Annotated in this window: 49 protein-coding genes, 2 tRNA genes and 2 pseudogenes (2 of these 53 cut by a window edge); 34 read left to right on the forward strand and 19 right to left on the reverse strand. The window is 66.0% G+C overall.

Annotation, left to right across the window (positions count from 1 at the left end):
* The 8 genes from prpC to ACIDOCELLA78_RS80900 form a co-directional block, all read left to right on the forward strand.
* Positions 1-53, forward strand: the end of a protein-coding gene (gene prpC, locus ACIDOCELLA78_RS80865) for a 2-methylcitrate synthase (RefSeq protein ID WP_201727439.1). The gene continues 1099 nt to the left of window position 1, outside the view; the window shows 53 of its 1152 coding nt (coding positions 1100-1152); its start codon lies beyond the left edge, outside the window; it ends in the stop codon at positions 51-53.
* Between the two features lie 10 nt (positions 54-63).
* Positions 64-978: a methylisocitrate lyase gene (gene prpB / locus ACIDOCELLA78_RS80870; protein ID WP_201727440.1), complete on the forward strand. Its 915-nt coding sequence runs from the start codon at positions 64-66 to the stop codon at positions 976-978.
* Between the two features lie 27 nt (positions 979-1005).
* Complete coding sequence (locus ACIDOCELLA78_RS80875; RefSeq protein ID WP_201727441.1) at positions 1006-2181, forward strand: acyl-CoA dehydrogenase family protein; 1176 nt, start codon at positions 1006-1008, stop codon at positions 2179-2181.
* Complete coding sequence (locus ACIDOCELLA78_RS80880; RefSeq protein WP_201727442.1) at positions 2178-3251, forward strand: enoyl-CoA hydratase/isomerase family protein; 1074 nt, start codon at positions 2178-2180, stop codon at positions 3249-3251. The genes ACIDOCELLA78_RS80875 and ACIDOCELLA78_RS80880 overlap by 4 nt, the downstream gene beginning before the upstream one ends.
* Positions 3252-3264: 13 nt before the next feature.
* Complete coding sequence (gene mmsB / locus ACIDOCELLA78_RS80885) at positions 3265-4164, forward strand: 3-hydroxyisobutyrate dehydrogenase (RefSeq protein WP_201727443.1); 900 nt, start codon at positions 3265-3267, stop codon at positions 4162-4164.
* Positions 4165-4195: 31 nt separating this feature from the next.
* Positions 4196-5917, forward strand: a complete 1722-nt coding sequence (locus ACIDOCELLA78_RS80890) for an AMP-binding protein (RefSeq protein WP_201727444.1) — start codon at positions 4196-4198, stop codon at positions 5915-5917.
* 35 nt (positions 5918-5952) lie between these two features.
* Complete coding sequence (locus tag ACIDOCELLA78_RS80895; RefSeq protein ID WP_201727445.1) at positions 5953-6720, forward strand: SDR family NAD(P)-dependent oxidoreductase; 768 nt, start codon at positions 5953-5955, stop codon at positions 6718-6720.
* Between the two features lie 62 nt (positions 6721-6782).
* A tRNA-Val gene (locus ACIDOCELLA78_RS80900) sits at positions 6783-6857 on the forward strand.
* Positions 6858-7097: 240 nt separating this feature from the next.
* Here ACIDOCELLA78_RS80900 and ACIDOCELLA78_RS80905 read toward each other — a convergent pair.
* From ACIDOCELLA78_RS80905 to ACIDOCELLA78_RS80930, 6 genes are all read right to left on the reverse strand, one after another.
* Entirely contained in the window at positions 7098-8960 is a 1863-nt protein-coding gene (locus ACIDOCELLA78_RS80905) for a bifunctional diguanylate cyclase/phosphodiesterase (RefSeq protein ID WP_201727446.1), read from the reverse strand.
* Positions 8957-9526: a heme NO-binding domain-containing protein gene (locus ACIDOCELLA78_RS80910; RefSeq protein WP_201727447.1), complete on the reverse strand. Its 570-nt coding sequence runs from the start codon at positions 9524-9526 to the stop codon at positions 8957-8959. The genes ACIDOCELLA78_RS80905 and ACIDOCELLA78_RS80910 overlap by 4 nt, the downstream gene beginning before the upstream one ends.
* 157 nt (positions 9527-9683) lie before the next feature.
* Complete coding sequence (locus tag ACIDOCELLA78_RS80915) at positions 9684-10061, reverse strand: hypothetical protein (protein WP_201727448.1); 378 nt, start codon at positions 10059-10061, stop codon at positions 9684-9686.
* A gap of 178 nt (positions 10062-10239) precedes the next feature.
* Complete coding sequence (locus tag ACIDOCELLA78_RS80920; RefSeq protein ID WP_249674849.1) at positions 10240-11877, reverse strand: tetratricopeptide repeat protein; 1638 nt, start codon at positions 11875-11877, stop codon at positions 10240-10242.
* Positions 11878-11950: 73 nt separating this feature from the next.
* Entirely contained in the window at positions 11951-13567 is a 1617-nt protein-coding gene (locus ACIDOCELLA78_RS80925) for a lytic transglycosylase domain-containing protein (RefSeq protein WP_249674860.1), read from the reverse strand.
* A 319-nt stretch (positions 13568-13886) separates the two neighbouring features.
* Positions 13887-14759 (reverse strand): uracil-DNA glycosylase, encoded by an 873-nt coding sequence (locus ACIDOCELLA78_RS80930; RefSeq protein WP_201727451.1) that lies wholly within the window; start codon positions 14757-14759, stop codon positions 13887-13889.
* Positions 14760-14840: 81 nt separating this feature from the next.
* On the opposite strand from ACIDOCELLA78_RS80930, the gene ACIDOCELLA78_RS80935 reads away from it, so the two are divergent.
* From ACIDOCELLA78_RS80935 to ACIDOCELLA78_RS80995, 13 genes are all read left to right on the forward strand, one after another.
* Positions 14841-16475 carry an electron transfer flavoprotein-ubiquinone oxidoreductase gene (locus tag ACIDOCELLA78_RS80935; protein ID WP_201727452.1) on the forward strand — a complete coding sequence of 545 codons (1635 nt, stop codon included), beginning with the start codon at positions 14841-14843 and terminating at the stop codon, positions 16473-16475.
* A 2-nt stretch (positions 16476-16477) separates the two neighbouring features.
* On the forward strand, positions 16478-17215 hold the full coding sequence (gene dapB / locus ACIDOCELLA78_RS80940; protein ID WP_201727453.1) for a 4-hydroxy-tetrahydrodipicolinate reductase: 738 nt from the start codon (positions 16478-16480) through the stop codon (positions 17213-17215).
* Positions 17216-17436: 221 nt separating this feature from the next.
* Complete coding sequence (gene metK, locus ACIDOCELLA78_RS80945) at positions 17437-18624, forward strand: methionine adenosyltransferase (RefSeq protein ID WP_201727454.1); 1188 nt, start codon at positions 17437-17439, stop codon at positions 18622-18624.
* A complete protein-coding gene (locus ACIDOCELLA78_RS80950; protein WP_201727455.1) occupies positions 18614-19303 on the forward strand; it encodes a tRNA (guanosine(46)-N(7))-methyltransferase TrmB in 690 nt (229 codons plus the stop codon). Before metK ends, ACIDOCELLA78_RS80950 begins: the two co-directional genes overlap by 11 nt.
* A 203-nt stretch (positions 19304-19506) precedes the next feature.
* Positions 19507-20760 (forward strand): ABC transporter substrate-binding protein, encoded by a 1254-nt coding sequence (locus tag ACIDOCELLA78_RS80955; protein ID WP_201727456.1) that lies wholly within the window; start codon positions 19507-19509, stop codon positions 20758-20760.
* Between the two features lie 130 nt (positions 20761-20890).
* Entirely contained in the window at positions 20891-21748 is an 858-nt protein-coding gene (locus ACIDOCELLA78_RS80960; RefSeq protein ID WP_249674863.1) for a branched-chain amino acid ABC transporter permease, read from the forward strand.
* A complete protein-coding gene (locus ACIDOCELLA78_RS80965) occupies positions 21745-22731 on the forward strand; it encodes a branched-chain amino acid ABC transporter permease (RefSeq protein WP_201727458.1) in 987 nt (328 codons plus the stop codon). The genes ACIDOCELLA78_RS80960 and ACIDOCELLA78_RS80965 overlap by 4 nt, the downstream gene beginning before the upstream one ends.
* Positions 22728-23492 carry an ABC transporter ATP-binding protein gene (locus tag ACIDOCELLA78_RS80970; protein ID WP_201727459.1) on the forward strand — a complete coding sequence of 255 codons (765 nt, stop codon included), beginning with the start codon at positions 22728-22730 and terminating at the stop codon, positions 23490-23492. Before ACIDOCELLA78_RS80965 ends, ACIDOCELLA78_RS80970 begins: the two co-directional genes overlap by 4 nt.
* Positions 23489-23950 (forward strand): ATP-binding cassette domain-containing protein, encoded by a 462-nt coding sequence (locus tag ACIDOCELLA78_RS80975; RefSeq protein WP_374223203.1) that lies wholly within the window; start codon positions 23489-23491, stop codon positions 23948-23950. The genes ACIDOCELLA78_RS80970 and ACIDOCELLA78_RS80975 overlap by 4 nt, the downstream gene beginning before the upstream one ends.
* Entirely contained in the window at positions 23905-24198 is a 294-nt protein-coding gene (locus tag ACIDOCELLA78_RS80980) for a hypothetical protein (RefSeq protein ID WP_374223204.1), read from the forward strand. The genes ACIDOCELLA78_RS80975 and ACIDOCELLA78_RS80980 overlap by 46 nt, the downstream gene beginning before the upstream one ends.
* A 193-nt stretch (positions 24199-24391) precedes the next feature.
* A complete protein-coding gene (locus tag ACIDOCELLA78_RS80985; protein WP_201727460.1) occupies positions 24392-25609 on the forward strand; it encodes a YbfB/YjiJ family MFS transporter in 1218 nt (405 codons plus the stop codon).
* Between the two features lie 281 nt (positions 25610-25890).
* Positions 25891-26835 (forward strand): 3-keto-5-aminohexanoate cleavage protein, encoded by a 945-nt coding sequence (locus ACIDOCELLA78_RS80990; protein WP_201727461.1) that lies wholly within the window; start codon positions 25891-25893, stop codon positions 26833-26835.
* A gap of 99 nt (positions 26836-26934) precedes the next feature.
* Entirely contained in the window at positions 26935-27867 is a 933-nt protein-coding gene (locus ACIDOCELLA78_RS80995; RefSeq protein ID WP_201727462.1) for a 3-hydroxyacyl-CoA dehydrogenase, read from the forward strand.
* A 15-nt stretch (positions 27868-27882) separates the two neighbouring features.
* Here ACIDOCELLA78_RS80995 and ACIDOCELLA78_RS81000 read toward each other — a convergent pair whose 3' ends face one another.
* From ACIDOCELLA78_RS81000 to ACIDOCELLA78_RS81025, 6 genes are all read right to left on the reverse strand, one after another.
* Positions 27883-28566, reverse strand: coding sequence for a glycosyltransferase (locus tag ACIDOCELLA78_RS81000; protein WP_249674865.1), 684 nt, complete (start codon positions 28564-28566; stop codon positions 27883-27885).
* Complete coding sequence (locus ACIDOCELLA78_RS81005) at positions 28551-30668, reverse strand: FAD-dependent oxidoreductase (protein ID WP_201727463.1); 2118 nt, start codon at positions 30666-30668, stop codon at positions 28551-28553. The genes ACIDOCELLA78_RS81000 and ACIDOCELLA78_RS81005 overlap by 16 nt, the downstream gene beginning before the upstream one ends.
* 7 nt (positions 30669-30675) lie before the next feature.
* Positions 30676-32025: a radical SAM protein gene (locus ACIDOCELLA78_RS81010; RefSeq protein WP_249674868.1), complete on the reverse strand. Its 1350-nt coding sequence runs from the start codon at positions 32023-32025 to the stop codon at positions 30676-30678.
* Entirely contained in the window at positions 31992-32399 is a 408-nt protein-coding gene (locus ACIDOCELLA78_RS81015) for a metallophosphoesterase (protein WP_249674871.1), read from the reverse strand. Before ACIDOCELLA78_RS81015 ends, ACIDOCELLA78_RS81010 begins: the two co-directional genes overlap by 34 nt.
* A gap of 10 nt (positions 32400-32409) precedes the next feature.
* The gene (locus ACIDOCELLA78_RS81020) at positions 32410-33822 is read right to left on the reverse strand and encodes an MFS transporter (protein WP_201727464.1); all 1413 of its coding nucleotides are present in this window, start codon (positions 33820-33822) and stop codon (positions 32410-32412) included.
* A gap of 292 nt (positions 33823-34114) precedes the next feature.
* Entirely contained in the window at positions 34115-35266 is a 1152-nt protein-coding gene (locus tag ACIDOCELLA78_RS81025) for a mechanosensitive ion channel family protein (RefSeq protein WP_201727465.1), read from the reverse strand.
* A gap of 237 nt (positions 35267-35503) precedes the next feature.
* Between ACIDOCELLA78_RS81025 and ACIDOCELLA78_RS81030 the strand changes: the two genes are divergently transcribed.
* Positions 35504-36094 carry a hypothetical protein gene (locus ACIDOCELLA78_RS81030; RefSeq protein ID WP_201727466.1) on the forward strand — a complete coding sequence of 197 codons (591 nt, stop codon included), beginning with the start codon at positions 35504-35506 and terminating at the stop codon, positions 36092-36094.
* A gap of 76 nt (positions 36095-36170) precedes the next feature.
* Here the strand turns inward: ACIDOCELLA78_RS81030 and arsH are convergent, their stop codons facing one another.
* Positions 36171-36902 (reverse strand): arsenical resistance protein ArsH, encoded by a 732-nt coding sequence (gene arsH / locus ACIDOCELLA78_RS81035; protein ID WP_201727467.1) that lies wholly within the window; start codon positions 36900-36902, stop codon positions 36171-36173.
* A gap of 219 nt (positions 36903-37121) precedes the next feature.
* Between arsH and ACIDOCELLA78_RS81040 the strand changes: the two genes are divergently transcribed.
* The 3 genes from ACIDOCELLA78_RS81040 (at position 37122) to ACIDOCELLA78_RS81050 (ending at position 38510) form a co-directional block, all read left to right on the forward strand.
* Complete coding sequence (locus ACIDOCELLA78_RS81040; protein ID WP_201727468.1) at positions 37122-37643, forward strand: DUF2867 domain-containing protein; 522 nt, start codon at positions 37122-37124, stop codon at positions 37641-37643.
* A gap of 1 nt (position 37644) precedes the next feature.
* On the forward strand, positions 37645-37746 hold the full coding sequence (locus ACIDOCELLA78_RS81045; protein ID WP_249674872.1) for an SDR family oxidoreductase: 102 nt from the start codon (positions 37645-37647) through the stop codon (positions 37744-37746).
* 98 nt (positions 37747-37844) lie between these two features.
* Positions 37845-38510, forward strand: coding sequence for a DJ-1/PfpI family protein (locus tag ACIDOCELLA78_RS81050; RefSeq protein WP_201727469.1), 666 nt, complete (start codon positions 37845-37847; stop codon positions 38508-38510).
* 118 nt (positions 38511-38628) lie between these two features.
* Here ACIDOCELLA78_RS81050 and ACIDOCELLA78_RS81055 read toward each other — a convergent pair whose 3' ends face one another.
* Together ACIDOCELLA78_RS81055 and ACIDOCELLA78_RS81060 are read right to left on the reverse strand one after the other, a co-directional pair.
* The gene (locus ACIDOCELLA78_RS81055; protein ID WP_307850846.1) at positions 38629-39054 is read right to left on the reverse strand and encodes an aldo/keto reductase; all 426 of its coding nucleotides are present in this window, start codon (positions 39052-39054) and stop codon (positions 38629-38631) included.
* A 15-nt stretch (positions 39055-39069) separates the two neighbouring features.
* A pseudogene (locus tag ACIDOCELLA78_RS81060) lies at positions 39070-39248 on the reverse strand (transposase); the annotation flags it as partial.
* 903 nt (positions 39249-40151) lie between these two features.
* Between ACIDOCELLA78_RS81060 and ACIDOCELLA78_RS81065 the strand changes: the two are divergent.
* Both ACIDOCELLA78_RS81065 and ACIDOCELLA78_RS81070 read left to right on the forward strand, forming a co-directional pair.
* Positions 40152-40811: a sugar transferase gene (locus ACIDOCELLA78_RS81065; RefSeq protein WP_201727470.1), complete on the forward strand. Its 660-nt coding sequence runs from the start codon at positions 40152-40154 to the stop codon at positions 40809-40811.
* Complete coding sequence (locus ACIDOCELLA78_RS81070; protein ID WP_201727471.1) at positions 40808-41665, forward strand: glycosyltransferase; 858 nt, start codon at positions 40808-40810, stop codon at positions 41663-41665. Before ACIDOCELLA78_RS81065 ends, ACIDOCELLA78_RS81070 begins: the two co-directional genes overlap by 4 nt.
* A 147-nt stretch (positions 41666-41812) precedes the next feature.
* Here the strand turns inward: ACIDOCELLA78_RS81070 and ACIDOCELLA78_RS81075 are convergent, their stop codons facing one another.
* Positions 41813-42607 carry an N-acyl amino acid synthase FeeM domain-containing protein gene (locus tag ACIDOCELLA78_RS81075; protein WP_201727472.1) on the reverse strand — a complete coding sequence of 265 codons (795 nt, stop codon included), beginning with the start codon at positions 42605-42607 and terminating at the stop codon, positions 41813-41815.
* Positions 42608-42724: 117 nt separating this feature from the next.
* Here ACIDOCELLA78_RS81075 and ACIDOCELLA78_RS81080 point away from each other — a divergent pair, with 117 nt between their 5' ends.
* Together ACIDOCELLA78_RS81080 and ACIDOCELLA78_RS81085 are read left to right on the forward strand one after the other, a co-directional pair.
* Positions 42725-43114, forward strand: coding sequence for a hypothetical protein (locus ACIDOCELLA78_RS81080; protein ID WP_201727473.1), 390 nt, complete (start codon positions 42725-42727; stop codon positions 43112-43114).
* Between the two features lie 35 nt (positions 43115-43149).
* Complete coding sequence (locus tag ACIDOCELLA78_RS81085) at positions 43150-45084, forward strand: bifunctional diguanylate cyclase/phosphodiesterase (RefSeq protein WP_201727474.1); 1935 nt, start codon at positions 43150-43152, stop codon at positions 45082-45084.
* A gap of 39 nt (positions 45085-45123) precedes the next feature.
* On the opposite strand, the pseudogene ACIDOCELLA78_RS81090 reads toward ACIDOCELLA78_RS81085, so the two are convergent.
* Together ACIDOCELLA78_RS81090 and ACIDOCELLA78_RS81095 are read right to left on the reverse strand one after the other, a co-directional pair.
* A pseudogene (locus tag ACIDOCELLA78_RS81090) lies at positions 45124-45501 on the reverse strand (integrase core domain-containing protein); the annotation flags it as partial.
* Positions 45502-45607: 106 nt separating this feature from the next.
* Positions 45608-47284 carry an IS1634 family transposase gene (locus ACIDOCELLA78_RS81095; protein ID WP_201727475.1) on the reverse strand — a complete coding sequence of 559 codons (1677 nt, stop codon included), beginning with the start codon at positions 47282-47284 and terminating at the stop codon, positions 45608-45610.
* 441 nt (positions 47285-47725) lie between these two features.
* Between ACIDOCELLA78_RS81095 and ACIDOCELLA78_RS81100 the strand changes: the two genes are divergently transcribed.
* From ACIDOCELLA78_RS81100 to ACIDOCELLA78_RS81120, 5 genes are all read left to right on the forward strand, one after another.
* Positions 47726-49435: an IS1634 family transposase gene (locus tag ACIDOCELLA78_RS81100; RefSeq protein ID WP_201727476.1), complete on the forward strand. Its 1710-nt coding sequence runs from the start codon at positions 47726-47728 to the stop codon at positions 49433-49435.
* A gap of 213 nt (positions 49436-49648) precedes the next feature.
* A tRNA-Gly gene (locus tag ACIDOCELLA78_RS81105) sits at positions 49649-49723 on the forward strand.
* Between the two features lie 177 nt (positions 49724-49900).
* Positions 49901-50044: a hypothetical protein gene (locus ACIDOCELLA78_RS81110; protein WP_201727477.1), complete on the forward strand. Its 144-nt coding sequence runs from the start codon at positions 49901-49903 to the stop codon at positions 50042-50044.
* Between the two features lie 195 nt (positions 50045-50239).
* The gene (gene drmD, locus ACIDOCELLA78_RS81115; protein ID WP_201727478.1) at positions 50240-53470 is read left to right on the forward strand and encodes a DISARM system SNF2-like helicase DrmD; all 3231 of its coding nucleotides are present in this window, start codon (positions 50240-50242) and stop codon (positions 53468-53470) included.
* Positions 53471-53475: 5 nt separating this feature from the next.
* Positions 53476-56175: an Eco57I restriction-modification methylase domain-containing protein gene (locus ACIDOCELLA78_RS81120; protein WP_201727479.1), complete on the forward strand. Its 2700-nt coding sequence runs from the start codon at positions 53476-53478 to the stop codon at positions 56173-56175.
* A gap of 94 nt (positions 56176-56269) precedes the next feature.
* On the opposite strand, the gene ACIDOCELLA78_RS81125 is transcribed toward ACIDOCELLA78_RS81120, so the two are convergent.
* On the reverse strand, positions 56270-56718 hold the 3' end of the coding sequence (locus ACIDOCELLA78_RS81125) for an IS1634 family transposase (protein ID WP_201727475.1). 1228 nt of this gene lie beyond the right edge of the window; 449 of the gene's 1677 nt are visible here — the last part of the coding sequence; its start codon lies beyond the right edge, outside the window; it ends in the stop codon at positions 56270-56272.

Raw genomic sequence — 56718 nt, forward strand, 5'->3', positions numbered from 1 at the left:
ATTACGTCGGGCCCGAGGATCGCAAGTTCGTGCCGCTCGACAAGCGCGGCTGAGGAGGGTTCGATGAGCTATCTGCAAGCATCCGACCTGCCGGCGCGCGCCGCCGGCCAGCGCTTCCGCGAGCTTGTCGCGCGCGGGCCGATCGTGCAGATCCCCGGCGCGCATAACGGGCTCGCCGGCCGCCAGGCGATGCGGGCCGGTTTCGAGGCGTGCTACCTCTCGGGCGCGGCGATGACCGCCTCGATGGGGCTGCCGGATCTCGGCATCATCACTGTCGACGAGGTATGCTTCTTCGTCCGCCAGGTGGCGCGGGCCTCGGGCCTGCCGGTGGTGGTCGATGGCGATACCGGCTACGGCGAGGCGCTCAACGTCATGCACATGGTGCGCAGCTTCGAGGATGCCGGGGCCGGTGCCGTGCATATCGAGGACCAGCTGCTGCCGAAGAAATGCGGCCACCTGAACGACAAGAAACTCGCCGATCCGCGCGACATGGCGGCGAAGGTGGCGGCGGCGGCGCATGCGCGGCGGGATCTCTACGTCATCGCGCGGACCGATGCCGCGGCGAGCGAGGGGATGGACGGCGCGGTGGCGCGGGCCAGGATGTATGTCGAGGCCGGGGCGGACGCGATCTTCCCCGAAGCCCTCTACAGTGCCGAGATGTTCCGCGAATTCGCCCGCCGGATGCCGGGCGTGCCCCTGCTCGCCAACATGACCGAGTTCGGCCGCACCCCGTTCTTCACCGCTGCCGAATTCGAGGAGATGGGCTACCGCATGGTGATCTGGCCCGTCACCTCGCTGCGGGTGTCGGCGAAGGCGGTGGAAACTCTCTACGCCGCGATCCGGCGCGATGGCGGTGCGCAGAACTGCGTCGAGGCGATGCAGACGCGCGCCGAGCTGTACGAGACGATCGACTATGCCGGGTTCGAGGCGCTGGATGCGACGATCGTCAAGACCATCGTCCCCGAGCCGATCGGCTGACGGAGACGCCGCTTTCGGGAGGAACCGATGAACGCCACGCCGCCATCCGACGCAACGCCGCAATTCGCGCTCGACGAGGCGCAGCGCGCGATTGCCGAGATGGCGCGCGGCTTCGCCGATGAAAAACTGGCGCCGCACGCGGTGGCGTGGGACGAGGCGAAGCATTTTCCCGTCGATGCGATCCGCGAGGGGGCGGCGCTCGGCATGGGCGGGATCTATGTGCGCGAGGAGAGCGGCGGGTCGGGGCTGACCCGGCTCGACGCGGCGCTGATCTTCGAGGCGCTGGCGACCGGCTGCCCCGCGGTGTCGGCCTATATGTCGATCCACAACATGGTGGCCTGGATGGTCGATCGCTTCGGCGACGACGCCCAGCGCCGCGACGTCCTGCCGGCGCTGGTCAGCATGGAGCATCTCGCCAGCTACTGCCTGACCGAGCCGGGCGCGGGATCGGACGCCGCGGCGCTGAAAACGAAGGCCGTGCGCGATGGCGACGATTACGTGCTCGATGGCGTCAAGCAATTCATCTCCGGCGCCGGGGCGACCGACCTTTATCTGGTGATGGCGCGCAGCGGCGGCGCCGGCGCGCGCGGAATTTCCTCCTTCCTGGTGCCGAAGGATGCGAAGGGGCTCGGCTTCGGCGCCAATGAGCGGAAGATGGGCTGGAACGCGCAGCCGACGCGCCAGGTGATCTTCGAATCCTGCCGCATTCCGGCGCGGTTCCGCCTCGGCGCGGAAGGCGAGGGGTTCCGCATCGCGATGAGCGGGCTCGATGGCGGGCGGGTGAATATCGGCGCCTGCTCGCTCGGCGGCGCGCAGGCGGCGCTGGAGAAGGCGCTGCGCTACATGGGCGAGCGCGAGGCGTTCGGCCGCCGGCTGGAGGAGTTCCAGGCCTTGCAGTTCCGGCTCGCCGACATGGCGACCGAGCTGGAGGCGGCGCGGCTCTTCCTGTGGTCCGCCGCGGCTTCGCTCGATCGCGGCGCGGCGGACGCGACACGCCGCTGCGCGATGGCGAAGCGCATCGCCACCGATACCGGTTTCGAGGTCGCCAACAACGCGCTGCAACTTTTCGGCGGCTACGGCTATCTCGCCGAATACGGCATCGAGAAGATCGTGCGCGATCTGCGGGTGCACCAGATACTGGAAGGGACGAACGAAATCATGAGACTGATCGTCGCGCGCGGCCTCATCGGGCGGAACGCATGAGCGGGGAGATCACCACGGATGTCGAGATCCGGGTCGAGGGCCGGGTCGGCCGGATCAGCCTGAACCGGCCGCGCGCGCTCAACGCCCTGACCCACGACATGGAAGTGGCGATCGATGCCGCGCTGCTGCGCTGGGCGGATGATCCTTCCGTCGCCTTCGTGATGGTGGACGGGCGGGGCGAGCGCGGGCTGTGCGCGGGCGGCGATATTCGCGCGCTCTACGACGCGGCGAAGAGCGGCGGCGAACGTCTGGCGTTTCCGTTCTTCGGCGACGAATACCGGATGAACGCCCATATCGCGAATTATCCGAAACCCTTCGTCGCGCTGATGGACGGGATCGTGATGGGCGGCGGCGTCGGCATTTCGGCGCACGGCTCGCACCGGATCGTCACCGAGCGGACGATGCTGGCGATGCCGGAGGTCGGCATCGGCTTCGTGCCGGATGTCGGCGGCACCTTCCTCCTCGGGCGGATGCCGGGCGAGACCGGCATCCACGCCGCACTCACCGCGCACCGGATGACCGGCGCCGACGCGCTCTCCTGCGGCATCGCCGATCATTACGTCGAAAGCCGGCATTTGCCGGCGCTGACGGCGGCGCTGGCGGCACTGGTGGACGGCGCGGATGTCGACGACTGCATCGCCGCCTTCGCGACCCCGGCGCCGGACTCGCCGCTGCTCGCGGCGCGCGGCTGGATCGACGAGTGCTACGGGCGGCCGACGGCGGAGGCGGTCGTCGCGGCGCTGGAGGCGCATGCCGACCCTGCGGCGCGCGAGGCGGCGGCGACGATCAGGCGCATGTCCCCCACCTCGGTGAAGCTCAGCCTGCGCCTCGTGCGCGCGGCGCGGGGCGATGCGAAGGTGGAAACCGCGATCGACCGCGAGTTCCGCGTCGCGGTGCGCTGCGTCGCCGCCCATGATTTCGTCGAGGGCGTGCGGGCGCAGCTCGTCGACAAGGACCGCAATCCGCGCTGGCAGCCGGCGACGCTCGACGGCGTGGATGATGAAACGCTCGATGCGTATTTCGCGCCGCTCGGCGCCGACGAGCTGGGGCTCGATGAACTAACAACCTGACAGGAGGACACGCATGGCACGGATCGGATTCATCGGCCTGGGCAATATGGGCGGCCCGATGGCCGCCAATCTGGTCCGCGCGGGCCATGCGGTGCTCGGTTTCGACACCGTGCCGGCGGCGCGCGAGGCGGCGGCGGCCGCGGGTGTAATGATCGTGGAGCTTGCCGCCGAGGCGGCGCGCGACGCGGATGCGGTGATCACGATGCTGCCCTCCGGCCCGATCGTGCGCGCGGTGTATGAGGCGGCGGACGGCATCCTGCCGGCGGCGCGGGCCGGCACGCTGTTCATCGACTGCTCGACGATCGATGTCGATTCCGCCCGCGCCGCGCATGCGATGGCGGCGGGGCGGGGCATGCTCTCGCTCGATGCGCCGGTCTCCGGCGGGGTGGGCGGCGCCAGCGCCGGAACGCTGACCTTCATGGCCGGCGGCACCGCCGAGGCGTTCGAGCGCGGCGAGCCGCTGCTGGCGGCGATGGGAAGGCGCATCGTGCATTGCGGCGCCGCCGGGGCCGGGCAGGCGGCGAAGATCTGCAACAACATGATCCTCGGCATCTCGATGATCGCGGTGAGCGAGGCCTTCGCGCTGGCCGACCGGCTCGGGCTGGAGCGGCAGAAACTGTTCGACGTGGCGTCTACCGCCTCGGGCCAGTGCTGGTCGCTGACCTCCTATTGCCCGGTGCCGGGGCCGGTGCCGGCGAGCCCGGCCAATCACGACTACCGGCCGGGCTTCGCCGCCGCGCTGATGCTGAAGGATCTCGGCCTCGCGATGGAGGCGTCGGCGGCGACCGGCACCGAAACCGCGCTCGGCCGCCACGCGCGCGACATCTACGCCGCCTTCGCCGAAACCGGGCATGGCGGCGAGGATTTTTCCGCGATCTTCCGCGCGATCTCGGCGGCGTCGAAGCCCGCCTGAACGGCGCGGAACCAGAACAAAGGAAACGTCCATGACCGACTTCATCGCCGCGCGGCAGTTCCTGCTCGACCACCGGGCCGATCTTGCCGCCGCCTCCGCCGGCTTCCGCTGGCCGGAGGCGCGGGATTTCAACTGGGCGCTCGACTGGTTCGACGCGCATCTCGCCCGCGACGCCGCCAGCGCGCAGCGCCCGGCGTTGTGGATCGCCGATCCGGCGGGCGGGGAGGATGTGCGGCTGAGCTTCGCCGACCTTTCCGCCCGGTCGAACCGCACGGCGAATTTCCTGCGCGCCCAGGGCGTGCGGCGGGGCGACCGGCTGATCCTGCTGCTCGGCAATATCGTGCCGCTCTGGGAGGTGATGCTGGCGGCGATCAAGCTCGGCGCGGTGGTGATTCCGGCAACGACGCTGCTGACGCCCGAGGAGTTGCAGGACCGGGTGGAGCGCGGCGCTGCGCGTTTCGTGGTGACGACGGCGGATCAGGCGGCGAAGTTCGACGCGGTGGCCGGCACGTTCCAGCGGATCGCGATCGGCGGCGCGCCCGATGGCTGGACGGCTTACGCACCGGAGGGCGAGAGCGCCGATTTCGTGCCGGACGGGCCGACGCGGGCCGATGATCCGCTGCTGCTCTATTTCACCTCCGGCACCACGGCGAAGCCGAAACTCGTTCTGCATTCGCATTATTCCTATCCCGTCGGCAGCCTCTCGACGATGTACTGGATCGGGTTGCAGCCGGGCGATGTGCATCTGAACATTTCCTCGCCGGGCTGGGCGAAACACGCCTGGAGCAGTTTCTTCGCGCCCTGGAACGCGGGGGCGACGGTGTTCATCGTCAACCAGCCGCGCTTCGAGGCGAAGGCGCTGCTCGATACGCTGGTCCGCTGCGGGGTGACGACGCTCTGCGCGCCGCCGACGGTCTGGCGGCTGCTGATCCAGAACGATCTCGCGCAATGGAAGGTGGCGCTGCGCGAACTGGCCTGCGCCGGCGAGCCGCTGAACGCCGAGATCATCGACCGGGTGCGGGCGATGTGGGGGCTGACCATCCGCGATGGCTACGGCCAGACCGAGACGACCGCGCAGATCGGCAACTCCCCCGGCCAGGCGGTCAAGCCGGGCTCGATGGGCCGGCCGCTGCCGGGCTACCGGATTTCCATTCTCGATCAGGCGAACGATTCGGTGACCGAGGGCGAGGTGGCGCTGCCGCTCGGCGCGGCGCGGCCGGCCGGGCTGATGCGCGGCTATGTCGATGCCGCGACCGGCGCGCTGCGCGGCACCGATGGCGCCTATTACCGCACCGGCGATGTCGCGCAGATCGATGCCGATGGCTATCTCACCTTCGTCGGCCGGGCGGATGACGTGTTCAAATCGTCCGATTACCGGATCAGCCCGTTCGAGCTGGAGAGCGTGCTGATCGAGCATGGAAGCGTCGCCGAGGCGGCGGTGGTGCCGAAGCCGGACGAGATCCGCCTCTCGGTGCCGGTCGCCTATGTCGCGCTGGTGCCGGGGGCGGTGGCGGACCAGGCCACGGCGCTGTCGATCTTCCGGCATGCGCGGGCGCGGCTGGCGCCGTTCAAGCGCATCCGCGAGATCGTGTTCGTGACCGACCTGCCGAAGACGATTTCCGGGAAAATCCGGCGCGTGCAGTTGCGGCGCGGCGAGGCGGGCGGCGAGGCCGGGCTGGCGGGCGAGGTGGTACGCTTCGCCGAGAGCGCGTTCCCGGAGCTGGCCTCGGGCGAGGGCGGCGGCCCGGCGTGATGACGCACCGGGCGATCTGACGGGGCGGAGCAAAAATGGACATTCGCGACAGGGTGTTTCTGGTCACCGGCGGCGGCTCCGGGCTTGGCGCCGCCGCGGCGCGGGCGCTGGCCGCGCAGGGCGGGCGCGTGGTGCTGGCGGATGTGGCCGAGGCGCCGGGCATGGCGCTGGCGGGCGAACTCGGCGCCGCCGCGCGATTCGTGCGGACCGATGTGACGGATGCCGGCCAGGCCGTTGAAGCGGTGGCGGCGGCGCGGGCGGCGTTCGGCGGGTTGCACGGGCTGGTGAACTGCGCCGGAATCGTGCTTGGCGAGAAGGTGCTGGGGCGCGAGGGGCCGGCCTCGCTCGAGCGGTTCGCGCGGGTGATTTCGGTGAACCTCGTCGGCACGTTCAACATGATCCGCCTCGCCGCCGCGGCGATGGCGGAAGGTGCGCCGGATGAGGGCGGCGAGCGCGGGGTGATCGTGAACACCGCCTCGATCGCGGCGTTCGACGGTCAGATCGGCCAGGCCGCCTATGCCGCCTCCAAGGCCGGGGTCGCCGGCATGACGCTGCCGCTGGCGCGCGAGCTGGCGCGCAGCGGAATCCGGGTGATGACGATCGCGCCCGGCGTGTTCGAAACCCCGATGCTGGCCGGCCTGCCGGACGAGGCGCAGCGCGCCCTTGGCGCCGCCGTGCCGTTTCCGCCGCGGCTCGGGCGGCCGTCGGAATATGCCGCGCTGGTGTGCCATATCATCGCCAACACCATGCTGAACGGCGAGACCATCCGGCTCGACGGCGCGCTGCGGATGGCGCCGCGCTGACCCGCTCCACCCCTCTTGCATCGCGGGGCGGCGGCCTGTAATACCCGTCGCACCGCAACGGCGGGCGCGTAGCTCAGCGGGAGAGCACTGCCTTGACATGGCAGGGGTCACAGGTTCAATCCCTGTCGCGCCCACCACTCAAATCCACGAAATCAAACGGTTTTCTGGAATCGTCTCGGGCGTTGGCCGACCTTCGCCTGTCCGTAGCAACGACACGGTAACCACCCTATTGTCCTGTTCCCGAAATTCATGGGTGAATTTCAGATGCGAACAGGACACTAAATGATTGATTTTCCTAGTGTCCACTTTCAATCTGAAATCCATCGGATTTCAGGTTCGGGGCACTAGGGTCGGGGCAGGTTTGCCCCGGCGCCCGGTCAGGCGCGCACCGCGGTGTCTCCGGTCAGCGGCACTCCGGCTGCGCGTCCCACGATCTGATCAAACTGTGCCATGGGCGCGGGGCGGCCGATCAGATATCCCTGCAACAGCGCGCAGCCCGCCATGCGGAGCATCTCCGCCTGCGCCGCGGTTTCCACACCCTCGGCGACGACCGACAAATCGAGTGCCCGCCCGAGCCCCAAAACCGCCAGCACGATCGCCTCCGCCTCATCCACGCGGCCCAGATCGGCCACGAAGGAACGGTCGAGCTTGATCTTGTCGAATGGAAACATCCGCAGCATTGCCAGCGATGAATATCCCGTCCCGAAATCGTCGAGCGAAATCGTCACCCCCAGCGCCCTGATGCGCGCCAGCGCATCGGTCGCCGCGCCGGCATCGGCGAGCAGCAGTGATTCCGTGACTTCGAGTTCGAGCCGCGCGGGGTCGAGCCCGGTTTCGCCAAGCACTTGCTCCACCAGTGCGGGCAACTGGCCGTGCTTGATCTGGATGACCGAGATATTGACCGCAACGCGCAGCGGCGCGCGCCATCCCGCGGCTTCACGGCAGGCCTCCCGCAACACGAAACTGCCGATCTCGATGATCGATCCGGTTTCTTCGGCGATGGGGATGAACACGGCCGGTGAAATGTCCCGGTTGTTCCGCCGCCAGCGCGCCAGAGCCTCGAACCCGACGATCCTCCCCGAAACGATGTCGAGCTGGGGCTGGTATTGCACCGAGATTTCATCCCGCCCGCACGCGCCGCGCAAATCGGCCTCCATCCGCCGGCGGGCAAGCTGGGCATCGTTGATCTCGGTGTTGAAGAACGCGAATCCGTTCCGGCTGGCCGATTTGACCTGGCCAAGCGCCATGTCGGCGTGAGAAAGCAGGGCTTCGGCGGTCGCCCCGTCATCCGGTGCGAGGGCGATGCCGATCGACACGGTTGTCGAGACGGCGGCGGCCTCGCTCGTGGCGAGCCTCTCGCCGACCGCGCCGATCAGCCGCTCGGCGAGGCGGCTGGCATCCAGCTCGGTGGAGATTCCGTTTTGCACGACAACGAACTCATCGCCGCCGCTCCGCGCGATCATGTCGTGTTCGCGCACTTCCCCGCGCAGGCAGGCCGCAAGTTCGATCAGCACCCTGTCGCCGGTGGTGTGTCCGTAAAGATCGTTCACGGTCTTGAACCGGTCGATATCGATCACGTGGACCGCGAATTTCTGCGTCTCGATCCGGGCAGGATCGAGCGCCGCGTCGAGGCACGAGATCAGCCGCCGGCGATTGGCAAGGCCCGTCAGCGGGTCGTGTTCGGCGAGATAGCGGATCTCCTCGGCGGCGCGGTGGCGCTCGGAGATGTCCTGGGTGATCACGAGGTGGCCGCCCCCCTCATCATCGCCGCTCGACGCACTGACCTCGGTGCGAAACCACGTCCCCGCCGTGTTCCCCGGCCATTCGGCCGTGCCGCCCGGCCCATCGAACAGCCTCTCGACCCTTTCGCGCTGGCCGCCGCCCACCCTGTCGAGAAACCATCCGATCCCGCGCAGCGCCTCGCCGTCACACTCCGGCAGGCCGCAAACCTGGCCGATCGGCACAATCTCCCCCTCGGGGCGCGTCAACCGCCAGGCCTCCAGCCGGGCGACGCGCTGCACATTGTCGAGCGCTGCGGCATAGGTCCTGCTCCGCTCCACCGCGCGCTGTGCGGTTTCGAGCATGAAATTCGCCATCAGCGCCAGCTTCTGAACCGACAGGTCCGCGCTATCGGTATGAAGTCGCAATGAAAGATCGCCGGTAACGACCCCGCACATCGCCTGGCACAGCGCCTCGATCGCCGCCCGATCGACCGGATCGCCGCTGCCTGAAACGGTCATGCGCGCGCGAGCGCCGGTTCCGGTTTGAGCCGGATCTCGATGATCGCCGCGCTGCTCGCCGTATCGCCCTCGATGAAGCTGATCTCGGCGATCTCGCCGCGGCGCGCCGCGAGATTGCGGGCGAGAGCGCAATAGAAATAGGCCAGCCGGTTCGATGAGCGGTAATGCATCCGGATCCCGTCCGGCAATTCCACCGCCCGGAATTTCTCCGCCACTTTCCGCTGCCCGCTCGATCGCAGGCCGCAGGCCAGGCTGTTGTGGATCTCCGGCTGCATCATCAGAAAGCGCCTGGTATCCGCCGCCACGGCAAAGAAGCCGGGAAACGTCTGTTCCGCCCAGTCGAGGAAGAAATCGGCAATCTCGTCGAACACGGTCTCGGTCGCGCCGCCGGTGACATCGGCGATGGCGGCCACCAGCGCGCAGCATTCCGCATCGCCATATTCGGTGTCGAGACGGAACTGCTTTCCGTCCTGAAACCCCGCCCGCAGCAGCACCGCGGCTCGGGTCTGCGCATCGACCCGGCGTTTGAGATATTCGTCGATCGTGTGTGGGATGATGCCAAGCATGCTAACAGACTTGACACAAAATATTTGATTTTGAATTACCGGGCCGGACTTCAGAGCATCTTTATCCGATCGGATCGAGCCACCTGATCGGACAAAGATTCTAAAATTATCAATATTATAGAGCGCGGCATCCGCACTGGATGAATCGAAAAGCGCCTTAGCAGACGGGCCCGGTGGCGCGGTAGGCGCGCACGATTCCGTGAACGATACGAAACGTTATCACGCAGGTATTCCTGTAGGTCTGCGGTGGAACGGCTGGCGGAATATCGCCGATCGCCGGCCGCTGATCCACGAAAGCCGGCCCGCCCGTCCAGCCCGGCACCGAATAGGTGATGGTGCGCCGGTATTGATCGTGGATAACATCGCCGTGAACGCTGCGCCGGTTGGGCACGCCCATGGCCCTGACCAGAGCGGCCTCCGGCTTGCCGACGAAAGCCCGCATCGGCCGGGCGAGACGCGGGCCGGAACACCCTGCCAAGGCAAGACAGACCGCTCCGAGACGCCAGCACGCCGCCGGCATGTTCCGAGTCCGCATGGTTCGGCACCTCTCCCTTCGCGATGGTCGCGGCACTCTCCTGCCAGCAGATGGACCTCGGGGCAGGCGTAAAAAGACCCCGACGCCGGATCGCTCACGAATTTTTGCACGATCCCATGCCCCGCGACCGGCCGCGACCGGCCGCGGCGCTGAAAGCCGCCAGGCACGCGGCCGTCGCTCAGCCGTGAAGGGCTGCCAGTACCGAGCCGATCGGCCCGCTCCAGTCTCCGAGCGTCTGCTGCCGGTGCAGCCTGATCGAACTGTACCACGGCGTGTCCGACCGGCCGAGCAGCCAGCGCCAGTCGCACGAGGCCGAGAGCAGCACATGGCAAGGCTTGCCCATCGCCCCGGCGAGGTGGGCAATCGATGTGTCGACCGTCACCAGCCCGTCGAGATGGTGCAGAATCCCGGCCGTCGCGCCGAAATCGTCAAGCGCGCCGGCCATGCTCGGCACGTCGTATTCGCCCTGCCGCGCGCCGAGCTGAAGGGCGACGAACCGCACGCCCTCGCTGGCGATCAGCGGCGCCAGCGCGCCGGCCGGCAACGATCGCCGACGGTCGTTGTTGTGGCCCGGATTTCCTGCCCAGACCAGGCCGAACAGCCGTGTGCCGGCCGGCGGCGCGAGATCGGCGAACCGCTCCACCGCCGCGGCCGGCGCGGCGAGATAGCCCGCCGCGGCCGGAATCGTCTCCGGGGTCAGCCGCAGCACGTGCGGCAGGCTCATCTGGTCGATCGCGCAGTCCACTCCCGCCGGCGCCGGCTCGTCCAGCCGGCAAAGCCCGACGCCGAGCCCGGCGAAGAGCGGAAACAGCGTGGCATGGCACGCCAGCGTCACGCGCCGCGCCTCGGCGATGAGCCGCGGCAGGAACCGCGCGAACATGATCGTGTCGCCCAGCCCCTGTTCGGCACGAACCAGCAGATGGCGGCCGGCCAGACTGTCGCCGGTCCAGACCGGGGCGGGCAGGCGGTCGAAATGCGGGCCGTAGAGCGGATGGCGCTTGCGCCATTCATAGGCCTCGAACCCGGTGGCGAAATCCCCTTGCAGCAACGCCGCGACGCCCCGATTCCATTGCGCGATGGCGAAATCGGGATCGAGCCCGATGGCGCGGTCGCACAGCGCGATGGCCTCCCCGGTATCGCCGCGGATCGTCCGCAGCACGGCAAGGCTGGCCAGGGCCTCCCGCAGGTCGGGATCGATGGCGAGCGCCGCGCGCAGATCCGCCTCGCCCTCCTCGATTCGGTCGAGCCCGACAAGCGCATTGCCCCGGTTGAGCAGAGCCCCGGCGTGCCGCGGCTCGGCCGCCAGAACCTGGGTGAACAGGCCGATCGCCGTCTCGGTCTGGCCCAGCGCCGATACGGCGGAGCCCAGGGTGAATCGCGCGTGGTTGCAATCCCGGTCGAGCATCAGGGCGAGGGCGGCGTGGCGCGCTGCCGCCGCGTTGTCGGCATGGGCGAGATAGGCCGCCGCAAGCCCCGCCTGCGCCGGCGCAAATCCCTGCCGCAGCTTGACCGCCTCGGAATAGGCGGCGATGGCGCCGGCGGAATCGCCACGCTCGATCCTGATCGCGCCGGCAACCATCCACCCTTCGGCAAGACCCGGCATGGCGGCACAGGCCGCGCTCGCATCGCGCTCCGCATCATCCAGCGCGCCGAGCAGCCATAGCGCCAGGGCCCGGTTCGCGAGCGCGGCGGGGAATCCCGGGATGGCCTCGAGCACGCCGGTGAAGCACCTCGCCGCCACGGCGTAATCCCCATTGCCGTGCGCCGAAATCCCGGCCGCGAAAAGCGCCTCCGGGCCATCGGCGGCCGTGGTCATGTTCTGATCCATGACCCCGACTCTAGGGCAAGAAACTTAATGAAACCTTACAACACCGTCGCGCGGGTCCGGTTCAACGCGCCGCGACCGCCATCGCCGCATCCCGCAGCCGGGGAACATGCCCCTCGGCCAGCGCCGTCAGGCTGGCGGGCATGTTGCCGATCTGCTCGCCATAGATCCAGCTGTCGGTGAGAACCTGCCGCACGAACCGCCGCGTGGTGGCGTTCGGGATCGATTCGATGAAGATCAGCGGATCGCCGCCATCCCTGATCGTCTGCGCCCATCTCGTCGCGGCCACCGGCCCGGCATTGTAGCTGGCGAGAATCCGCAGCAGATCGCCGTTCACATCCGGCTGCGAGGCGAGATACCGCAGATAGGACTGGCCGAGCGCGAGATTGGCCGCGGGGCTCTCCAGATCGCCGGTGATGTCGTAGCGCCGCGCCATCGCCCGCGCGGTCGCCGGCATCAGCTGCATCAGCCCGCGCGCGCCCACCCGCGAGACGGCGTGCGGGTTGAAGCCGGATTCGGTGCGCGCCAGCGCATAGACGAGCGCCGGGCTCACGCTGAACCCGCCCGCGGGGTGCAGCGCCGGCAATGGCAGCGTCACGCCCGCGATCTCGTTGCCCGGCAGGGTCCGCGCCAGTGTTATGGCGACATCGATGAGCCCCGCCCGCGCGGCAACCCGCAGCACGGCCCGGCCCAGATTGGGATCTGCCTTGATGGGCGGCCAGAGGCTGCGCAGGGCGCGGGCGGCATCGTCGGTGCGGCCAACCTGCAGCAGCGCGAAGGCGAGCGATCCCGCGGGCTGCGCGGCCACCGCCTCGACATCCGCTTCGGACAGGCTGGCCGTCAGGCCGCTCATGCCGAGGTCCCGCCCGAGCAGCCGCGCCGCGAGCATGCCGTAGAACGTGCCCTGGTTGTTCGCGGCCTTGCCGAGGCTGGCGATATAGGCGTCGGGCAGGCCAAGCCGCAGCGCGGCGCGCGCCGCCCAGAACGCGCCGGCGGCGTGCTCCTCGGGGGTCGCCTTCGCCGCATCGGCCGCCTGTTCGAAATGGGTTCTGGCCTCGGCGAGGCGGCCGAGCTGCCAGGCGGCGAGGCCCGCGATGTAATCCGGCGCCCACACCTCGTTCCCGCCTTCCCTGGCGGCGTCGGCGGCAATCTCCAGCGCCTGGGCGTTGTCCCCGCGCTCGAAAAGGTGCCGTGCGACGATGGCCCGCAACGCCGCACCCGTCTGCGAAGACACATGACCGTCGTGGCGGATCAGGTCGATCGCGTGGCTGGTCTGCCCCGCGCCGCTCAGCCGCCGGACCAGATCGGCCATCCGCGCGGGCAGGTGCCTGCCGCCGCGCGGCGTTGTCGCCGCGCCGCTCGCCACAAGGCCCGGCTCCGGCAGATACTGCACCTCCGCCGCCGGCATCGCGGCGCCGCGCGGCAGGCGCGAGGCGAGCAGGTGCCTGATCCTGTCGGTGCCGGGCTGGCCCCCGTATTTCCTGAGCCAGGCCTCAAGCTCCGGCGGCGTCGAATGATGATACGGACCCAGATAGCGCTGCGCCAGCACCTGCCCCATCAGCGCATGGTCGCCGAGCCGCTTGATCAGCGCCGCGGCATCCGCCATCCGCCCCGCTGCCTGATCGGCGAAGATGCGCCGATAGAGCGCGACATCGCTTGGCGCCAGCGGCCGCGCGAGCACGACCTCGTCGCCATTTGCCGGCGCCGATCGCGGGATCGCATACGCTACTGATTCCGGGTGCGCTGCGGCACCCTGCCTGTCGGTCGAAGGCCCCCTGTGTCCAGCCGGCGCCGCATGGGCGACGTTCAATCCGGCAGACAGCGCCGCGGTGACGATACACGCCCGGGCGACGCTTAGGCGGGAGAGCTTTTTAACGGCCCCTCGCATGATCGTTTCGCTACAACCCAATTCCGCCGCTGCGCAACCACTCCGAGAGGTTGAGAATCTCGTAAAATTGGACAAAGCCCGGAATTCTGCGGGTTTCGTTGCGCCCTAGATTTCAACTTTTCGTGATAACTTGCGTAAATAACATGTCAGACTCGCCGTATATGCATGACTCGACACATTCGCGCCGCAATTCGAGCAGGTCGGCCCAGGCCAGCCGCTTCGCCTCCGGCTGCCGCAGCAGGAAGGCGGGGTGATAGGTCGGCAAGGCGCGCAGCCCGCCCTCCAGCCCGGGCACCTCGATCTCGCGCCACTTGCCGCGCAGCCGGGTAATCCCCTCCTTGCCGCCGACCAGCGCGCGCACGGCCACGGCGCCGAGCAGGACCACCACAGCCGGGCGCACGAGCGCGATATGCCGGTGCAGGAACGGCAGGCACTGGGCGATTTCGGTCTCCGAAGGCGTGCGGTTCCCCGGCGGCCGCCAGGGCACGACATTGACGATCCGCACCTTGCCGCGATCGAGGCCGATGCTCGCCATCATCCGGTCCAGCAACTGCCCCGCCGGGCCGACGAACGGCCGCCCGACCCGGTCTTCCTCGGCGCCCGGCGCCTCGCCGATGAACATGATCCGCGCATCCTCGGCGCCATCGGCGAAAACGAGCTGGGTCGCCGTGCGCTTGAGCGCGCACTGGTCGAATCCCGCAAGCGCGTCGCGCAGGGCGGCAAGCGTTGCGGCGGCGCCAGCAGGTTCGGTGTGAGGATGGGCGCCAGGATCGGTGCCGGGCAGGGCGGGGGCGATGGATGCCGGCCTCAGCACGGTCGCCCCCGGCACGGCCTCCGGCATGTCCCGCCCGCCCACCCGTGCCGCCATATGGTCGGCGGGCGTCTCCAGCAACGCCTCGTCCGCCCCCCATTCCGCCTGCAGCGCAAGCGAAGCGAGCAACGCGGCGCGCGTATCTCCCGTCATGTTTCCGCCTTGTGCGTCCATCGGCCGATTTGCGCCCGGAGCCGGGCTTTGCGCAATGCCCCGCGCTTCCCTATACGTTAATGACAGCGCAGGAGAACCCACATGTCAGACGCAGTGCCGCCCCGGGAGTCCATGGAATTCGACGTCGTCGTGGTCGGCGCCGGCCCGGCCGGCCTGTCCGCGGCGATACGGCTGAAACAGCTCGATCCCGAAATGTCCGTCTGCGTCGTGGAAAAAGGCGGCGAGGTCGGCGCGCACATCCTCTCCGGCTGCGTGCTGGAACCCCGCGCGATGGCCGAACTCCTGCCCGACGCCGATATCGGCGCGATCGAGTTCTCGGCGAAAGCGGGCGAGGACCGTTTCCTCTTCCTCACCGAATCCGGCAGCCACCGCATGCCGACGCCGCCGCAGATGAACAATCACGGCAATTTCGTCGTCAGCCTCGGCAATGTCGTCCGCTTCCTCGGCGCGAAGGCCGAGGAACTCGGCGTCGAGATCTATCCCGGCTTCGCCGCGGCCGAACTCCTGGTCGAGGAGGGCCGCGTCGCCGGCATCGCCACCGGCGACATGGGGATCGGCAAGGACGGCCAGCCGACCGCGCAATACCAGCGCGGGATGGAGCTGCGCGCTCTATATACTGTGTTCGCCGAAGGCTGCCGCGGCTCGCTCGGCAAGCAGCTGATGTCGCGCTTCGGCCTGCGCGACGGGGTCGATCCGCAAACCTACGGCATCGGCATCAAGGAACTCTGGGAAGTGCCGGCGGAGCACCACAATCCCGGCATGGTCATGCACACGATCGGCTGGCCGCTCGATACGAAAACCTATGGCGGCTCGTTCCTCTACCATCTCGGCGGCAACCTGATGGCCTACGGGTTCGTCATCGGGCTCGACTACGCGAACCCCTATCTCTCGCCCTTCGAGGAGATGCAGCGCTTCAAGACCCACAAGGCGATCCGCCCCTATTTCGAGGGCGCGAAGCGCATCTCCTACGGCGCGCGGGCGCTGAACGAGGGCGGCTTCCAGTCGATCCCCCGTCTCGCCTTTCCCGGCGGCGTGCTGGTCGGCTGCGAGGCGGGGTTCCTCAACGTCCCCAAGATCAAGGGCACCCACACCGCGATGAAATCCGGCATGCTCGCCGCCGAGGCGATCGCCGAGGCGCTGGCCGGCGGCCGCCCCGCGACACTCGATGCCTTCCCCGAGAAGGTCCGCGCCTCCTGGCTCTGGCCCGAGCTGCAGGCGGTGCGCAACATCCGCCCCGGCTTCGCGAAATTCGGCATGTGGGGCGGGCTGATCAACGCCGCGTTCGAAACCTACGTCACCCGCGGCAAGTCGCCCTGGACCCTGCGCAACCACGCCGACAACACCGCGCTGAAACCCGCCCGCGACGCAACCCCCATCGCCTATCCGAAGCCCGACGGCGCGCTCACCTTCGACCGGCTCGGCTCGGTCTTCATCTCCAACACCAATCACGAGGAAAACCAGCCGGCGCATCTCACCCTGCTCGACCCGGCGAAGGCGATCGCGGTGAACTGGGCCGAATACCGCAGCCCCGAAACGCGCTACTGCCCGGCCGGCGTCTACGAAATCGTCGGCGCGGAGGCGGGCGATCCGAGGCTGCAGATCAACGCGCAGAACTGCGTGCACTGCAAGACCTGCGACATCAAGGACCCGACGCAGAACATCAACTGGGTGGTGCCCGAGGGCGCCGGCGGCCCGGCCTATCCGGGCGGGATGTGAGCATGGGCCCGACCCGGATCGGCATTGCCGGCATCACCGGCCGGATGGGCAAGCTGCTGGCCGAGGCGGTGCCGCTGGCCGGCGCCACGCTCGCCGGCGGCATCGGCCGCGATGGCGATCTCGCCGCCCTCGCGCACGACAGCGATGTGGTGATCGATTTCACCCTGGCCGCCACGGTCAGCCGCCATGCCGGTATCCTCGCCGCATCCGGCACGCCCTGGGTGCTCGGCACCACCGGGTTCGATCCGGCCGCCGAGGCCGACATCGAAGCCGCGGCCGCGCGGATTCCGGTGTTCCAGGCGGCGAATTTCGCCCCCGGCGTCAATCTCGTGATCGCGCTGGCCGAGCGCCTCGGCGCCGCCCTCGCCGCCGAAACCCACGACGCCGAAATCCTCGAAATGCACCACCGCCAGAAGATCGATGCGCCCTCCGGCACCGCGCTGGCGATCGGTGCCGCGGTGGCGCGGGGCAGGGGGGTGGAGCTTGATTCGGTGAAGGACTCCGGGCGCGATGGCCATACCGGCATGCGCGAGACCGGCGCCATCGGCTTCGCCGCCCTGCGCGGCGGGCAGATCGTCGGCAGCCACAGCGCCATCTTCACTAGCGCCGTCGAGCAGATCACGCTGACCCATCACGCGCTCGACCGGCGGATTTTCGCTGAAGGCGCGGTCCGCGCCGCGTTGTGGCTGGCCGCCCGCCCGCCCGGGCGCTATGGCATGCGCGACCTGCTCGGCCTGTAGAGCATCATCCGATCGGATGGCGTCATCTGACCGGATAAAGATGCTCTATTTATTCATGTCACAGAGCGCTGCATCCGATCCGGATGGATCGGAAATCGCTCTGCCGCCGCCCCTCGTCTTGACCCCCGGGCGCGATTGCGCCATGCCCCGGCACGCTCCGGCATTCGGCCGGCGCCGCCGCCCGGCATGGGCACGACGTCTCGCGACAAGAGGAGAAATCCATGCGCGACAAAGGTGACTACCTGTTCACCTCGGAATCCGTCTCCGAGGGCCACCCCGACAAGGTTGCCGACCGGATTTCGGATACGGTGCTCGACGCCTTCCTGGCGGCCGACCCCTATGCGCGCGTTGCCTGCGAAACGCTGGTGACGACCAACCGCATCGTGCTCGCCGGCGAAACCCGCGGCCCCTCGACCATCACCCGCGAATATCTCGCCCATCTCGCCCGCCTCGCGGTGCATGACATCGGCTACGAGCAGGATGGCTTCTCCTGGCGCGACGCGAAGATCGACGTGCTGCTGCACGAGCAGTCGGCCGATATCGCCGTCGGCGTCGATGCCGCCGGCAACAAGGACGAGGGCGCGGGCGACCAGGGCATCATGTTCGGCTACGCCTGCTCCGAGACCGACGCGCTGATGCCGGCGCCGATCTATTACGCCCATCTGATCCTCCGCCGCATGACCGAGCTGCGCAAGATCGGCGATGCCCGCGCCGCCGGCCTGCTGCCGGACGCGAAAAGCCAGGTCACCCTGCGCTATGCCGATGGCAAGCCGGTCGGCACCACCTCGATCGTGGTCTCGACCCAGCACGAGGACGGGATGAGCCAGGACGAGATCAAGGCGATGCTCCGCCCGCTGGTCTCCGAGCTGCTGCCCGAGGGCTGGATGTGCCCGGACGATCAGTTCTACGTGAACCCGACCGGCAAGTTCGTCATCGGCGGGCCGGACGGCGATTGCGGCCTGACCGGGCGCAAGATCATCGTCGACACCTATGGCGGCGCGGCCCCGCATGGCGGCGGCGCCTTCTCCGGCAAGGACCCGACCAAGGTCGACCGCTCGGCCGCCTATATGTGCCGCTACCTCGCCAAGAACGTGGTCGCCGCCGGCCTCGCCACCCGCTGCACCATCCAGGTCAGCTACGCGATCGGCGTGTCCCATCCGCTGTCGGTCTATGTCGACATGCACGGCACCGAGCGCGATGTCGATCACGTGAAGCTCGAAACCGCGCTGCGCGAGCTGGTGAACCTCACCCCCCGCGGCATCCGCGAGCATCTGCGCCTCAACCGGCCGATCTACGTGCCGACCTCCGCCTACGGCCATTTCGGCCGCGAGCCGGACGATCAGCTCGGCACCTTCACCTGGGAGAAGACCGACCTCGCGCCGGCGCTGAAGGCCGCTTTTGGCCGCTGACGATGCAGCCGGGCGGGCGCTGAAACCGCCGCCCGACCGGCTCTACGGCCGTGCCCGCGGCCACGCGCTGCGGGCACGCCAGGAAGAGCTGATCGAGACCCTGCTGCCCCGGCTGCGCTGGCCGGGGCAGGATTTCGCGATCGCGCCGAGGGAGCTGTGGCTCGAGGTCGGCGCCGGCGGGTTCGAACACGCCGAGGCGATCGCCGCGGCCAATCCCGATATCGGCCTCGTCGCCTGCGAGGTGTTCGTCAACTGCATCGCCTCGCTGCTCTCGCGTCTCGCCCCCGAGGGCGCCGAGCCGACGGTTCCCCCCAACCTGCGCGTGCATGACGACGACGCCCGCGCCCTGCTGCGCGGCCTGCCGGCGGGCTCGGTCTCCCGCCTGTTCCTGATGTTCCCCGATCCCTGGCCGAAGGCGCGCCACGCCAAGCGTCGCTTCGTCCATCCCGCCATTCTCGCCGAGGTTGCGCGCGTGCTGCGTCCCGGTGGCCTATGGCGCATCGCCAGCGACGACCCGACCTATCAACAATGGGTTGATGAAGTCTTTTCTAACGATGTTACATTTTCTTTGTTAAATAAAACGACGTCCCGACCGGATGACTGGCCCGCGACGCGCTATGAAGCCAAGGCGACGAAAGCAGGACGACAGTCGCACTACTGGACATTTGTTTCAAAATAGCTTTTCGCGGCGACGTTTTACGACCTTACGGCGGTTGACAGATCAGGCATGCACGATACAACCGGGTTGTGACGTGCGGTCGTCACGGGGTCGTCGGCATCACAATGTTGTCAGATCGTCTCGTTAGTGAAAGCGGGCCGCATGTGTCGCTGAGCCGGTGTGCCGCCTGGCGTGGCCACAATACGGAAGGGGAAATGATCCAAATGGATTTTGTGAATTCTGCATCGTTCAACCGCCGCGGCCTGCTCAAGGCCGGCGCTGCGGCCGGCGTTTCCAGCCTGGTCCTGCCGCAGGTCACCTGGGGCGCCAGCGAGAAGCCGGTCAAGATCGGCATGATCGATCCGCGCACCGGCGTCTATGCGCCGGCGGGTCACAACGAGATCATCGGCGCCACCATGGCGGTCGACGAGATCAACAAGAAGGGCGGCATTCTCGGCCGGCCCGTGCAGCTCCTCGTCGAGGACGACAACAGCCTTCCCGGGCCCGCCGTCAGCAAGGCGCAGAAGCTCGTCGCCGAGGACAAGGTGAACTTCCTCATGGGCACGGTGAACTCCGCCGCGTCCGAATCGCTCAGCCAGTTCGCCCTCCAGCACGAGATGCTGTTCGTCGACACCGGCGGCCACGCCGACGACGTGACCGGCAGCAAGTGCCACTGGACCACGTTCCGCACCTGCTCGACCACCTGGATGCTCACCGCCGGTGACTTCAAGACCCTCTTCAGCAAGTTCGGCAAGAAGTGGTTCTTCATCGTCCCGGACTATGCCTTCGGCCACGCCCTCTACAAGGACTACATGGTGCAGCTGAAGAAGGCCGGCGGCGAAGCCGTGGGTCATGCCCTCGCACCGCTCGGCACCACCGATTTCTCGTCCTACCTGATCCGCGCCCGCGCCGCGAAGCCGGACGTGCTGATCTGCCTGCAGGCGGGTGACGACCTCGTCAACCTGCTCAAGCAGGCCGTGCAGTTCGGTCTCGACAAGCAGATCGCCATCGCCGGCGCGCTGCAGGAAATCGAGGTTCTCCAGGCGCTGCCGAAGGCCGCGCTCCTCGGCTGGTGGACCTTCGAGTGGTACTGGAACCAGCCCGGCGTGCCGCATGTCGCCGATTTCGTCACCGAAGTGAAGAAACGCAGCGGCGGCAAGGTGCCGACGGCGCGAACCTGGTTCGGCTATTCCACCGCCTACGCCATCGCGATGGCCGCGAACCAGGCGAAGTCGCTCGACTCGCTCAAGGTCGTGAAGGCGCTCGAAGGCATGGAGCTGCCGCCGGAAGTCGCGCTGCAGCCGGGCAAGGTGCATTACCGCGCCGAAGACCATCAGATGATGGCGAACATGTTCCCCGGCTACGTCCCCAAGGACGCGAGCTACCCGAACCTGTTCAAGGTCGCGGATGTCATCCCCAGCGAGTCGATCGCGCTGTCGCCGGCCGCGGCCGGCTGCAAGATGACCTATCCGAGCTGATCTCCATCCGCATGGCGGTCTGCGCTGGCCCACGACGCAAGTCGTGGGCCAGTTCGCTAGCACCGCCACGCGACCTGTCTCCAGCCGCGCCCGCGGGCGCTAGATGTGAAGTGAAACCGTGGAATCTCTGTTGCTATACAGTGCCTTCAACGGCTTGGTTGTCGGCATCTTCTACGCGCTGATGGCGCTTGGTCTGTCGCTGATTCTGGGCCTGAACGGCGTCATCAACTTCGCCCATGGCACTTTCATGGCGCTTGGCGGCTATCTCGCCTTCACCCTCGAACCCTATATCGGCTTCTGGGGCGGCCTGGTCGTCGCGCCGCTGCTGGCGGTCGTCGTCGGCCTGGCGGTCGAGCGCTTCCTGATCCGCCCGCTCTACGGGCGCGACCCGCTGTTCTCGCTGCTGCTCACCTTCGGGCTGGCGATGATCATGCAGGACGTGATCCGCACGATCTGGGGCTCGATCGGCCAGCCCTTCGCGCTGCCGAACTACCTCAACTCGCCGCTCAGCTCGTCGATGTTCTTCCTCACCGGCTTCCGCCTCGTCGTCATCGCCATCACCGTGCTGGTGACGGGCGCGCTGTTCGCGGTGCTGCGCTACAGCCGCATCGGCATCCGCATCCGCGCCGGCAACGCCGATCTGGAAACCATCTCCTCGCTCGGCGTGAACATCTTCTTCCTCCGCGCCGCGAATTTCGGGATCGGCATCTTCCTTGCCGGTGTCGCCGGCATCCTCGCCGCCGGCCAGCTCGGCCTGTCGCCGACCATCGGTGATTCGCTGATCATGCCGGCCTTCGTCGCCATCATCGTCGGCGGCGTCGGCAGCCTTATGGGCAGCGTGCTCGGCGGTCTCATCATCGGCATCGCCTCCGGTCTCACCGCGGCCTTCTTTCCGGTCGCGCAGGAAGTCGTCATCTACGTCATCATGGCGGTGGTCCTGGTCATCCGTCCCCGTGGCCTGCTCGGGCAGGAAGGTCTCTTCGAATGAGTTCTGCACTTGAAACCCGGCCGTCCTCGCGGCCTGCCCCCTCGATCGGCGGCCGCGAGATTTCCGCGGCCATCATCTGGCTCGCCCTGCTCTTCGTGCCGATCTGGCTGCCCGCGATCGGCGGCTTCACCGATCTCGCCTCCCGCGTGCTGATCTACGCGATGGCCGCGACCGGGCTGAACCTGCTGCTCGGCTACACCGGCGGCCTGTCCTTCGGCCACGCCGCCTATTTCGGCCTCGGCGCCTACGGCACCGGCCTGTTCATCATCCACGTGATTCCCTCGATGCCGCTCGCCCTCATCGCCGGCACGCTGCTCGGCGGCATCGGCGGCATCCTGGTCGGCCCGATGGTGATGAAGCGCAAGGGCATCTACTTCTCGATGATCACCATCGCCTTCGGCCAGATGTTCTACTTCCTCGCGGTGCGCTGGAACACCGTGACCGGCGGCGAGGACGGGCTGACCGGCTTCTCCCGCGTGCCGCTGCATCTCGCCGGCGAATCGATCAAGCTCGGCCCGGCCCGGTTCTATTACGTGGTGCTGGCCCTGTTCGCCGCGGTCATGCTGGTCGTCTGGCAGATCCTCCGCTCGCCGATGGGCCACGCCTTCGTCGCGACGCGCGAGAACACCACCCGCCTGCGCTTCCTCGGCGTCGCGGTGGACAAGCAGATCTGGGTCGCCTTCGCGATCTCGGCCTTCATCACCGCCCTCGCCGGCAGCCTGAACGCGATGCTGACCGCCTTCGCCTCGCCGGATGACCTGCAATGGCAGCTCTCCGGCTCCTTCGTGGTCATCTGCGTGCTCGGCGGCATGCGCAGCTTCTGGGGGCCGTTCCTCGGCGCCGTCATCTACATCGCGGCGCAGGACTATCTCTCCAGCGTCACCCAGAACTGGATGAGCTATATCGGCCTGATCTTCGTCCTGTCGGTGCTGTTCTTCCCGCAGGGTCTGCTCGGCTTCATCAAGGGGAGGGGGCGGTCGTGAGCCTTCTGAAACTCGAACATGTCGGCCGCCGCTTCGGCGCGCTCCAGGCCCTCAAGGACATCTCGCTCGCCGTCGAGCCGGGCGAACTGCGCGCCGTCATCGGCCCGAACGGCGCCGGCAAGACCACGCTGTTCAACCTGATCAGCGGCTTCTTCCCGCCCACCGAGGGGCAGATCCTCTTCGACGGCCAGCCGATCACCGCGGTCAGCCCGAACGATCTGGTCCGCCGCGGCATCATCCGCACCTTCCAGATCACCCAGGTCTTCCTCTCGCTCTCGGTCTACGAGAATGTCCGCGTCGCGGTGGAAACGGCGATGGGGCTGCAGCTCCGCCCCTGGATCTCGCGGGCGACGCGCGCGAAGGTCGATGAAAAGGTCGACGAACTGCTCCACGTCACCCGCATCGCCGACAAGGCGGACCGCATCGTCGGCGAGATGTCGCATGGCGACCAGCGCGTGGTCGAAATCGGCATCGCCCTGTCGCGCCATCCGCGCCTCCTCCTGCTCGACGAGCCGACCGCCGGCATGGGCGATGAGGAAACCCACCACATGACCGACCTGATCCGCCGCCTCAACAAGGACCAGGGCATCACCATGCTGTTCGTCGAGCACGACATGGCGATCGTGTTCGGCATCGCCGACCGCATCACCGTGCTCGACAACGGCACCTTCCTCGCCGAGGGCACGGCGGCGGAAATCTCCGCCAATCCCCGCGTCCAGAGCGCCTATCTTGGAACCGCCATCGAGGAGACCGCCGCATGAGTGCCGTTCTCGAAGCCGACGGCCTGCAAACCTATTACGGCAAGAGCCACATCCTGCACGGCGTCTCGCTCAAGGTGAACCAGGGCGAGCTGATCGCCCTGCTCGGCCGCAACGGCGCCGGCAAGACCACCACGATGCGCAGCGTCATGGGCCTGACCCCGCCCCGCGGCGGCAACATCAAGCTCTTCGGCAAGGATGTCACCAAGGCGGCCTCCCATCGCATCGCCAATGCCGGCGTCGGATATGTCCCCGAAGGCCGCAAGATCTTCGGCCACATGACGGTGCATGAAAACCTGCTCGTTCCCCCGAAACCAAGGGGCCCTGGACCATCGAGACGATCTACAAGCTGTTTCCGCGGCTTGAGGAACGCAAGACCAGCAAGGGCGGCCGGCTCTCGGGCGGCGAGCAGGAAATGCTCGCCATCGCCCGCGCGCTGCTGCTCAACCCGAAATTCCTGATCCTCGATGAACCCTCCCAGGGCCTCGCCCCGGTCATCGTCCAGGAAGTCATGCGCACGATCGGGCGGATGAAGGGGGAGGGGATGTCGATCCTTCTGGTCGAGCAGAACGCCCATCTCGCCCTCCAGCTCGCCGACCGCGCCTATGTCCTGTCCGATGGCGAGGTCGTCTATGACGGCTCCGCCGCCGAACTCGGCGCCGACACCGAGCGGATGGAGCACCTTGCCGGCGTCAGCCACGCCGGCTGACGCTCTTGCTCAGCGTCAGCCACGCCGGCTGACGCCCTTGTTCGGCACCAGCCACGCCGGCTGACGCCCTTGTTCGGCACCAGCCACGCCGGCTGACGCTCTCGCACAGCGTCAGCCACGCCGGCCGGCGCCGGAACGATTGGCGGCGCCGCGCCATTCCGTTAAGCATGGCAGGTCAGTCATGAGGCCTGCCATGTCATCCATCGCCGAGTCTCCCGCCGCCATAACCGCGACCGACCGCGAGGCCGCGAAGGTCATGGCGGCCGGCATCGCCAGCATGGTCCTCACCGTCGGCCTCGCCCGCTTCCTCTACACGCCGCTGCTGCCGGTGATGCAGGACCAGGCGCATCTCTCCGTCACCGGCGGCGGCTGGCTCGCCACCGTCAATTACGCCGGCTACATGACCGGCACGCTCCTGATCGCCGCGATCGGCAACCTGCGCACCCGCTTCCTGTTCTACCGCGCCTTGCTGGTCCTCGCCGTCCTCACCACGGCGGCGATGGGCCTGACCACCAGCCTCGTCGTCTGGGCGGTGCTGCGCTTCCTCGCCGGCATGACGGCGGTGGGCGCGCTGCTGCTCGGCACCGGGCTGATGCTCGCCTGGCTGCGCCATCACGGCAGGCGGCTCGAACTCGGCGTCCCCTTCGGCGGCCTCGGCCTCGGCATCGTCGTCTCCGGCCTGCTGCCGATGGCGATGGCCGGCCGGCTCGACTGGGCCGGCGAGTGGATCGCCTCCGGCCTGTTCGGCATCGTCTTCCTCATCCCCGCCTGGGTCTGGATGCCGATGCCCCCGCCGGCCGATGCCGCCGGCCCCGCCGCCCTGGCGGACACGCCGCCCGTCGCCCGCTGGATGGCGCTGTTCGTCGCCGCCTATTTCTGCGCCGGCGTCGGCTATGTCGTCAGCGCCACCTTCATCGTCGCCCTGGTGGCGCATCTGCCGGCGCTGCGCGGGATGGGGAACCTGGTCTGGGTCGCGGTCGGCCTCGGCGCGATCCCGACCGCCCCGCTCTGGGACCGCGTGGCCCGCCGCACCGGCGACATCCGGGCCCTGCTCGCCGCCTTCGCCCTGCTCACCCTCAGCATCGCGATCGGCGCCACCACGCGCGGCCTCGCTTTGTCGCTGTTCGGCGCCGCCCTCTACGGCTGCGCGTTCAACGGCGTCACCAGCATGACGCTGACCATTATCGGCCGGCTCTACCCGCGCAACCCCTCGAAGGCGATGGCGCGGATGACGATCAGCTTCGGCGCCGCCCAGATCGTCGCCCCCGCCGTCTCCGGCTACATCGCGGCCCTCACCGGCAGTTACGACGGCGCGCTGTGGATGGCCGCCGCCGTCATGGTCACCGGCATGGCCTGCCTGCTGCTGCTCCCGCGCCAGCGCACCCGGGCGGCAGCCGGCGCCGCGATCTGAAAATGCCCGGAATGCCGCCCGCGCGCGCCGGCACTCTTGCCAAACCGCCGCGCGCATGGCCTCCTTGCGGCCATGAAACAGCCCCGCAACGGGGCACGCCGAAACCAGGGCGTCGTTCGATCGGCTGGCGTCATCCGATCGGGTAGAGGTGCTCTGGCCATCAATGCCACAGAGCGCTGCATCCGATCCGGGTCGATCGGAAAGCGCTTCAATTATCAATAACATTGAGCCCGATATCCGATCCGGATGGATCGGAAAGCGCTCCAGGGGGAAACGAGGGAATGAGCGAATCGCGCGGAACACCACGCAAGGTCATCATCACCTGCGCCGTCACCGGCGCGATCCACACGCCGAGCATGTCGCCGCATCTGCCGATCACCCCGGAGGAGATCGCCGATTCCGCCGTCGCCGCCGCCGAGGCCGGTGCCGCCATCCTCCACCTCCACGCCCGCGATCCGCGGGATGGCCGGCCAGACCAGTCGCCCGAGGCCTTCGCCCGCTTCCTGCCGCGGGTGAAGCAGCGCACCGGCGCCGTCATCAACCTCACCACCGGCGGCGCGCCCTACATGACGGTCGAGGAGCGGGTCCGCCCCGCCGCCAGCTTCCGCCCCGAGGTCGCCTCGCTGAACATGGGCTCGATGAATTTCGGCCTCTTCCCGATGCTCGACCGCTTCAAGGAGTTCCGCCATCCGTGGGAGGCCGAAACGCTTGAAAACTCGCGCGACCTCGTCTTCCGCAACACCTTCCGCGACATCGAATACGTCCTGCGCACCCTGGGCGACTCAGGCACCCGCTTCGAGTTCGAGTGCTACGACACCAGCCATCTCTACAATCTCGCCCATTTCCTCGGCCGCGGCCTGGTGAAGCCGCCACTGTTCATCCAGACCGTCTTCGGCATTCTCGGCGGCATCGGCCCGCACCCGGAAGACGTGATGCACATGAAGCGCACCGCCGACCGGCTGTTCGGCGACCAGTATCGCTGGTCCGTCCTCGGCGCCGGCCGCAACCAGCTGCCCATCGCCGCCCAGGCCGCCGCGATGGGCGCCAATGTCCGCGTCGGGCTGGAGGATTCGCTCTGGATCGGCCCCGGTCGGCTCGCCGACTCCAACGCCCAGCAGGTCCGCAAGGTCCGCCAGATCGTCGAGGGCCTCGGCCTTGGCATCGCCACACCGGACGAGGCGCGGGAGATCCTGTCGCTCAAGGGGGCGGACCGCGTCGGCTTCTGAGCCGCGCCGCCCGCCAGTCCCGTCACAAACCCTGGCATGTTGATAAACCGAGCATTTTTATCCGATCGGATGATGCTCTAAGCCATGATGGAGAGTTGCATGAAGATTGCTGTCGTCGGCGCCGGGCTGGTCGGCTCGGCCTGGGCCATCGTGTTCGCCCGCGCCGGGCACGATGTCGCGGTATTCGATGCGGCGGCGGGCGGCGCCGCCCGCGCCGCCACCCTGATCGAGGCGCGCCTGCGCGATCTCGAGGCCGCCGGGCTGGTCGCAAGCGCCGCCGAAATCCTCCCCCGAATCAGCCTCGCCGCCACCCTGGCGGAGGCGGTCGCCGGCGCGTCCTATGTGCAGGAAAGCGTCTTCGAAACCGTCGAGCAGAAGCGGCTCATCTTCTCCGCGCTGGATGCGGTGCTGGGCCCGGAAACCCTGGTCGGCAGCTCTTCCTCCGGCATTCCCGCCTCCGCCTTCACCGAGCATGTCGCCTGCCGCGCGCGCTGCCTCATCGCCCATCCGGTCAATCCGCCCTATCTCATCCCGGTGGTCGAGCTGGTGCCCGCCCCCTGGACCGGGCCGGATGTCGTGCCCCGCGTCCGCGCCCTGATGGAACAGGTCGGCCAGGAGCCGGTGGCGCTCACCCGCGAGATCGAGGGGTTCGCCCTCAACCGCCTGCAAGGCCTGCTGCTCGCCGAGGCCTTCCGCCTGGTGGCCGAGGGAATCATCTCTGTCGCCGATCTCGACCGCACGGTCTCCGCCGGCCTCGGCCTGCGCTGGAGCTTCATGGGCCCGTTCGAGACGATCGACCTCAACGCCCCCGGCGGCGTCGCCGATTACGCGCGCCGCTTCCGCGGCATGTACGAAACCATCGCCGGCGCGCGCGGCGTCGAGCTGGGCTGGGATGACGGGCTGATCGCCGAGGTCGAGCGCCAGCGCCGCGCCGCCCTGCCGGACTCCGAACTCGCCGCGCGCTCGGCCTGGCGCGACCGCAGGCTGATGGCGCTGATGGCCCACAAGAAGGACGAATCCGGCAAGGCGTGATCCGCGCCGCGCGCCCTACCGCCTGTAGCCCCCCGCCATCCGGCCGGCGTCGCCGCCGGCGAGGAAGCGGGCGAGGCGCCAGAGATTGCCGGCGCTGCGGCGCAGCCAGCCATCCCGCTCATAGGCGGCGGCGTCGGTGGTCACGACGAGCTTCATCGCCGCGAGCCGCCGCCGGCCGAGGCGCCGCGCCAGCGCCACATCCTCCATCAGCGCCAGCGCCGGCACCCCGCCCACGGCCTCCAGCAGCGCGCCCCGCACCAGCAGCGACTGGTCGCCATAGGGCAGGGCGAACAGCGCGCAGCGGGCGCGGACCATCGCCTCGGCGCATCGCGCCCGCCGCCGGGGCGAGGCGAAGCGCAGCCTCGCGTAATAGGCGCGGCCCGGATCGGCGGTGCCGAGGCACGCGGCCAGCGCCGCCGCCCAGTCCGGTTGCAGGATCGTGTCGGCGTGCAGCAGCCAGAGCCAGCCCGGCCCGGCGGCCGCAACGCCGCGGCCCAGCTGCGCGCCGCGCCCCGACGCCCCCTCGATCACAAGCGCGCCGAGCCGCCGCGCCAGCGCCGCCGAGCCGTCGCGGCTGCCGCCGTCGCTGACGATGACCCGCTCGACCAGGTGCGCCGCCCCGAGCAGCTCCGGCAGCAGGCGGGCGAGATTGTCCGCCTCGTCGAGCGCCGGGATGACGACGCTCAGCCGCGCCGCCACCGGTGGAACCGTTCGAGGATCGCGAGCCCGCGCGCCGAGGCGTGCGCCTGCCGCCACTGCCCGGCGACGGCGCGGATCGCCTCGGACCGCGTGGGATAGGGGAAAATCGTGCCCATCAGCGCCTTCAGCCCGAGCCCGTGCTGCATGGCGAGGGTGAAGCCGGTGAGCAGCTCGCCGGCCTGGGTGCCGACGATGGTGGCGCCGAGGATGCGGTCGCTGCCCCGCCGCGTCAGCACGGTGACGAAGCCTTCGGTATCCGCCTCGGCGATGGCGCGGTCGAGTTCGGCGAAATCGTAGCGGGTGATCTCGGCTTCGATGCCCCGCGCCGCCGCCTCGCGCGCGTTCAGCCCGACCCGGGCGATCTCCGGGCTCGTATAGGTCACCGCCGGCACCGCCTTGTAGCGCGGGCGGAACCGCCAGAACGGGGCGAACAGCGCGCCCAGCGCGGCATACCCGCCCTGATGCCCGGCCATATGGGTGAACTGGTAGGGCCCGGCGACATCGCCGCAGGCGAAGATGTTGGGATAGAGCGTGCGCAGCCCGTCATCGGTCTCGATCGTCTTCGCCGGGGTCAGCGGAATGCCGAGCGCCTCCAGCCCGTAACCGCTCACCCGCGGCCGCCGGCCGATGGCGACCAGCAGCCGGTCGAACGGCAGTTCGGCGGTTTGCGCCCCGCTGGTCGCGACAAGCGCGAAGCCCGCCTCCGTACGCGTCACCGCCTCGGCCTTGTGGCCGGTGCGGATGGCGACGCCATCGCGCGCGAGCGCCGCCGCCATCGCCGCCGACACCTCGTCATCCTCGCGCACCAGCAGCCGCTCGGCCATCTCCACCAGCGTCACCGCGCTGCCGAGCCGGGCGAAGGCCTGCGCCATCTCGCAGCCGATCGGCCCGCCGCCGAGAATGACGAGCCGCCGCGGCAGGTCCCCGATATCCCACAGGGTTTCCGAGGTGGCGTAGGGCGCCTCGGCAAGCCCGGGAATGGGCGGCACGAACGGTTCCGCCCCGGCGGCGATCACGATGGCCCGCGTGGTGATCCGTTCGCCCTCAACCGCGACGCACCAGGGCGATTCGATCACCGCCCGCCCGCGCCGGACCTCGACGCCGAGCCCCTCGTAGCGTGCCACCGAATCATGCGGCGCGATCCCCGCGATGGCGGCGCGGACATCGGCGATGGCGGCGTGGAAATCCTTCCCCGCGCGCGCGGCGTGGAGCAACGCCTTCGACGGCACGCAGCCGGAATTGAGGCAGTCCCCGCCCATCTCGCCGGCCTCGACCAGCGTCACCTTCGCCTTCACCGCAGCCGCGACATAGGACGCGACGAGCCCGCCCGCGCCGGCGCCGATCACCACGAGGTTGCGGTCGAACCGCTTCGGCCGGGCAAACCGCGCATAGAGCCTGCGGGCGGCCAGCGCGTCGCGCAGCCGCGGCGCCACGGGCGGCAGGGCGGCCAGCAACAGCAGGCCGATCACGAGGCGCGGGGTGAGGATCGGCCCATGCCCGCCAAGTGTGGCGAGCGAGGCCCCGGCATTCACATAGATCAGCGTCGCCGGCAGCATGCCGATCTGGCTCGCGAGGTAGAAGCCGCGCAGCCGCAGGCTGGTCAGCCCCGCCAGCAGGTTGACGGCGAAGAACGGCACCACCGGCGCCAGCCTGAGCGAGACCAGATAGAACGCCCCGTCGCGGGCGATCCCGCGCTCGATCCGCTCGAACAGCGCGGGAAAGCGGACGAGGGCGAAATCCCGCAGCAGGAAGCGGGCGGCGAGAAAGGCGAGGCTCGCGCCGATCGACGAGGCGAACGAGACCAGCACCGCGCCCTCGGCCACGCCGAACAGCGCGCCGGCGCCGAGCGTCAGCACCGCCGCCCCCGGCACCGAGAGCGAAGTCGCCGCCACGTAAAGCCCGAAATAGAAAACAAACCCGGCGAGCGGATGCGCCGCCACCGCCTCGCGCAGCCCGGCGAGATCGCCCTCCAGCCTGGCGATGGAAACCCCCTGCCGCTCCAACGCCACCACCAGGGCGACCAGCCCCAGCGCGAGCGCCGCGAAACCCAGCGCCCGCGCGTTGCCGCGCCGCTTGGCGCGCCCGATCGTCGTCGTGCTCATGTCTGTCTTACCTCGCACTCATGCAGGAGGATGCGCCGAATACGCAGAACCGCGCGCAATGCGGATGGTCGAGCGTCACCGCCCGGGAGGCTTCCTCCAGCGTGCCGCCGAGATCGAACCGCGCCTCATAGGGCAGCAGCGTGCAGGCGACGATCGAGAGCGCCGCCTCGCCCCTGCGCTGCACCACCATGCGCGAGGTGCGGCACATCGCATCCGCCCCGCGCGGCCGCAGCGCCGCCCAGGCGGCGGCGCTCACCCCCGCCGCCGCCGCCGGCACGTCCATCTCCGGGAACAGCACCAGATGCTCGGGGTCGAACGCGTCAATCTCCCAGCCCTGTGCCGCGAACAGCCGGGCGAACCCCGCCCGCGTCGCCGCCTCGTCCTCCACCGCCGGGTCGAACCGTGCCGCGATCGAGGGCTGGAACCCGGACGCGAACAGCGCGCCGATCCCCTCCAGCGCCGGCCCCCAGGCGCGCGGCCCGCGCAGCGCCGCGTGGCCCGCCTCGGTATGATGATCGAGCGAGACGCGCAGATGCAAATCCCGCCCCCGCCACCCGGCGATCGCCGCCATGTGGTGGCGCATCGGCGTCATCGCATTCGTCAGCACCAGCACCCGATAGCCCCGGTCGAGCGCGAGCCCGATCAGCGCCTCGATCTCCGGGTTCATGAACGGCTCGCCGCCGGTCAACCCGATCTCCCGCAGCTCGGGATGGCGGTCCGCCGCCTCGTCCAGCACCCGGCGCAAGCCCTCCAGCCGCAGCCAGCCGAGCCGGTCGTTGCGCGGCGAGCTTTCGATATAGCAGCCCTCGCAGGCGAGGTTGCAGAGCGTGCCGGTGTTGAACCACAGCGTCTCCAGCGCCTCCAGCGCCACGCGCGCATCCGCCGCCGGTCTCTGCTCCAGCCGCGTCGCCGTCGCCGCCCGCTCGGCATGCGGCAGAATGTCGAGATTGGGCCAGATCCCGCTCTCCAGCGTGTCGGCATACTCCTCCGGCAGCCCGGCCCGCCGCATCGAAGCCGCCGCCGCGCGGTAATCATAGTCGAGCGCGTGCAGCCCGATCTCCAGCCCGGCATCAGTGGGGGTGACGATCGAATACCAGCAGCGCGGCGTGCCGTCATTCGCCGGCATGCCGATCGCCCCCGCATTGTGCCACACCAGCTCCCCGATCCGCCGGGTGAAGCCGATGCCGCAATGCCCGGCGATCACCCCGTCGCACCCGGTGATGCCGATCTCCCCGGCCAGCACCAGGTCAGGGTCGGAGGCGAACAGGAAACGGTTGATCCGGCTCGGCGCGCCATGCACCACCGCGATCCGCCGCCCGCCGATCACGAGGTCGATCCGCCGGGGCAGGGCGGCCATCCAGCGCCGCGTCGCATCGTCGATCCGCGCATCGGCATGGGCGAACCAGGCGGCGGCCAGCCGGTCGCAAGACGAGCCTTCGGTAAAGCCGCAGCCGCAATCGGCCGCCCCGCGCCGAGCTGCTCCTCGCAATTGCCCATCACCGTCGCGATCCCGTGGCCGCGGATCAGGTCGGCGCAGGCCTGCGGATCGGCGCCATACGCCACCACGTCGCCGGTGCAGATCATCCGCTCGGGCGGAATCCCGTGCGCCCGCGCCGCGTCCAGCAATGCCCGCGTCGCCTGCAGGTTGCTGTAGCAGCCGCCAAACACCAGCACCGGTCCCTCCGCGGCGATCACCGGGATCGACGCCTCGCCTGTGGTCATGTCGAGCATCGGCCGCACCCTACACGCCGCGCGCGGGTGCGGCGCTGAGCTGCTCAAGGGCGAGCCCCCGCGCCTCGATCCCGCCGCGCAGCCGCCAGACCAGGATGGCGATGGCCCCCAGCGCCCAGAACGCGGCGAGCATGATCAGCGCCGCCGGCATCGAGCGCGCGCCGACATAGCCGACCAGGAACGGCGAGAGCGCCGCGCCCACCCGCCCCACCGCGACCGAGGCGCCAATCCCCGTCGCCCGCAGCGCGGTCGGGAACAGTTCCGAGAAGGTCGGATAGGCGGCGATCCAGCTTCCCGTCGCCAGCAGGTTCACCAGCGCGAAGCCGAGCATGATCCAGCCCGCGCCAAGCCCGGTCACGAGGGCGAACAGCACGAGACCGAGCGCGGTGGCGAGATAGAACCCGCCCACCGTCCAGCTCCGCCCGACCCGGTCGAGCAGCGCCGCCGCGGCCAGCCCGCCCACGGCGGCTCCCACGCTGCCGGCGAGATAGAACAGCGGCAGCCGGTCCGCCGGCAGATGCAGCGCCGGGAGAACAACGATCGGCAGGAAGGCGAACAGCCCGTAATATCCCGCTGCCTCGGCGAAATCGAGCGCCGCGCCGAGCAGCAGCCGGCCCGGATATTGCCGCGCCAGCCGCCCGAACTGCCCCGCCTCGCGGCGAATCCGGTGCGCGATCGGCACCGAGGCCGGCGGCGGCAACGAGGTCAGCCCCGCCTCGATCCCGGCGATGATGGCGCGCGCATCCTCCGCCCGTCCGGCATCGATCAGCCAGCGCGGGCTCTCCGGCAGATGCCGGCGAAACCAGGCGGCGGACAGCGCGATGACCCCGCCAAGCCCGAACACCACCCGCCAGCCCAGATCCGGCGGCAGCGCCGAGAGCACCAGCCAGGCCAGCAGCGCCGCGATGAAACTGCCCAGCGGCCAGAAATTCAGCACGATCGCCGCCGCCCGCCCGCGCGAGCGGCTCGGCACCAGCTCGGCGATCGCCGCGTTGATCGCCGAATATTCCGCGCCGACGCCAATGCCGCCCAGCAGCCGCAGCGCCAGCAGCGCAAGCAGGTTCGGCGCGAACGCCGTCGCCAGCGTCGCCACGCCATACAGAACGAGGCTGGCCAGAAACACCCGCCGCCGCCCGAACCGGTCGGACAGCGCGCCAAACCCCGCCGCCCCGATCATCAGCCCGACGAACCACGCCGCCAGAATGACCGACATCGCGTTGCTGCCGAGCCCGAAATGCTGCCGCAGCGCCCCCAGCACATTGCCGATCAGCGTCACCTCGAACGCATCCAGCGCCCAGCCCAGGCCGAACAGCAGCACCGCCATCGTGTGAAACCGGTTCCAGCGAACCGTCGAAAGCGTCTCCAGCAGGCGGTTCGCGGCGCCAGTATCGGCGGCGTCGTGTCCGGGTCCGGTCGAACTCATCGGCGTGTCTCTCCTGTGCGGGGCGTCAGTCCGGCGTCGCGACGCCGTCCGGCCAACGAGCCGGCATACACCTTACGTTGCCCGCTTCAGGATGGTTACACCTCCGATCCGCCGTTTTTTTTCCGCCCCGCCCGCCGCCGTCTCGGAGCATCACCCGATCAGATGAGTCCATCTGATCGGATGATGCTCTAGAGCACTTTCCGATCCATCCGGATCGGATGTAGTGCTCTATGATATTGATATTCAGAGCATCTTTATCCGATCAGATGAGTCCATCTGATCGGATGATGCTCTATCCCGGCCGCGCGCCGCCGGCGGCCATCGCCATCGCCCCGGCCTGCGCTATCGGCGCGGCCTGCGGCATCGGGCCGGCCAGCCGCACCTCCGAAACCGGCAGGGCGAGTTCCGCCCCGTGACGCTGCACGATCCGCCCCAGCTCGATCAGCAGCCGCTCCTGGATCGCGAGCGACTCCGCCCACACCACGGTGCGGGTGAAGCACCACACCATGATCTGCAACGCATGGGTTCCGTACTGGTCGAAATACACCATCGCGCCGAGCGACTGGTCGATGTCCGGGTGGTTGTCGACATGCTGGCGGCACGCCTCGGTGATCGCCTCCAGCCGGTCGAAATCGGCGTAGCGGATCGCGATCGTGGTGCTGATCTGCCGCGCCTGCATCCGCGGCGGCGTCTGCACCACCGATGAATTGAAAATCTGGTTCGGCACGTAGTACGGCCTGGTGTCGAAGCCGCGCAGCGTGGTGGTCCGCCAGCCGATATGCTCGACCGTGCCATACACGTTCTGCGCCGGCAGCACGATCCACTCGCCCACCTTGAACGGCCGGTCGAGATAGACCACCAGCGCGCCGAACAGGTTGGCGGTCACGCCCTGGGCGGCGAAGCCGACCGCGATGCCGGCCACCCCGCCAAAGGCGAGCAGGCTGGCGATCGAGAAATTCAGCACTCGCAACACCATCATCCCGATCACCGCGACCACGAGAATCCGCGTGATCTTGCCGATCGCGTCGATCAGCATCGGGTCCGGCGTCTCGCCGCGTTTCGCCGCGACATGCGCCGGATAGGCGCGCTCGCCCACCGCGATCACGCGCAGCGCCGCCCAGGCGATCGCGAGCAGCATCACCACCTTCAGAATCACCGGCAGCACGCCGAGCAGCCCGACCAGGCGCAGCGGCGTCGCCACCGCGAGCGCCGCGAAATACAGCGCCAGCGCCCAGATCGCGACCACCACCGGCAACCCGAGACGAACGAAGATCGCCGCGCGCATCCGGTGCCCGTGCCGGTCCGACCAGCGCGCCAGAACCCCCAGCGCCGCGCGCGCCGCCGCGCTGCCGCCGATGCCCAGCAGCAGCGCGACCGCGACGCCGATGATGGTCGAGAGATGGGCCATCCAGAACGACGCCGTTCCTGCGACAACCTTTTGCATGTGGTCTTGCTCCTCCGCTGGTGCGCCCGGCCGGAAGCGCGCCGGGGCGGCGTCCGCGCGCAGCGCGGACCAGGGGCGCGAGGCGCGGCCAGCGGCCGGCGCTCACGCGGGATCGGGCGGCCGCCGGGGCGGCGCGGGTAGGGCAGAGGTAGGGGCCGGGGGCGGCGCTGTAAACCCGGCGGGCGCGAAACCGCTTTCGCCTTGCCCACCCCCCTTGTTTATGTTCTTGTTCCGTTCATGACGATCGCCCGCCGCTTCGCCGCCATCATCGAGGGGCTGTGCCGCGCCGTCGCCGCGCGGGCGGTGAAGGAGGCGTTCCTTGTGTTCGACCCCGTCAGTCCCGCCAGCCCCACCGACCCGAGCTTCGCCGTCCGGTTCTGGACCCATCTGCGCCGCCTCGCGCGCCGCTTCGCAGCCCTCGCCGCCGGCGCGCCGCCGCCGCGTCCCCGCGCCAGCCGCCCATCGGCGCCGCCCGAGCGCGCCCGCCCGCCCGCCCTGCCGCGCCGCCGCGGCTGGCTGCTCGCCCCGGTGCCCGAATCCCGTTGCAGCGCCAGCCAGCTCCGCGCCCTGCTCGACGATCCCGAAGCCCGCGCGCTGATCTGCGCCGATCCGCGCTTCGGCCGGCTGCTGCGCCCGCTCTGCAATACGCTGGGCATTCGCCTGCCGGCATATCTGGCGCCGGCCGCCTTGTCTGCCATCCGGCCGCGCGCGGTGCCGCAAGCACCGCATCCCGCCCCGCAAGCGCCGCCGCTTGCGGACGGTCCCGCGCCATCCGGCGCGCACGGGGCGCCGCGTCCCCTGGTCCATCCGCCGCCCGCGCCCGCCTGAGAAGCGGCGCCGTCCCGCTCCGCACCCACCGGGTCGCGGAGCAGCCGGCGCTGGGGCCGGATGCGCGGGCCGCCGCTCAGAGTTTCGCGGTCGTCTCCGCCGACGGCTTCGCCCGCCGCTCGCTGTAGCGGTCCACCAGATATTCCGCCCGGTCGCGCAGCAGCCAGGTGAAGCGGACCAGCTCCTCCATCACATCCACCAACCGGTCGTAATAGGCCGAGGGCAGCATCCGCCCGGCCGCGTCGAACTGCTCATAGGCCTTGGCGACACTCGACTGGTTGGGGATGGTGAACATCCGCATCCACCGCCCGAGCAGGCGCAGCGTGTTCACCGCGTTGAAACTCTGCGACCCGCCGGACACCTGCATCACCGCCAGAGCCCGCCCCTGGGTCGGCCGCACCGCGCCGATCTCGAGCGGTATCCAGTCGATCTGGTTCTTCATCACCCCGGTGATCGCGCCATGCATCTCCGGGCTGCACCAGACCTGCGCCTCCGACCATAGCGACAGCTCGCGCAGCTCCCGCACCTTCGGATGGTCGGGCGAAACGCTGTGCGCCACCGGCAGCTCCCGCGGGTCGAAAATCCGCGCCTCCGCCCCCATCAGCCCGAGCAGCCGCGCCGCCTCCTCGGTGAGAAACCGCGAATAGGAACGCTCGCGCAGCGAGCCATACAGCAGCAACACCCGCGGCCGGTGCGTCGCCCGCGAAGCGGGCTCCAGCCGCGCCGAATCGGGCAGCGCCAGACTCGCCCGATCGAGCGCTGGAAACCCATCCACGCCGCCATCCCTGAACCGCTCATCCTGCTGCATCGCGCGCCCCGCCAATTCCCATCCCGATATCCGACCGAACCCGATGGCGGAGGGAGCCGCAATCGATTGATCCGATCGAGCGTATTATTTTGATCGAAATACGATATCAAACAAGACAGACGACACGCTCATGGATAGCCCCCCATGCACCCCGATACACCGCTTCCTCCGCGGATCTCGTGACGAGCCGCCAGGCTGGCGGTAAAGAAGCGCGGCACCATGAGCAACATCGTCAGGCAGGTCCCTTTTCCGCGCGAGAGCACCATCGCCGGGTGGTTGCCCGATGCTGATCTTGCAGATGCCTTCGCCATAAACCTGATGAAGGAAGATGCAGCGCTGGGCATCGAGGCTCTCGCCCGCAGCGCGCTCGGCCATCCGGGGCCATGGTTCCGGGCCCTCCTGTCGGTCCGCGACCAGCTTGTCCGCCCGTTTGGCGTCAAATCCTCGCGTCAGCTGCGCGAGGAGGCCGCTGCAGACGGCGCGGCGCACATCGATTTCTTCAGGGTCATATCCATGTCGCGCGACGAGGTCATACTGGGAGAGGATGACCGGCACCTCGACTTCCGCGCCTCGCTACTGCTGCGGCCAAGGCGTGATACCGATGGCGCAGAGCTCATCGCAACGACCGTGGTGCACTGCCATAATCTCGTTGGCAGAGCCTATCTGTTTGCGATCGCTCCCTTTCATCGTCAGGTAATCCGCGCCAACCTCGCCGCCGCCGCCGGGCGCGGTTGGCGATAATATGCCACGGGCCGCCGCGACTGCGGTCTATCTGGCCAGCGACGGGTCCGGCTACGTCGTCGGCGCGGAACTGGTCGTTGACGGTGGCGTCTCGCAGATGTGAGGCCTAGCCTCGACGGCAAACAGGATGCCCGAAGGCGCGTTGGCGACAAAGCCGCATCGTTCGTCGCCACGATCTTCGGTTCAATGAAGGAGACGATCATGACCCTGCAATTCGGCATTCTTTGCTTTCCGGGCGTTCAGCAACTCGATCTGACCGGACCCTATGAGGTCTTCGCGTCAGCGCAAGGCGTGGAGGTCGAGCTTGTCTGGAAGGATGTCACCCCGCTGCGGGCTTCCACGGGTCTCTGGCTCGTGCCGGACCGTCGTCTGGCCGAAGCACCTCGCTACGATCTGATCTGTGTGCCGGGAGGCAGCGGCGTCAACGCTCTGTTGAGCGATCCGGAGGTGCTCGGCTTTCTTCGCGATCAGGCGATCACGGCGCAGTATGTCACGTCAGTCTGCACCGGGGCGCTTCTGCTTGGGCAAGCCGGATTGTTGACGGGTCGCCGTGCCACCACGCATTGGAATGCGCTCGATCTGCTCCAGCGGTTCGGAGCGACGCCAGTAGCGGCACGGGTGGTGCGCGATGGCAGGCTTATCACCGCAGGCGGCGTGACCTCGGGTATCGACTTCGGGCTCGCCGTGATTGCCGAACTATTGGGCCAGGATGAGGCGGAGACAATTCAGCTCTCCATGGAATATGCGCCGGCGCCGCCCTTCAGCGCGGGCGAGCCCGCCACGGCAAGGCCGGAGATCCTTGCCGCGGCTCGGCAGCGGTTGATTGCATCACGGCGGCAACGCGAGGCGCTGATCGCCCCCGGCTGACCGGGCAAAGCCCTGCTGAGCGCCCTCCTGTCTTACGGCGCGTCCGCGCCCGCGATCCCGTCCAGCGCGGCCAGGTCCGCGTCGGCCAGCTCCAGCCGGGCCGCGGCGAGATTTTCGTTCAGACCTGCATCGGCGAGGCCCCGAGACCTTCGGCAACCCTGGACAGCTCCCGCGACTGCAACGGCGAGAATCCGCCCAGCGGGAAGAACGGCACATAGGCGATTCCCTCGCGGGCAAGTTCGTCGATCAGCGCGTCATCCCCGCGATGCGCCAGGTTGTAGTGGTTCTGGACGCACGCGATCTCCGTGATTGCGCGCCCCTGCGCCACCTGCGCCGGCGTCACGCTGCTCAGCCCGATATGCCGGATCAGCCCCTTCTGCCAAAGTTCCGCGAGGATGGTGAGCGGCTCCTCGATCGAGCCCTCTTCGGGTCCGTGAATGCCATGCATGCTCCGGAAATTGACGAGTTCGAGAACGTCGAGGCCGAGGTTGCGGAGATTGTCGTGGACCGCAGCGGCAAGTTCCGCCGGTGAGAGCGCGGGCAGCCAAGTGAAGTGGACCCGGTAGCCGTTGCGATAGGTCGCGCGCTGCCGGTGCGCTCGTAGCGGCTGGCGCCGATCAGCCCATCCACATCCGTCTCCATCAGCAGTTGAACCACCGCCTCCGCGACGCTGCGCAGAAAATCGCCGTTCCCGGCTTTGGCCAGTAGCTCAGCTAGTGGTAATCTATCTTCGGTTATCGGGTTCTCCAGGCTTCAGGTTGAAGTCTCGCCACTCCACCATAGCCGACTGATCCGACTGATCCGATGGCCACCTCAAACTACACCGTTACGGGGCCCCAAAAGTCCACCTCGACCCAGGACACTACCAAAAATCCCCGCGATGGCCGCCAATCCCCCACCGACTTCAGTCTCTCAACGGTCACGGCGGCAGGCTGATCAGCAGCCTCCTACACCACCACCAAGGATATGATCCTACCCGCGAGTCGGAAGGTTCGCGAATTCCCGATTGGTCCAATTCGACGATTTGATCGCTCTGGGTGATTGCGCGTGTTGTCACGGGCTTCCTCGCCCGAACGCGCGCAGATACCCCCCCCCGTTGCCCGATCGTCTCAAATTAAAAACATTTCATATTTACGACCCGCACGTCTTGAAAAACATGAAAAATTTGATTAAACGTTACCCGATACGTAACAGAAACATGTATTTTAATAAAATATATATTTTTTAGCGTTGTCTAATTCTGCTACAAAGTAGGCGTAAATAATTGAAAATATGCAGAATATCATTATCGCCAGCGCTTCAATGTTATTTAGGCATAATTATTGCAGAAAATTTAATGGCTGTGGCGGGCGGTCGGCGAAAGTTGGCACGTCTTCAGGCTGGGGACGTTGGGTCGAGCTGGGGTGATGGAGAGATGATGAAAGTTGACTCGCGTTCGATGTCGCATCGCGCCGACGGAAGGGTGCCGCGCACGCGGTTGATATTTTCATGCCTGGCCAACCTGTTTCCATACCCTTGCAATGCCGGGGGTGGGGTCAGGGCGGCAGGTACGGGAGGCGGTTGTCCAGCGGCAGCATCATTCGCCGGCTCGTTACCGGCGGCACTCTCGGTATTTTTTGAAGGTTGAGGGAGATCACGCATATGCTGAGCTATCAGGCTCTGCCTACCCTGCGCCACCGTGTTCAAATTGCTCCGGGCGACCGCTTCAAACGTGTGTCTGACATTGTGGCGGCTACAATTCTCCTTTTGTTGGCCTCGCCGATATTCGCAATCATCGCCTGTCTGGTCGCGCTGGATGGCGGGCCGGTTTTTTTCGCTCATTGGCGCGTGGGGCGGAACGGCGTTCCGTTCCCCTGCTTCAAGTTCAGAACGATGATGATGGGCGCCGACCACTGCCTCGCCGAATATCTCGAACTGCACCCGGAGGCGAAACACGAGTGGCAGGGCGCTCACAAACTCATGCACGATCCGCGGATTACTGGGATTGGCCGTGTGCTCCGCGCGCTGAGCCTCGATGAACTGCCGCAGCTCTGGAATGTGCTCCGCGGCGAGATGAGTCTTGTCGGTCCGCGGCCGGTGACCCAGGCGGAAATCAACGCCCACTATCGGGACGCTGCCGAAACCTGTCTTTCGGTGAGACCTGGGCTGACCGGCCCCTGGCAGGTCATGGGCCGCAATGCGCTGACATACGAGGCGCGCGTCAGCCTCGATGTTGCCTATGTCCGCAGCCGCTCTTTCGTTCGCGACATCGTTATCCTGGCAAAGACATTCGGTGCCGTGGTCGAGGGGAGCGGACAGTGACAGCGCTTCCTTCCCGTGGCGCGGGTATTTCGGTGTTGATGACGATCGGTGCCGCCGACAGTGCATCGTCTCTGCGCGATTCGCTCACGAGCTTGTTTGCCCAGACTGAGCCTCCTGAACAACTCGTCATCGTCGTGGACGGCCCGATTGATGATGAGCAGGACCGCGTGCTGCACGATTTCGTGGGCGACGGAAGGATTTCGGATGTCCGAGTCATCCGGCTCGATCGTAATGTCGGGCGTGTCGGGGCGCTGAATTCAGGCATTCCGCATTGTTCCGGCGAGTGGGTGATGCGGATGGATAGCGGCAATGTCTGCCGGCCAGACCGGGTTGCCCTTCAGCGTCGCTATCTTGAGGTGCATCCCGAAACGGACGTTTTGTCGGCGTGGTGCAGCGAGTTCGATGAGATTTCCGGGCGACGTTTTCTTAAGTCTTCACCGGTCGATCACGACAACATTGCTGCCGTTTTGCGATGGCGCAATGTTCTGGTGCACCCGGCTACGGTGGTTCGCAGATCGCGCCTTCTCGAGGTGGACGGCTACCGTGCCGAATATAGCAGGATGGAGGATTATGACCTCTATGTTCGCCTCGTTCTTGCCGGCGCCCGCTTCCATGCCTTGCCCAAGGCCCTTCTCGATGTACGGAAGAACAAAGCTGCGTATACCCGCCTTGGTGGTTTTGGCTATGTCCGTAGTGAGTTGAGGTTTCGCCTGTTCTGCTACCGCGCCGGTTTCCTGTCTTTGCCGCAGTTTGCCTTCCTCGTGACGGCGATGATCGTATTCCGGATGCTTGGCCATCGGATGCGGGCTGCCCTCTACCCTCTGGTTCGCGTGCCTGCGCCGGATCTGAGCTAGGACGTGCTTGGCTTCGCTAGGAAGTGCTTGGCTTCCATCACATTAATTCTATTATGGGTTGCATAATTAATTCAAATTTGCTATCCTTAGTTTAATAATTTCTTAACCATAATAGGGTGGAATGAGTTCCACCCCGTAATGGACGACCTATCCGCCGATGGTTAAGGTAACCTCCGTCTTTCTAGTTGGCCGCTGATGGGACCAAGAAGACGAAAAAACCGACACCAACTCACCTGCTATCAATCTGGTATAAACTGGATCGGAAACAGATACCCCATCAGGAAATCCAATTTTCTGCAGTGCTGTTTCGTATTCATCAGGGAACATGGCCATAAGACCAGTGGAGAACTTCAAATTGGGATATTGCCTAGGATCTTCGATTTTCTTGAAACCTAGCCGCCTATACATCGGCATATGTTGGGTTCGTACTGCATTTATCATTAGGTCAGCATCGAAATAGAGTCTCAAATAAGCAACCATACGGAAGGCAGCAATGATAAGTGATCGATCATTTGCAAAAGCGGGCGCGCTTGCAAAGCGGTTAATTTCAATTACGCGGCCAGAGCGACCGATACGCATTTCTGCTCGGCCAAGTGATAAAATCTCTGCACCGAAAATATCCATGGAAGGAATTTTGCTCGCGCTGGCCGAGCGTCCTTCAAGATCAAGCAAAGTGACACGAATTGTGGCCGCTGGCTTGTGTTCTCGGTATATGATGACAGTCCGACTGTTCGACGCAGCATCGTAGTCATCAAGAAAAAGTTCATCGCTATGAGCTTCAATATACCCATAAGACAAATATCCATCATAGCGTATTTTGGCAGCTTGCTCCAGAAATTCTGGAGTTGTTACGATACGCGCGGTCGTATCTTGGGTTTCTGGAATGGCGAGTATGGTTTTACGACGTCGCAGTTCACTATTGGAACAAATGTAGGCATCCATTTTGGATCTCCTGAATCTAAGGGCAGGGTTCATCAAAACCTATCAACATTATATGATATAATTTTTTCAATTTTTAGTATAAAAAACATTACAACCCACATCTTTGGGTCGATTTAGATGGGACGTTGGCGCCGCATTTTTGGACATTTTCGAATGTTCTATAATTTCAGACAATTATTTCGAAATAAAATTTTCTTTTCAAAACTCATCCCGGAGTCTTTTGTAACCTCCGTCCAAATCTCTCAAATTGACACCCGCGCTCGTCTCAGTATAAAAATGGCAGCTATTGGCGAAATTACCCTAGTTGCTTTTACTTACAGTTTTTTAGGTGGCCTAGTAGATAGAATACTTATACCTTTTGTATTTTTACTTTCTATTTGTTACGGCGCACTGATTTTTCTTGGTCAATTTTGGATAAGAAGCCGCCGCAAAGCTGAGCTTCTGAAAATTTTTTTTAGAATCTACGGAGCCCTGCAATTTTTGATCGGTTTTGGTTGGGGGGGGTAATAATCTCTACGCTACCGCACAGCAACTCTGTGCAAATGGCTCAAATCTATGCCATCTTGATCGGGTTGATTTCGACGGCAGTGTTTGCGGGGCCAGTTACATTTTCATTGTTGTTTTGGACCCCGTTAGTGACGGGTTCAATGATAGCACTGTTGCTACCAGGATCCCACACAAGCGTTGCAACACTCGTGGGGATCGCTGCATACGATGTCGTCTCGTTTATCCTTATCATCGAACTTAGCCGGAAGCTGGTCGAGCGGGAAGTCGGCGCCATCCGGATCGCCAGGCTGAAAGAGGAAACAGAAATCCTTCTTCGCGATTTTCAGCAGGGCGCAAGCGACTGGTTGTTCGAGCTTGACGGCAGTCTGGCGATTGTAAACCCCTCGGAACGGTTCTGTGAGGTCGCCCGACGTAGCGCGTCGGCGATGCGGATCAATCTCCGCACTCTTCTGCTCGATGGTGATGGATCGATTTTCCGGCATAAGGACGAAGCGATCGACAAACTGATGGAGCAACTCGAATCACATCTCCCCTTCCGTGACGTGATCGTCTCAATTCCTTTCGATGGAGAATTGCGCTGGTGGGATCTTTCTGCCAAGCCAATTTTCAGGGAAACTGGTGAGCTTGCCTGTTATCGCGGCGTCGGACGTGACATAACAGACCTGCATCGCTCCCGGGAACGAGTTACCTATCTCGCCCGCCATGATCCCCTTACGACCTTGTTCAACCGGGATATGTTCGCAGTTGCCCTTGCGCAGGCGATCAACGACGCTGAACAGGCGCCGGCGGCCCTTTTGTGCGTCGATCTCGACTACTTCAAGACGGTGAATGATAGTTTCGGTCACGCGGTGGGCGACAACCTTCTCCGCGCGGCCGCGGAACGCCTTTGTGGGTGTGTGCGGGGGCGGGACATGGTGTTTCGCCTTGGCGGCGATGAATTCGCCATCATCGTACCCGGCGTGCAACGGCCGGAGGTGGCTTCGATTGCAGCGCGGATCGTCGAGCATCTTGGCCAGCCCTTTCGGATCAGGAGTCTGACGATGACCGTCGGCGTATCAGTCGGAATTGCCATGCTGCCGAACGACGCGCGAACGCCGGAAGGCATTCACCACTGCGCGGATCTTGCACTCTACCAGGCCAAGGTCGAGGGTCGCGGCCGGTTCAATTTCTTCAATTCTGATACTCAGGACGCCATTACGCGACGGATCGCCATTCATGCCGATCTCAAAAATACTGCGATACGAAACCAGCTCTTTCTCGACTACCAACCCATTGTGGATTTGAGCACGGGCGCGCCAGTGGCTATGGAGGCACTTGTCCGATGGCGCCATCCGGCACGAGGTATCATCAGCCCTGGCGAGTTCATCTCGATCGCGGAGGATAGCGGTCTCATCGGGATGATTGGCAAATACGTCATCGACATGGCCTGCCAAACCGCGGCTCAATTGACACCAGGCCTTCAAGTCACGATCAATCTTTCGCCGCGGCAATTGCGGGATGAAACGCTGCCCGACAAGATCGCCGAAGTTATGGCGCAGAATGGACTAGGCCCAGGCCGCATCGCTTTTGAAATCACCGAAACATGTTTGCTCGACATCAGCGGTCATAGTCTTGACTTGCTCGACCGGATCCGCGCTCTAGGCTGCAACATCATACTCGATGATTTTGGAACAGGCTATTCCTCGTTCCGGCCGATACACGAGTATAGGTTCGATCGTATCAAGATTGCCCAGGCCTTGCTGGAAGACGTATTTCTGCATACCAATGGCCGCGTGATTCTTGAGACGGTTATTAGTATGGGGCAGCGCATCGGCATAGACATGATTGCCGAAGGTATCGAAACCGAGAATCAGGCTGGTTTGCTTCGCAGCCTTGGGTGTCCATTCGGCCAAGGCTACTGGTTTTCCCGACCAATCAGCAACGTCCACTTGCTACAAAACTATGGTGTAGCCGGCACATCCGTTGGTTGAGAGATAACCCCTGTGGTCTGAGCCCCAAGTTCCCGCCATTCACGAGTAGAGTCTCATCCCCGAGTGATGCCCACGATTGGGCGTAGGTGCAACAGCCGGGTTGGGGGTTAACCCCCAACCCGGCGCGCCGCTGATTTTTCCCGCCACCTCTGCCGGGGTTTTGTTGCCCAGGCTCGAATGGGGGCGGTGATGATTGTAGTCGTGACGCCAGGCGGCCAGCACGGACCTCGCTTGAGGCAGGCTCGTGAACAAGGTCTCGTTCAGGCACTCGTCCCGGAGCCGGGCGTTGAAGCTTTCGACGAACCCGTTTTGCTGGGGCTTGCCGGGCGCGATGTAATGCCATTCCACGTTCCGCTCTTTCGACCAGCGCAGGATCGACATGCTGGTGAGCTCAGTGCCGTTGTCGCTGACCACCATGACCCGACTTGAACAGCGACCTGAAAATAGTCCAATGAAAACAGCCATGTATTGTGGGCGCGTGGTTTCTTAGCACCACACCCTGCGGCTTTCGGGAGGATTTGGATCAGGAAGCGGATGCGTCTCGCACGTTGGCTGGCAGGGCGACGCCGGCGGCCTTGAAGATCGGCCCGATCGAGTTGGTTGCTGGGGTGCGCAGGACGATCTGCTGCCCGCGCTTGCTGATGGTGACCTCCTGGAGGCGGTCGAGATCACGCAGGAGATCGGCCCATTCGACGCGCTTGCCGGCCCGGCGGAGTTTTTCGTCGAGCGCCTGGTGCAGGATCAGCGCGAGGAACGAGCAGAAGACGTGGCCGCGGATGGCGGCGTCGGAGGAATGGTAGATTGGCCGGGTGCGCATTGTCGCCTTCGCGACACGGAACAGCCGTTCGACATTCTGCAGGTCCCGGTAGCGGATCACCGCCTGCAGCGGTGAAATCCGGGCGTTGGAGCGCAGCACGAAGACGCCGTCGAAGCGGGCTTCCTCGGCGAGCTTGCCGGCGTCGATCTCGAACAGCTTGTGCTTGCGGCCGGGCTTTGCGTCACTGACCGGGCGCAGGAAGCGGCGATAGGCGGAGTTGCCGATCAGCGCCTTATCGCCGCGCGTCAGCTGACGATCGAGGGCGGCGACCACCTTGCGCCTGGTCTCGGCCTCTTCGATGGCCACCGCCTCGTTGCGGCAGACGATATAGCGCTTGCCCGCGACCTTGACCTCCTTGATGAAGAGCTGGGTCTCGTCGCCACCGGCGCGCTCGAGGCAGAGCGGGGTGTAGGGGCGCTCATCGGCCAGCACCACCTCGCGGACGATGCGGTCGGTGCGTTCCCTTGCGCCGAGCACGTATTCCAGCCCGCGCTCCTCCAGCGCGGCGATCGTCGCGGCACTGATCATGCCGCGATCGGCGACGACGCAGACCCGGCCGATGCCGAAGCGCGACCGCAGGCGGTCGATCACCGGCACCAGCACCGAGACATCGGCGGTGTTTCCTGGCCACATCTCGGTGCAGATTGGCCTTCCGTCCTGATCGATCACCACGCCGAGGATCATCTGCGCGAGCTGTGGGCGGTAATCCTTGGAGTGGCCCCGCGCGCCCAGCGTCTCGCCGCCGGCACCTTCGAAATACAGCGAGGTGGTGTCCATGAACACGACCGAGAGGTCGGTGAACAGATCATGCCGTCGGGCGAAGAGACGCTCTTCCACCAGATCCTTCACCGTCCGTGGCGCAAAGGGCGTGGCATCCCCCTGTTCCTCGTCCGGCAGCTCTTCGCCGAGCCAGGCCATGGCGCGGTAGAGGTGATGCAGGCCGAGCTCCTCGGTGCCGGGAATGTCGTAATCCTCGAGCCATTTGTCGCAGGCGCGATCCGAGCCCGAGACCATGATCCGGTGGAGCACGGTGGCGAACACCGCGCGCTCGACCGGGAACTCGAACTGCCGCCCGGCCAGCAGCTCCTCGAACACAGCAGCGATCCCGCTCTCCTGCCACAGTCGGCCGAACAACAGCGGCGCGCCGATCCGCTTGCAGCTCAGCCCGTCCGGATTGCCTGCCGCCAGCTGGGCCAGGACCGAGGCACGGTCGGCATAGCGCGCGATCGAGGCGGCGAGGCGGTCGAGACCTCCATCGGCCAGGACGACTTCCTTCCGGCCCAGGTTCTTGATGATGCGCTGCTTGCTGCGCCCGTCCTCACGGACGCTCTCGACCAGATAAAGGTAGCTGTAGCCGTTGATTCGCTTCTCGCGCACGAACATGCCGAATTGGCAGCCGAAAACCAATCATAAATCAAGTTAAAAGAAGCAATTTGCGCAATTATTTAGCACCACGTTTTTGCAAAATCCCGACGTGCCTACGAAAATCTCGAGTGAAATCAAAGATCTCAACTTACGATACCGTATCGTTCCGGGTTTGACTGTTTAAGTCGGGTCAGGCTCTCAACGGTCACGGCGGCAAGCTGATCAGCAGCCTCCTACACCACCACCAGGGACATGACGCGGCCCCCTTGGGATTTTCGGCATTGCGGGTAACCCGTGTTCGCGGTCATGAGGCACATTTGGCTGTGTGTGGCTTGGGCAAGTGGTTGAATTGGTTGGATTGAATGATCGTGGAGTGGGCGGAATCTGCGCCAACACATAGACACACGACTCTCGGCCTTGTGTCTTTTATAACCTGACGAGATACGCTATTCGATAGGCATGTATCTGCGTGTCACCCAGCGCCGGAACCGCGACGGCTCCACGGTCCGCTACTATGGGCTCGCGGAGAACGTCTGGAACACCGACAGCAAGCGGTCGGAGACCCAGGTGATCCACAGTTTCGGCCGTGCGGATCAACTCGATCGCGCCGCTCTCGAGCGGCTGGTGCGCAGCATCAACCGTGTGCTGGGCGATGACGAGCAGGTCGGTGATGGCGCGCCGGCAGGCACCGCGCCGCCCGATATCGAGATCGACGCCGCCTTCGAGTTCGGCATTCCGCTGACAGCGCGGCATCTGTGGGAGGAACTCGGCATCGGCCCGGCGGTCAGGGATTGCCTGAGCAAGGCGGAGCTCACCGCTCCGCATGAGGCGGCGTTGTTCGCGATGGCGGCGAACCGGCTCGATGATCCAGGCTCGAAGCGTGCCTGCGCGGAGCGGTGGCTCACCGACACTGCCTGGCTGCCGGAGGCGACTGATTTGACGGTCGACCACCTCTACCGCGCCCTCGATGTTCTGGCGGTCTGGGCCGACGCGATCGAGCGGGCGGTGTTCCTGCGGGCCGCCGACCTGTTCCGCCTCGATGTCGATCTGATCTTCTATGACACCACGACGGCCTATTTCGAGATCGACGAGGCCGACGAGACCGAGCAAGTCTGGGCCGGGCGGCTGTTCGCCCCGCTGCGCCGGCGCGGCCACAGCAAGGAAGGACGCGACAATCAGCCGCAGGTGATCATCGCCATGGCGGTGACACGGGACGGCATGCCGGTTCGCTCCTGGGTGCTGCCGGGCGACACCGCCGATGTCGCGACGGTGGCGAGGATCAAGGAGGATCTGCGCGCCTGGAACCTTGGGCGCTGCCTGTTCGTCGGCGACGCTGGCATGTATTCGGCGGACAATCTGATGGCGCTGAGCAAGGGGCTCGGCCACTACATCCTGGCGGTGCCGATGCGCCGGCTGCGCGATGTGGATGAGGCGGTTCTGACCCGACCGGGGCGCTATCGGAAGGTTGCCGACAATCTTCAGGCCAAGGAGGTCGTGGTCGGCGACGGTGAGCGGCGCAAGCGTTACGTTCTTTGCCTGAACCCTGAGGAAGCCGAGCGGCAGCGCCAGCATCGCGACGAGGTTCTGGCCGGCCTGCGCGCCGAACTGGCGTTGCTCGCCGCACGTGATGCCGAGCATCCCAAGGCCGCCTGCGCACTGCTCACCTCGCGCCGCTACGGCCGCTACCTGAGCACGGATGCGGCCGGCAGGCCGCATCTGGATTCCGGAAAGATCGCCCATGCCGCCCGCTTCGACGGCAAGTTCGTCGTGATCACCAACGACGACACGCTGTCCACCGAGGACGTCGCCCTCGGCTACAAAGGCGGGACCATCATCGAAGCCTGCTTCCGGCGGATGAAGCAGACCGGGCTCGAGGTCCGGCCGATGTATCACTGGAGCCCGCGCCGGATCGAGGCGCATGTCCGGCTCTGCGTCCTTGCCCTGCAGATACAGCGCTCGGCGGAGTTGCGCTGCGGCCTTCCCTGGGCGCGGATCGCCCACATCCTGGCCGGCCTCAAGGCGGTCCGCTATCAGATCGCCGGCCGGACTATTGTTCAGCGCACGAAAATCAGCCCCGAAGCTGCCGAGATCCTGAAAAATCTTGGAATATCAAAGCCAAAGAAGCTGCTCACAGTCATCGAGCCGCCGCAGGCCAAGGCCGCCTCATAGATACACGCTCCGATTCCGCATCGAAAATCCATCGGAAAATAGACAGACTTTCCTCACGTCTGCCTCATGACCGCGAACCCGGGGGTAACAGGCAACGCCAAGTTCGCGCGCAGGCCGGCAAGCTTGATATCAGAGCGTGCCAGCCACCCGAATTTGGACGAGAGACCCGCTTGCCAAGCCGTACGAAGCTGACTAGAAGGCTCAACACGGAGTGCGGGCGTAGCTCAGGGGTAGAGCACAACCTTGCCAAGGTTGGGGTCGTGGGTTCGAATCCCATCGCCCGCTCCAGATTTTATCAACGAAATCAACGCGTTAAGAACGGTCCTTCGGGGCCGTTTTTGCTTAGAGGGCCAAAGCCAGACGGTATTCTGCGCGCATTCAATGCAATCGGCGGGACGTTGCCGGATACTTTGTCGTGTCCTCGGTACTGTGCCGGAGACCATTATCCTATGGGAAACGGATTTGATGGTACTCGGCGAAGACTCGGCGGTCTGGAAATCCGGCCCGCGCAACGTCAAAATCCGGGGCCGCCTGAGAGTGCTTCGCAAGAGCGATTTCGGGAGCTATCGTCATATTGAATTTGTGGCGGATTTAGCCATCGAATATTAGGGGCGGCTTTATGGTTAGGTTATGCAAACTTTTTCGGCAAAATCGGCTTATCGACACGGCTCACTCTGGGCGCGCGTCCATTGAAAAGCATTGTCAGGTTGTGGTTTTCGCATCTGTTATTGAAAAATTTGAATGGTCTACCAGACTGACTGGGAAATACAGTGATCTTGACCAACAGACGAGTCTGGGCGCGTAATGCAGCAAATCCTTAGCAAGAAAATCGAACCGGGAAGCTTTGTCGAGCTGCGGGGCCGTCCGTGGTTGGTCGAGGAAGTCCAGGGGGAGGCTGACGACCTTCAGACCCTCAACCTCTCGTGCATTTCCGACGATGCTCAAGGTGAGCGGCTGGAAATCCTCTGGGATGCCGAAATCGGCGCCGTCGTGCTCGATGAGGATGGGTGGCGGAATGTCGGCGCCGGCCTTCCTGATCGAGCTGAAGTGTTGGCCGCCCACCTTCGCGCGATAAGATGGCGATCTGCGACTGCCGCTGATCGCGACCTGCTGCAAGCGCCCTTTCGGGCAGGCATTCGGCTGGATGCCTATCAGCTTCTCCCACTTCGTAAGGCGTTGCGGCTTCCGCGCGTGAATCTGTTGATCGCGGATGACGTGGGCTTGGGCAAGACCGTCGAGGCAGGCTTAGTCGCGCGAGAGCTACTGCTGCGGCGGCGGATTGATTTCATCGTCATTGCGGCCCCGCCCGCTATGACGATCCAGTGGAAGGATGAACTGGAAGCGAAGTTCGGGCTTTCGTTCGAAATCATCGACAGAGAGCGGATAGGCGAGATGCGCCGGCTTCGGGGCTTCTCCGTGAATCCCTGGGCGACCGGCTCGCGATTCATCGTCTCGCACCGTCTCCTCACGGATGAGGTTTATGCGGCTGGACTCCGTGACGTGCTCGGCGAGTTTCGTGCCCGTGCGCTATTCGTTTTGGACGAGGCGCACCACGCCGCGCCCGCGGCGGGCATTCGCTACGCAATCTCAAGCCAGCTCACGAAGGCGGTTCGCGAACTCGGCGAGCGGTTCGAGCACCGCCTTTTCCTGACAGCCACGCCACATAATGGGCACTCGAACAGCTTCTCGGCTTTGCTTGAGATGCTTGATCCCCAGCGCTTCACTCGGGGTGTCGAGGTTCGCCCAAAGGATCTTGAGCCCGTCATGGTCCGGCGGCTGAAGGCCGATCTTCGGCGCCTTGGCGAAGCGTTCCCGGAGCGGATCATCGAGGCGGTTCGCATCGACGGTCTGCCAGAGGACACGCCTGAACTCGCACTCGCCCGGCAGCTTGCCACGTACGGCGAGATGCGGATGCGGCGCATCGCTAATCTTCCGACCCAAAAGGCGTCGATGGCGAAGCTGGCCTTTGTAGGTCTCCAGCAACGGCTGTTGTCGTCGGTCGCGGCGTTCGCACGGACCCTGAAAGTCCACAGGGCAACATTGCAGCGAATGCTCGATGGTGAAGAAGCCGGCTTGGTCGCTGCCGCCGCGCTGGCGTTTGTGGGCGGCCCGGCGAGCGAAGACAGCGCCGAGCTTGGGCTTGAAGGAGAGCGCGCCGAAAAAACTATCGACGCGGATGACGACGCCACGGCCGAGGCCGCTTCAGCCCTTGGCGTTGCAGACGCAGCGAAGGGAGACCTGCGCGCTGAACTTGCCGTGGTCGACGACATGTTGGCCATCGCAGAGCGCTACGCGTCGCGGCCCGACGCCCGGGTGCGCTGGTTGACCGACTGGATCAAAGCCAACCTTCTCAGCGGCCAAAACTGGAATCGCCGGCGTCTCATCATTTTCACGGAATACGAAGACACGCGGCGGTGGCTCGAACGACGCCTGCGTGAGGCGGTGTCGGACACGGATCGCGCTGATGACCGAGTTGGCGTCTTCACCGGCGCAACTGGATCGGATCGAAGGGAAGAGGTGAAGCGAGCGTTCAACGCTGATCCCGATGTTGAGCCGTTGCGCATCCTGATCTGCACTGATGCGGCCCGCGAAGGCATCAACCTCCAAAGCTATTGCTCCGACCTGATTCATTTCGACCTGCCGTGGAACCCCTCCCGACTGGAGCAGCGCAACGGCCGGATCGATCGCAAACTTCAACCTGCGAAACAGGTCATTTGCCGATATTTCCGTTATGAGCAGCGCGAAGCCGACATCGTCTTGGAGGCGTTGGTCCGGAAGACGGAGACCATCCGCGACCAGCTCGGATCGGTCGGCCAGGTTATTGAAGAGCGCATTGCGAAGCGTCTGGCCGAAGGTGGCATTTTGCGCGGTCAGGGCGCGGCGATCGCTAGGGCCATCGCTGAGGAAAGCGACGCCGAACGGCTCAATCGCGCGCGCGCCGAAATGGACGACGACGAGCGCGCGCGTCACGAACGGTTGCTAAAGGAGCAGGCCGATCTGCAGCGCGCACTCGAACGGTCGCGCGAGCGCGTCGGCGTCGACCCGGAAGATCTTCATCGTGTGGCTGCGGCGGCGTTGTCGCGCGCCGGTTATGTTCTGGACGACGCCCGTGGGCCGGCGGTCGGCAAGGTGGAAACCTACAGGCTCAATCCCAACGACCCGGCGTTCACAAAGGACGCGGGTTGGGACGATGCCTTCGACGATCTGCGGGTTCGACCGCGGAAGCGCGGTGAGCGTCTCGGCGACTGGCGGCGCGATGCGCCCATCCGGTCAATTGCTTTCAGTCCGCCGATCATGGCTGACGGCCGTGACGCCTCGGACGTGGTGCAAGTGCATCTTGAGCACCGCCTGGTCAGACGGCTCCTGTCTCGCTTCCTCAGCCAAGGCTTCCAGTCGAAGCTTTCGCGTGTGTCGGTCATTTACGGGCCGGGCGCGCAGCCTCGTATCGTACTGATGGGACGCCTGGCGGTCTTTGGCGCGGGCGCAGCCCGGCTGCATGAAGAAGTCATTCCGATTACCGCCATCTGGACGGAGTCAGAACGCGACCACAAGGCGCTCCGACCGCTGGGCGAGAGCGGCGAGGAGAAGACCCTCAACCAGCTCGAAGACGCCCTGCGTGACGCCCGTGAAGCGTCCGGAGCCGCCGTCGCCCGTATCCAGGCTCTCGTCGCAAAGGATATCGCCGACCTTGTCCCGGCCTTGGAAAAGATCGCCTCAGAGCGACTGACGACGGTTACGGCGCAACTTCAGAAGCGAGGGGAGGAGGAGGCGCGCTCGCTGTCAGACCTGCTTGAACAGCAGCGGTCACGTATCGCCAAGGCGGCCAAAGAGTTCGATCCCAACCAGCTCACCCTCGATCTCGTGCCCGAGGAGCGGCGCGAGCGAGAAGCTGACCGGCGGCATTGGGAAGGCCGCCTGACGCGCCTTGAACGTGAATTGCGCGATGAACCGAAGCGGCTTCGCGACTCCTATGAGGTGCGAGCGCATCGCCTGGAGCCCGTCGGCCTGGTCTATCTCTGGCCGGTATCGGGGTAAGTACAATGGCTGCGGAAATCTATCGCGATCCCGATCTCGAATGGCTCGACCATGTGCCCCCGGTGGGCCTCGTCGTCGCGCCGACGTTGCTCAAGGAATTGGGGTTATTGCCGCTCAGGCAAACGCCAATCGAAACTGGCCAGGTGACCGAGATTATCGGCTCGGAGCTTTCCAAGCCTGCGCTCACCGATCCCTGGGCGTTCTTCGAACAGGTTCTGGGCTGGGAAGCGCGCCACGTCGCTGGTGCGCCCGGCGGTCCGGCCATTCCGGACGAACTGCTCGTGGCGCTCCCGGAGCATGGCACCATGCTGCGACCGACATGGGCTGTCGCGGAGCTCGGTGACGGCGATCGCCGCTGGCAGCTTCTCGTGCGGATCGAGGCGCCAGGCGTCGATCCTGACGCCCGGAACGCCCTCGACGGCTGGGAGGCGACCCCACATCAGCGCTTCGAGCGGCTCTTGCGTGACACCGGCGTCTTTGCTGGCCTGCTGATCTCCGAGCGGGACGAACGGAAGGACGGTGAGGTTCGGTATTATCCCGAGTTTCGCCTGATCTATGCTCCGCGCGGCGAAACGTCGGGCCACCAGAGCTTTCCGATCCGGCCCATGGCGATGGTTGCCGGCCGACCCATGCTGGGCGGTCTGAAGCTCTTGCTCGATCGGTTTCGGCTGTTCTCGGATGCCGATAATCGGCGGCTGCCCGCGCTGCTGAAGCATAGCCGCGACGCCCAGGCTCTGGTTTCAACCGCTCTCGCCGAGCAGGTTCTCGGCGCGCTCCACGAACTTCTCCGAGGTTTGCACGCCGCCGAGCCAAGGCTGGTTCGCGAACTCGCGGAGAGCCGTCCTGATCATCTTTATGAGGGGCTGCTGACCGTCCTGATGCGGTTGGTCTTCGTGCTCTACGCCGAAGACCGGGACCTGCTTCCGTCTCGATCCGACGCCCGTGCGCGCGAGATCTACGAGACGAGTTATTCGGTTCGCGGGCTTTACGCGAAGCTCACGGAAGACGCGACGCTCAATCCCGACACCATGGACGAGCGGCGCGGTGGATGGGGCGGATTACTGGCGCTGTTTCGCCTGATCCACAAAGGCCACAAGACCGGCTTCGTGCAGGCGCGTGGCGGCAAGCTGTTCGATCCGGACGAATTCCCCTTCCTTGAAGGCCGCTCCTCAAAGGATGAGCCAGCCCGGATACTGGCCGTGTCGGACGGGTGCCTGCTTCGCATCCTTGAAGGGCTGATGACCCTGAAGCTGCGCGGTGCAGAGCGCGAGCGACTGTCCTATCGAACCCTCGACGTCGAACAGATCGGCTCGGTCTACGAGACAGTCATGGGCTTTACGGTCGAGGCCGCCACGAGCCGCGTGCTCGCCATCAAGGCGGGCAAGAACAACAAGACGCCGGTTTTCGTCGCGCTCGATGACGTTCTCGCGAAGAAGGGCAAGGACCGAATCAAGGAACTGAAGGAAAACGTCGGGCGCGCGTTGACGGCAGCGCAGGCTAAGCCGGTCGAGGACGCCAAGAGCGTCGAGGATCTTGTGGCCGCGCTCGACGGCATGGTCGATGAGCGCGGCTCGCCAACGAAGCGGGTCGCGGCATCCGGAACACCGATCCTGCAGCCAACTGGCGAACGGCGACGGACCGGCAGCCACTATACGCCTCGGTCACTCACCGCGCCAATCGTCAAATATGCGCTGGAGCCGGCCTTCGAGCGGCTCGGAGCGGACGCCACGCCGGAGCAGGTGCTGGAGCTGAAAGTGTGCGACCCGGCCATGGGCTCGGGCGCCTTCCTGGTCGAGGCCTGCCGCGCTTTGGGCGAGCGCCTCGTAGTAGCCTGGACACGTTGGCCGCAGACGCGTCCGACCATTCCCGCCGACGAGGACGAGGAGCTTCATGCGCGGCGGCTCGTCGCACAACGCTGTCTCTACGGGGTCGATAAAAACCCGCGCGCGGTCGATCTTGCGCGGCTGTCTCTTTGGCTGGCCACGTTGGCACGGGACCACGAGTTCACATTCTTGGATCACGCGTTGAAGTGCGGCGATAGTCTTGTCGGCCTGAAGATCGCAAAGATCTCTGCGGCCAATTGGAATGAATCAAAGGCTGGTCTTCCGTTATTTCGGCAATTAGTGCGCGAAAGTGTGTCGAAAGCTATGAGGGGGCGAGCCGAAATTCAGAACGCGCCAGACGACATTGGGCGCACTGTTCAGGAGGCCCGATTCAGCAGTTTGGAGTCTGAAGTGCTTCCAATCAGGGTGATGGGGGATGCTGTGGTCTCCTCCTTTTTTGTGTCGGACAAAACAAAAGCTCGGGAGAAGGCACGCGCAGAGGTCGAAAGCCAGATCTCTAGCGCGCAGCCACGTTGGGATTTACTCAATTTTGCAGCAACGCGATTGCGCAAAGGTGAGCACGGGATACCCCCATTCCATTGGGAGATCGAGTTCCCGGAAGTCTTTGACCGAAAGAACGGCGGGTTTGATGCGATCGTTGGTAATCCACCCTTTGCCGGTGGAAATACGATTGTGGCAGGAAATGCGAAGAATTATATTCCTTGGTTGCAGACAATACATGACGGTGCTCACGGAAACGCAGACATTTCCGCGCATTTCTTTAGGCGCGCATTTGTATTGCTCCGGTCTGGTGGTGTGTTGGGGCTAATAGCTACAAATACCATTGGTCAAGGGGATACAAGGCAGTCTGGCCCGACTTGAACAGCGACCTGAAAATAGTCCAATGAAAACAGCCATGTATTGTGGGCGCGTGGTTTCTTAGCACCACACCCTGCGGCTTTCGGGAGGATTTGGATCAGGAAGCGGATGCGTCTCGCACGTTGGCTGGCAGGGCGACGCCGGCGGCCTTGAAGATCGGCCCGATCGAGTTGGTTGCTGGGGTGCGCAGGACGATCTGCTGCCCGCGCTTGCTGATGGTGACCTCCTGGAGGCGGTCGAGATCACGCAGGAGATCGGCCCATTCGACGCGCTTGCCGGCCCGGCGGAGTTTTTCGTCGAGCGCCTGGTGCAGGATCAGCGCGAGGAACGAGCAGAAGACGTGGCCGCGGATGGCGGCGTCGGAGGAATGGTAGATTGGCCGGGTGCGCATTGTCGCCTTCGCGACACGGAACAGCCGTTCGACATTCTGCAGGTCCCGGTAGCGGATCACCGCCTGCAGCGGTGAAATCCGGGCGTTGGAGCGCAGCACGAAGACGCCGTCGAAGCGGGCTTCCTCGGCGAGCTTGCCGGCGTCGATCTCGAACA

The organism is Acidocella sp. C78 (genome assembly GCF_907164655.1).

Bases quoted from the DNA above. Each gene is read 5' to 3' on its own strand.
- prpB (WP_201727440.1), top strand. From the start codon at position 64: ATGAGCTATCTGCAAGCATCCGACCTGCCGGCGCGCGCCGCCGGCCAG.
- ACIDOCELLA78_RS80875 (WP_201727441.1), top strand. From the start codon at position 1,006: ATGAACGCCACGCCGCCATCCGACGCAACGCCGCAATTCGCGCTCGAC.
- ACIDOCELLA78_RS80880 (WP_201727442.1), top strand. From the start codon at position 2,178: ATGAGCGGGGAGATCACCACGGATGTCGAGATCCGGGTCGAGGGCCGG.
- mmsB (WP_201727443.1), top strand. From the start codon at position 3,265: ATGGCACGGATCGGATTCATCGGCCTGGGCAATATGGGCGGCCCGATG.
- ACIDOCELLA78_RS80890 (WP_201727444.1), top strand. From the start codon at position 4,196: ATGACCGACTTCATCGCCGCGCGGCAGTTCCTGCTCGACCACCGGGCC.
- ACIDOCELLA78_RS80895 (WP_201727445.1), top strand. From the start codon at position 5,953: ATGGACATTCGCGACAGGGTGTTTCTGGTCACCGGCGGCGGCTCCGGG.
- ACIDOCELLA78_RS80905 (WP_201727446.1), bottom strand. From the start codon at position 8,960: ATGACCGTTTCAGGCAGCGGCGATCCGGTCGATCGGGCGGCGATCGAG.
- ACIDOCELLA78_RS80910 (WP_201727447.1), bottom strand. From the start codon at position 9,526: ATGCTTGGCATCATCCCACACACGATCGACGAATATCTCAAACGCCGG.
- ACIDOCELLA78_RS80915 (WP_201727448.1), bottom strand. From the start codon at position 10,061: ATGCGGACTCGGAACATGCCGGCGGCGTGCTGGCGTCTCGGAGCGGTC.
- ACIDOCELLA78_RS80920 (WP_249674849.1), bottom strand. From the start codon at position 11,877: ATGACCACGGCCGCCGATGGCCCGGAGGCGCTTTTCGCGGCCGGGATT.
- ACIDOCELLA78_RS80930 (WP_201727451.1), bottom strand. From the start codon at position 14,759: ATGGACGCACAAGGCGGAAACATGACGGGAGATACGCGCGCCGCGTTG.
- ACIDOCELLA78_RS80935 (WP_201727452.1), top strand. From the start codon at position 14,841: ATGTCAGACGCAGTGCCGCCCCGGGAGTCCATGGAATTCGACGTCGTC.
- dapB (WP_201727453.1), top strand. From the start codon at position 16,478: ATGGGCCCGACCCGGATCGGCATTGCCGGCATCACCGGCCGGATGGGC.
- metK (WP_201727454.1), top strand. From the start codon at position 17,437: ATGCGCGACAAAGGTGACTACCTGTTCACCTCGGAATCCGTCTCCGAG.
- ACIDOCELLA78_RS80955 (WP_201727456.1), top strand. From the start codon at position 19,507: ATGGATTTTGTGAATTCTGCATCGTTCAACCGCCGCGGCCTGCTCAAG.
- ACIDOCELLA78_RS80965 (WP_201727458.1), top strand. From the start codon at position 21,745: ATGAGTTCTGCACTTGAAACCCGGCCGTCCTCGCGGCCTGCCCCCTCG.
- ACIDOCELLA78_RS80975 (WP_374223203.1), top strand. From the start codon at position 23,489: ATGAGTGCCGTTCTCGAAGCCGACGGCCTGCAAACCTATTACGGCAAG.
- ACIDOCELLA78_RS80980 (WP_374223204.1), top strand. From the start codon at position 23,905: ATGCTCGCCATCGCCCGCGCGCTGCTGCTCAACCCGAAATTCCTGATC.
- ACIDOCELLA78_RS80985 (WP_201727460.1), top strand. From the start codon at position 24,392: ATGTCATCCATCGCCGAGTCTCCCGCCGCCATAACCGCGACCGACCGC.
- ACIDOCELLA78_RS80990 (WP_201727461.1), top strand. From the start codon at position 25,891: ATGAGCGAATCGCGCGGAACACCACGCAAGGTCATCATCACCTGCGCC.
- ACIDOCELLA78_RS80995 (WP_201727462.1), top strand. From the start codon at position 26,935: ATGAAGATTGCTGTCGTCGGCGCCGGGCTGGTCGGCTCGGCCTGGGCC.
- ACIDOCELLA78_RS81005 (WP_201727463.1), bottom strand. From the start codon at position 30,668: ATGAGCACGACGACGATCGGGCGCGCCAAGCGGCGCGGCAACGCGCGG.
- ACIDOCELLA78_RS81010 (WP_249674868.1), bottom strand. From the start codon at position 32,025: ATGGCCGCCCTGCCCCGGCGGATCGACCTCGTGATCGGCGGGCGGCGG.
- ACIDOCELLA78_RS81015 (WP_249674871.1), bottom strand. From the start codon at position 32,399: ATGCTCGACATGACCACAGGCGAGGCGTCGATCCCGGTGATCGCCGCG.
- ACIDOCELLA78_RS81020 (WP_201727464.1), bottom strand. From the start codon at position 33,822: ATGAGTTCGACCGGACCCGGACACGACGCCGCCGATACTGGCGCCGCG.
- ACIDOCELLA78_RS81025 (WP_201727465.1), bottom strand. From the start codon at position 35,266: ATGCAAAAGGTTGTCGCAGGAACGGCGTCGTTCTGGATGGCCCATCTC.
- ACIDOCELLA78_RS81030 (WP_201727466.1), top strand. From the start codon at position 35,504: ATGACGATCGCCCGCCGCTTCGCCGCCATCATCGAGGGGCTGTGCCGC.
- arsH (WP_201727467.1), bottom strand. From the start codon at position 36,902: ATGCAGCAGGATGAGCGGTTCAGGGATGGCGGCGTGGATGGGTTTCCA.
- ACIDOCELLA78_RS81040 (WP_201727468.1), top strand. From the start codon at position 37,122: ATGAGCAACATCGTCAGGCAGGTCCCTTTTCCGCGCGAGAGCACCATC.
- ACIDOCELLA78_RS81045 (WP_249674872.1), top strand. From the start codon at position 37,645: ATGCCACGGGCCGCCGCGACTGCGGTCTATCTGGCCAGCGACGGGTCC.
- ACIDOCELLA78_RS81050 (WP_201727469.1), top strand. From the start codon at position 37,845: ATGACCCTGCAATTCGGCATTCTTTGCTTTCCGGGCGTTCAGCAACTC.
- ACIDOCELLA78_RS81065 (WP_201727470.1), top strand. From the start codon at position 40,152: ATGCTGAGCTATCAGGCTCTGCCTACCCTGCGCCACCGTGTTCAAATT.
- ACIDOCELLA78_RS81075 (WP_201727472.1), bottom strand. From the start codon at position 42,607: ATGGATGCCTACATTTGTTCCAATAGTGAACTGCGACGTCGTAAAACC.
- ACIDOCELLA78_RS81080 (WP_201727473.1), top strand. From the start codon at position 42,725: ATGGGACGTTGGCGCCGCATTTTTGGACATTTTCGAATGTTCTATAAT.
- ACIDOCELLA78_RS81085 (WP_201727474.1), top strand. From the start codon at position 43,150: ATGGCTCAAATCTATGCCATCTTGATCGGGTTGATTTCGACGGCAGTG.
- ACIDOCELLA78_RS81095 (WP_201727475.1), bottom strand. From the start codon at position 47,284: ATGTTCGTGCGCGAGAAGCGAATCAACGGCTACAGCTACCTTTATCTG.
- ACIDOCELLA78_RS81100 (WP_201727476.1), top strand. From the start codon at position 47,726: ATGTATCTGCGTGTCACCCAGCGCCGGAACCGCGACGGCTCCACGGTC.
- ACIDOCELLA78_RS81110 (WP_201727477.1), top strand. From the start codon at position 49,901: ATGGTACTCGGCGAAGACTCGGCGGTCTGGAAATCCGGCCCGCGCAAC.
- drmD (WP_201727478.1), top strand. From the start codon at position 50,240: ATGCAGCAAATCCTTAGCAAGAAAATCGAACCGGGAAGCTTTGTCGAG.
- ACIDOCELLA78_RS81120 (WP_201727479.1), top strand. From the start codon at position 53,476: ATGGCTGCGGAAATCTATCGCGATCCCGATCTCGAATGGCTCGACCAT.